At 44.6% G+C, this 57671-nt stretch carries 46 protein-coding genes, 1 tRNA gene, 1 pseudogene and 1 CRISPR repeat array (1 of these 49 running past the window's edge); of the genes and pseudogenes, 18 read left to right on the top strand and 30 right to left on the bottom strand.

The features are described from left to right. A protein-coding gene (locus NDI44_RS22950; RefSeq protein ID WP_190415952.1) for a sulfate ABC transporter substrate-binding protein crosses the window boundary here: on the top strand, positions 1-618 show its 3' portion. 546 nt of this gene lie to the left of the window's left edge; only the last 618 of its 1164 coding nucleotides appear in the window; its start codon lies off the left edge, out of view; the stop codon is at positions 616-618. On the opposite strand, the gene NDI44_RS22945 is transcribed toward NDI44_RS22950, so the two are convergent. Beyond that, a complete protein-coding gene (locus NDI44_RS22945) occupies positions 597-911 on the bottom strand; it encodes a hypothetical protein (RefSeq protein WP_190415951.1) in 315 nt (104 codons plus the stop codon). The genes NDI44_RS22950 and NDI44_RS22945 overlap by 22 nt on opposite strands. A 328-nt stretch (positions 912-1239) precedes the next feature. Between NDI44_RS22945 and NDI44_RS22940 the strand changes: the two genes are divergently transcribed. After that, complete coding sequence (locus NDI44_RS22940) at positions 1240-2256, top strand: sulfate/molybdate ABC transporter ATP-binding protein (protein ID WP_190415950.1); 1017 nt, start codon at positions 1240-1242, stop codon at positions 2254-2256. 23 nt (positions 2257-2279) lie between these two features. Here the strand turns inward: NDI44_RS22940 and NDI44_RS22935 are convergent, their stop codons facing one another. After that, complete coding sequence (locus NDI44_RS22935; RefSeq protein ID WP_199305026.1) at positions 2280-2477, bottom strand: hypothetical protein; 198 nt, start codon at positions 2475-2477, stop codon at positions 2280-2282. A 189-nt stretch (positions 2478-2666) separates the two neighbouring features. After that, entirely contained in the window at positions 2667-3257 is a 591-nt protein-coding gene (locus tag NDI44_RS22930) for a Crp/Fnr family transcriptional regulator (RefSeq protein ID WP_190415949.1), read from the bottom strand. On the opposite strand from NDI44_RS22930, the gene NDI44_RS22925 reads away from it, so the two are divergent. The 3 genes from NDI44_RS22925 to NDI44_RS22915 are packed head-to-tail and all read left to right on the top strand — an operon-like array spanning position 3256 to position 4174. After that, positions 3256-3393 carry a hypothetical protein gene (locus tag NDI44_RS22925; RefSeq protein ID WP_190415948.1) on the top strand — a complete coding sequence of 46 codons (138 nt, stop codon included), beginning with the start codon at positions 3256-3258 and terminating at the stop codon, positions 3391-3393. The genes NDI44_RS22930 and NDI44_RS22925 overlap by 2 nt on opposite strands. A 10-nt stretch (positions 3394-3403) precedes the next feature. Further along, positions 3404-3610, top strand: coding sequence for a hypothetical protein (locus tag NDI44_RS22920; protein ID WP_190415947.1), 207 nt, complete (start codon positions 3404-3406; stop codon positions 3608-3610). Between the two features lie 33 nt (positions 3611-3643). Further along, positions 3644-4174, top strand: a complete 531-nt coding sequence (locus tag NDI44_RS22915; RefSeq protein WP_190415946.1) for an isochorismatase family cysteine hydrolase — start codon at positions 3644-3646, stop codon at positions 4172-4174. 122 nt (positions 4175-4296) lie between these two features. Here the strand turns inward: NDI44_RS22915 and NDI44_RS22910 are convergent, their stop codons facing one another. The 3 genes from NDI44_RS22910 to NDI44_RS22900 form a co-directional block, all read right to left on the bottom strand. Further along, positions 4297-5373 (bottom strand): hypothetical protein, encoded by a 1077-nt coding sequence (locus tag NDI44_RS22910; protein ID WP_190415945.1) that lies wholly within the window; start codon positions 5371-5373, stop codon positions 4297-4299. A 56-nt stretch (positions 5374-5429) separates the two neighbouring features. Further along, the gene (locus tag NDI44_RS22905; RefSeq protein ID WP_190415944.1) at positions 5430-6437 is read right to left on the bottom strand and encodes a hypothetical protein; all 1008 of its coding nucleotides are present in this window, start codon (positions 6435-6437) and stop codon (positions 5430-5432) included. Between the two features lie 288 nt (positions 6438-6725). Further along, the gene (locus NDI44_RS22900) at positions 6726-10115 is read right to left on the bottom strand and encodes an ATP-binding protein (RefSeq protein ID WP_190415943.1); all 3390 of its coding nucleotides are present in this window, start codon (positions 10113-10115) and stop codon (positions 6726-6728) included. A gap of 371 nt (positions 10116-10486) precedes the next feature. Between NDI44_RS22900 and NDI44_RS22895 the strand changes: the two genes are divergently transcribed. The 7 genes from NDI44_RS22895 (at position 10487) to NDI44_RS22865 (ending at position 18113) form a co-directional block, all read left to right on the top strand. Continuing rightward, positions 10487-11434 carry a circadian clock protein KaiA gene (locus tag NDI44_RS22895; RefSeq protein ID WP_190415942.1) on the top strand — a complete coding sequence of 316 codons (948 nt, stop codon included), beginning with the start codon at positions 10487-10489 and terminating at the stop codon, positions 11432-11434. 104 nt (positions 11435-11538) lie between these two features. After that, complete coding sequence (kaiB, locus tag NDI44_RS22890; protein WP_190415941.1) at positions 11539-11853, top strand: circadian clock protein KaiB; 315 nt, start codon at positions 11539-11541, stop codon at positions 11851-11853. 94 nt (positions 11854-11947) lie between these two features. Beyond that, a complete protein-coding gene (gene kaiC, locus NDI44_RS22885; RefSeq protein ID WP_190415940.1) occupies positions 11948-13513 on the top strand; it encodes a circadian clock protein KaiC in 1566 nt (521 codons plus the stop codon). 426 nt (positions 13514-13939) lie between these two features. After that, positions 13940-14785, top strand: coding sequence for a class I SAM-dependent methyltransferase (locus NDI44_RS22880; RefSeq protein ID WP_190415939.1), 846 nt, complete (start codon positions 13940-13942; stop codon positions 14783-14785). 318 nt (positions 14786-15103) lie between these two features. Beyond that, positions 15104-16765 (top strand): Mu transposase C-terminal domain-containing protein, encoded by a 1662-nt coding sequence (locus NDI44_RS22875; protein ID WP_190415938.1) that lies wholly within the window; start codon positions 15104-15106, stop codon positions 16763-16765. 2 nt (positions 16766-16767) lie between these two features. Next, complete coding sequence (locus NDI44_RS22870; protein WP_190415963.1) at positions 16768-17604, top strand: TniB family NTP-binding protein; 837 nt, start codon at positions 16768-16770, stop codon at positions 17602-17604. Beyond that, on the top strand, positions 17604-18113 hold the full coding sequence (locus tag NDI44_RS22865; protein ID WP_190415937.1) for a TniQ family protein: 510 nt from the start codon (positions 17604-17606) through the stop codon (positions 18111-18113). The genes NDI44_RS22870 and NDI44_RS22865 overlap by 1 nt, the downstream gene beginning before the upstream one ends. 44 nt (positions 18114-18157) lie before the next feature. Here NDI44_RS22865 and NDI44_RS22860 read toward each other — a convergent pair whose 3' ends face one another. From NDI44_RS22860 to NDI44_RS22850, 3 genes are all read right to left on the bottom strand, one after another. Continuing rightward, positions 18158-19471 (bottom strand): hypothetical protein, encoded by a 1314-nt coding sequence (locus NDI44_RS22860; protein ID WP_190415936.1) that lies wholly within the window; start codon positions 19469-19471, stop codon positions 18158-18160. Between the two features lie 104 nt (positions 19472-19575). Further along, a complete protein-coding gene (locus tag NDI44_RS22855; protein ID WP_190415935.1) occupies positions 19576-19869 on the bottom strand; it encodes a helix-turn-helix domain-containing protein in 294 nt (97 codons plus the stop codon). After that, positions 19862-20170, bottom strand: a complete 309-nt coding sequence (locus NDI44_RS22850; RefSeq protein WP_190415934.1) for a hypothetical protein — start codon at positions 20168-20170, stop codon at positions 19862-19864. Before NDI44_RS22850 ends, NDI44_RS22855 begins: the two co-directional genes overlap by 8 nt. Before the next feature lie 110 nt (positions 20171-20280). Between NDI44_RS22850 and NDI44_RS22845 the strand changes: the two genes are divergently transcribed. Then, on the top strand, positions 20281-20523 hold the full coding sequence (locus NDI44_RS22845; protein WP_190415933.1) for a helix-turn-helix domain-containing protein: 243 nt from the start codon (positions 20281-20283) through the stop codon (positions 20521-20523). Positions 20524-20644: 121 nt separating this feature from the next. Here the strand turns inward: NDI44_RS22845 and NDI44_RS22840 are convergent, their stop codons facing one another. From NDI44_RS22840 to NDI44_RS22825, 4 genes are all read right to left on the bottom strand, one after another. Beyond that, positions 20645-21181, bottom strand: a complete 537-nt coding sequence (locus NDI44_RS22840) for a hypothetical protein (RefSeq protein ID WP_190415932.1) — start codon at positions 21179-21181, stop codon at positions 20645-20647. 32 nt (positions 21182-21213) lie between these two features. Continuing rightward, positions 21214-22011, bottom strand: coding sequence for a hypothetical protein (locus tag NDI44_RS22835; protein ID WP_190415931.1), 798 nt, complete (start codon positions 22009-22011; stop codon positions 21214-21216). Between the two features lie 227 nt (positions 22012-22238). Continuing rightward, the gene (locus NDI44_RS22830; protein ID WP_190415930.1) at positions 22239-22958 is read right to left on the bottom strand and encodes a SprT family zinc-dependent metalloprotease; all 720 of its coding nucleotides are present in this window, start codon (positions 22956-22958) and stop codon (positions 22239-22241) included. Next, positions 22955-26122 carry an HsdR family type I site-specific deoxyribonuclease gene (locus NDI44_RS22825; protein WP_190415929.1) on the bottom strand — a complete coding sequence of 1056 codons (3168 nt, stop codon included), beginning with the start codon at positions 26120-26122 and terminating at the stop codon, positions 22955-22957. Before NDI44_RS22825 ends, NDI44_RS22830 begins: the two co-directional genes overlap by 4 nt. Before the next feature lie 479 nt (positions 26123-26601). Here NDI44_RS22825 and NDI44_RS22820 point away from each other — a divergent pair, with 479 nt between their 5' ends. From NDI44_RS22820 to NDI44_RS22810, 3 genes are all read left to right on the top strand, one after another. Further along, complete coding sequence (locus NDI44_RS22820; RefSeq protein ID WP_348235320.1) at positions 26602-27453, top strand: ATP-binding cassette domain-containing protein; 852 nt, start codon at positions 26602-26604, stop codon at positions 27451-27453. 2 nt (positions 27454-27455) lie between these two features. Then, entirely contained in the window at positions 27456-28247 is a 792-nt protein-coding gene (locus NDI44_RS22815) for a hypothetical protein (protein WP_190415927.1), read from the top strand. Positions 28248-28676: 429 nt separating this feature from the next. After that, on the top strand, positions 28677-29018 hold the full coding sequence (locus tag NDI44_RS22810; RefSeq protein ID WP_190415925.1) for a hypothetical protein: 342 nt from the start codon (positions 28677-28679) through the stop codon (positions 29016-29018). Positions 29019-29134: 116 nt separating this feature from the next. On the opposite strand, the pseudogene NDI44_RS22805 reads toward NDI44_RS22810, so the two are convergent. The 7 genes and pseudogenes from NDI44_RS22805 to NDI44_RS22775 all read right to left on the bottom strand — a co-directional run. Further along, positions 29135-29624, bottom strand: a pseudogene (locus NDI44_RS22805) (macro domain-containing protein); the annotation flags it as partial. Further along, on the bottom strand, positions 29617-30942 hold the full coding sequence (locus tag NDI44_RS22800) for a restriction endonuclease subunit S (protein ID WP_190415924.1): 1326 nt from the start codon (positions 30940-30942) through the stop codon (positions 29617-29619). The pseudogene NDI44_RS22805 and the gene NDI44_RS22800, both read right to left, overlap by 8 nt. Continuing rightward, positions 30935-32008, bottom strand: a complete 1074-nt coding sequence (locus NDI44_RS22795) for a hypothetical protein (protein ID WP_190415923.1) — start codon at positions 32006-32008, stop codon at positions 30935-30937. The genes NDI44_RS22800 and NDI44_RS22795 overlap by 8 nt, the downstream gene beginning before the upstream one ends. After that, positions 32009-32587 carry a Uma2 family endonuclease gene (locus NDI44_RS22790; protein ID WP_190415922.1) on the bottom strand — a complete coding sequence of 193 codons (579 nt, stop codon included), beginning with the start codon at positions 32585-32587 and terminating at the stop codon, positions 32009-32011. An 11-nt stretch (positions 32588-32598) separates the two neighbouring features. Then, positions 32599-33177, bottom strand: a complete 579-nt coding sequence (locus NDI44_RS22785) for a Uma2 family endonuclease (protein WP_190415921.1) — start codon at positions 33175-33177, stop codon at positions 32599-32601. Between the two features lies 1 nt (position 33178). Further along, positions 33179-34741: a class I SAM-dependent DNA methyltransferase gene (locus tag NDI44_RS22780; protein ID WP_190415920.1), complete on the bottom strand. Its 1563-nt coding sequence runs from the start codon at positions 34739-34741 to the stop codon at positions 33179-33181. Positions 34742-34809: 68 nt separating this feature from the next. Further along, positions 34810-35238, bottom strand: coding sequence for a MerR family transcriptional regulator (locus tag NDI44_RS22775; RefSeq protein ID WP_190415919.1), 429 nt, complete (start codon positions 35236-35238; stop codon positions 34810-34812). Positions 35239-35306: 68 nt separating this feature from the next. On the opposite strand from NDI44_RS22775, the gene cas12k reads away from it, so the two are divergent. After that, positions 35307-37157, top strand: a complete 1851-nt coding sequence (cas12k, locus tag NDI44_RS22770; RefSeq protein WP_190415918.1) for a type V CRISPR-associated protein Cas12k — start codon at positions 35307-35309, stop codon at positions 37155-37157. Between the two features lie 537 nt (positions 37158-37694). Next, positions 37695-37952: a CRISPR direct-repeat array (repeat unit 37 nt; unit sequence GTTTCAACGACCATCCCAACTAGGGGTGGGTTGAAAG). A 226-nt stretch (positions 37953-38178) separates the two neighbouring features. Here cas12k and NDI44_RS22765 read toward each other — a convergent pair. The 3 genes from NDI44_RS22765 to NDI44_RS22755 form a co-directional block, all read right to left on the bottom strand. Next, positions 38179-38251 (bottom strand) — tRNA-Arg (locus tag NDI44_RS22765). A gap of 166 nt (positions 38252-38417) precedes the next feature. Then, complete coding sequence (locus NDI44_RS22760; protein ID WP_190415917.1) at positions 38418-45479, bottom strand: ATP-binding protein; 7062 nt, start codon at positions 45477-45479, stop codon at positions 38418-38420. Between the two features lie 400 nt (positions 45480-45879). Beyond that, positions 45880-47160 carry a class I SAM-dependent methyltransferase gene (locus tag NDI44_RS22755; protein ID WP_190415916.1) on the bottom strand — a complete coding sequence of 427 codons (1281 nt, stop codon included), beginning with the start codon at positions 47158-47160 and terminating at the stop codon, positions 45880-45882. Positions 47161-47348: 188 nt separating this feature from the next. Between NDI44_RS22755 and NDI44_RS22750 the strand changes: the two genes are divergently transcribed. Next, positions 47349-47570 (top strand): hypothetical protein, encoded by a 222-nt coding sequence (locus NDI44_RS22750; protein ID WP_190415915.1) that lies wholly within the window; start codon positions 47349-47351, stop codon positions 47568-47570. Positions 47571-47773: 203 nt separating this feature from the next. Here NDI44_RS22750 and NDI44_RS22745 read toward each other — a convergent pair whose 3' ends face one another. The 7 genes from NDI44_RS22745 to NDI44_RS22715 all read right to left on the bottom strand — a co-directional run bounded on the left by NDI44_RS22745 (position 47774) and on the right by NDI44_RS22715 (position 57545). Continuing rightward, positions 47774-48700: an acyl-CoA desaturase gene (locus NDI44_RS22745; RefSeq protein ID WP_190415914.1), complete on the bottom strand. Its 927-nt coding sequence runs from the start codon at positions 48698-48700 to the stop codon at positions 47774-47776. 115 nt (positions 48701-48815) lie between these two features. Beyond that, positions 48816-50069 (bottom strand): M23 family metallopeptidase, encoded by a 1254-nt coding sequence (locus NDI44_RS22740; RefSeq protein ID WP_190415913.1) that lies wholly within the window; start codon positions 50067-50069, stop codon positions 48816-48818. A gap of 240 nt (positions 50070-50309) precedes the next feature. Beyond that, the gene (locus tag NDI44_RS22735; protein WP_190415912.1) at positions 50310-52238 is read right to left on the bottom strand and encodes a glycosyltransferase family 39 protein; all 1929 of its coding nucleotides are present in this window, start codon (positions 52236-52238) and stop codon (positions 50310-50312) included. A 280-nt stretch (positions 52239-52518) separates the two neighbouring features. Then, a complete protein-coding gene (locus NDI44_RS22730; protein ID WP_190415911.1) occupies positions 52519-53061 on the bottom strand; it encodes a hypothetical protein in 543 nt (180 codons plus the stop codon). Positions 53062-53231: 170 nt separating this feature from the next. Continuing rightward, positions 53232-54518, bottom strand: coding sequence for an ATP-binding protein (locus NDI44_RS22725; RefSeq protein WP_242037206.1), 1287 nt, complete (start codon positions 54516-54518; stop codon positions 53232-53234). A gap of 39 nt (positions 54519-54557) precedes the next feature. After that, positions 54558-55397 carry a hypothetical protein gene (locus NDI44_RS22720; RefSeq protein WP_190415909.1) on the bottom strand — a complete coding sequence of 280 codons (840 nt, stop codon included), beginning with the start codon at positions 55395-55397 and terminating at the stop codon, positions 54558-54560. A gap of 120 nt (positions 55398-55517) precedes the next feature. After that, positions 55518-57545: an AAA family ATPase gene (locus NDI44_RS22715; protein WP_277877694.1), complete on the bottom strand. Its 2028-nt coding sequence runs from the start codon at positions 57543-57545 to the stop codon at positions 55518-55520. Positions 57546-57671: the final 126 nt, after the last annotated feature.

Genomic DNA, 57671 nt, shown 5'->3' with positions numbered 1-57671 from the left:
CCGAGAGGCATCAACACTTGGGAAGACTTGACAAAAGATGGTCTGAGTATCATTACCGCTAACCCCAAAACATCTGGTATTGCTATTTGGAATTTCCTGGCTTTGTGGGGTTCTGTGACTCAAAAAGGGGGCGATGAAGCTCAAGCCCGGGAGTTTGCAACCAAAGTCTATAAAAACGTCCCCGTGCTAACCAACAATGCGCGTCAGGCGAGCGATATATTTTTTAAGCAAGGTAAGGGAGATGTCTTACTCAACTACGAAGACGAGGTAATTTTGGCTCAGCAGAATGGTGAGAAACTACCTTCTGTGGTACCCGACGTTAACATTTCGATCGACAACCCTGTCGCTCTTGTAGACAGAAACGTAGATAAACACGGCACCAGACAAATTGCACAAGCATTTGTCGATTTTCTTTACACAACTGAAGCCCAACAAGAATTTGCAAAGTTAGGATATCGTCCCGTTAATCCTAGCGTGGTAGCAGAAGTAGCTCAGAATTATCCCCAACTCAAAACCCTCTTCACCGTTCAAGATTTGGGGGGTTGGGATGATGTCCAGAAGAAATTCTTTGCTGAGGGGGCAATTTTTGACCAAATTCAGGTTGCTGGCAAGATATGAGCCTGCTGATTACACAAGGGCGAGTCCAGCGCGTGCATCCCACTTTTGTAAAACGCCTGACGAGTAAACTCTAGGCGATACAAACGAAGGCTGCCTAGGCAGCCTTCTCCCGATTGCAGGTTCGCGTGGTTAGGCGCACATCCGGGCGCTCCTACAGATGATAAATTTTCAAAAATGGGATGTACGGATGTCAGGACGCGATCGCTACTTTTTCCCCTCGTCATCCCACTTAGCTGAGTTTGTCTACCCAGCCTGGAAAAGATGGCTTGAGAAAGATTCTGACCATCAACCATTTAATCTCGACACATCAACTGTAGATTAATTGCCTAAATTTTACAGCTCTTGGGAATTGGACAAGAGCGCCTGTACATGGCAATCTTTCCTCTGCTCCTTAGTGCCTTGTAATCAATGCGTAGCTAGGCTCTCGTGAGTTATTTTCCGAGTGGAGTTTCCCATCGAACCAGCCAGCCTCATCCCTCAGGTAGAAGTGTTCTTAGTTTTATGGTATTAAATGTACAGTAACTTGAGCGATTAACCGTAGATTCAAGGTATTCATCTAAACCTAATTCGGTTTGTTTATCAAGGGAACCAGTACTTAAGGAAAATGGGGAAAGAGTCGCTATGAGTATTTTGATTCAAGACGTATCTAAACGATTTGGCTCCTTCCAGGCGGTTTCAGAGGTGAATTTAGATATTAAAAGTGGCTCTTTAGTGGCGCTTTTGGGACCTTCTGGATCGGGGAAATCCACTTTATTGCGGCTGATTGCTGGCTTAGAGGCTCCAGACAGCGGCAGAATCAGAATTGCCGATCGGGATGTGACTCAGCAAAGCGTGCGATCGCGCGGCATCGGCTTTGTGTTTCAGCACTATGCGCTGTTTAAGCACATGACCGTCCGCCAGAATATTGCCTTTAGTCTAGAGTTACGCAAAGCGCCCAAAGTCAGGATTCGACACCGGGTAGAGGAACTTTTAGACTTGGTGCAGCTTAATGGGTTTGGCGATCGCTACCCATCTCAGCTTTCTGGGGGACAGCGGCAACGGGTGGCTTTGGCGAGAACCTTGGCTGTCGATCCCGAAGTCTTGCTGTTGGATGAGCCATTTGGAGCTTTGGATGCCAAAGTACGTAAAGAACTGCGAGCTTCGTTGCGACACTTACACGAACGGGTGAATGTCACCACCGTTTTTGTCACCCACGACCAAGAAGAAGCAATGGAACTTGCCGATCAAATTGTGGTGTTTAACAAAGGTCGGGTAGAACAGGTCGGGACTGCCGCAGAGATTTATGACCATCCAGCAACCCCGTTTGTGATGAGTTTCGTTGGCCCGGTGAATGTTCTACCAAGTTCTGCTGGTATTTTTCGCTTATCAAAGTTGGACTCGCCAACTTCTCATGTGTTTTTGCGTCCCCACGATGTCGCGATCGAGACTACGCCTGAGGAAAATGCTGCCCCAGCTAAGGTCAACCGCATTGTGCATCTAGGTTGGGAAGTTCAAGTTGAGTTGAGGTTTAAGGATGGTCAGGAAGTGACAGCCTATCTGACGCGCGATCGCCTGAACCAGTTGCAGCTGCAACCCCAGCAGCTAGTTTATGTCAAACCTAAACACGCCAAAACGTTCCCTGCATACTCATTAAATTGAGGCATAGGACAGCAACAACGTTACTACTTGGTGGTGCCCTTACTCAGAACACAACTCATGGGGTTGAGAGGAGCTGTGAAGACGAAATCAATCACTCCAGCTCCCAGCAGTGTAACGGCAAGGCTGAAAGCTATCACCCAACGGTCTGTCGGTTCGGAGGTATCCTCATCGATGGCATCGCGGATGGCAAAGTAATCCCCAAGAGCAATTAACACCGTCACCAGACCAACCAGGAGAACCGTAAACCTAATTTCCAGCCATTATTGGGACGGTGTGCCTCCCTTGGTGTGGAAGTTGCGAAGGCGCACGATGACGCCGAAATCCATCAGAGCGATCGCAGTCTGCTTCCACACCTAAGAAGTATTCTTAGAATCCCCCGCTTTATCGGCGTGGGGAGAATGTCAATCGGATTAAATTTCGTAGTGCCAGAATGGCTGTTGCTCTTGCAGAACAATGAAGCGATGAGGCAGGCGCTGAATAATTCCCCGCTTCTCAAATTCATTGAGCAGTCGCGTCACCGTGACTCTGGTAGAACCGATGAGTTCGGCAATTTCCTGGTGTGTCAAGCGCAAATCGATCTGTTTTCCTTGCTCGATTTCACGCCCAAACCTTTTCGCCAGCCAAGTTAACAGTCGCAGGAGGGAAGCGTCCACCGATTTGCAATGCAGAATCTCTATGAATTCTTGAAATTGCTGAATATGCAGAATCATAGACTCGGTGGCTTCGTGACACTTGCTAACCGGCAGAACTTTTACCTCTACCAGCGTTAGGCATTCAATTTGATAAGGGTTAGCCTTGGATAGCACTCTGCCAACAATATCTCCTGGTCCCCATAAACCGAGCGTGATGGTTGTGCCGTCTTCGAGCCAGGTTACGGTGCGAACTACCCCAGTCTCAATTTGCCAGAGATAATTCTGCTCTAAGGGTAATAGAGAGCGCCGAGAAAATGTACGTCGCTTCAGGTGAGCAGAGCTAGGTAATAAAAACGGGGAAGCAGTCATGGATAGTCATCCAATTTTAAAACAGCTACGAAAATCCAGAGCGATCGCAATTACAGTTGCCGAACGCTGGTTGCGGGGATGCGTTGAAGAGGTTTCACCAAATATACTATATTCCGCTAGGAAAACTGTGGATTAAAAAAACAAAATTGTCGCATTCCCGAAATTGTGCGGCAATTGATAGCACGGTATGCGAACAAGAATTGCTTGACTCGCTGGAATTGCCCGATTATTTGGGTGCAATTGTATTGATTGACTCTGTGCAGTCAAAAGCTGTGCAGTCAAAAGATGATGACGCGATCGCTCTAATGTACGATGCGGCTACAGGGGGCGGTTACGAGATAATCGGCTCATAGTAGAAAGCAAGGCTGTTGAAGGGAAGCGTTTAGATGTCCGAGCCATTACTCATCGTCGATGTGCAATCTGGTTTTATCAACGACTTCACGCATCATATCCCGGAGCGTGTTGTCCGCCTTCTCCAGCGTCACGAGTACGCGCCAATTCTGTTTACACGCTTTATCAATGTGTCCGACGGACCGTACTATCGCTTTCTGAACTGGCACGGCTGCGATAGCGACGCAGAAACAAGCCTTGTCTCGGAACTCGAATCCTTTGCCAAACCAGAACTTGTGTTCTCAAAGTCGGGACTGTGCGGAATGCCAGAAGAACTGGTGAACTACCTGCGCGAAAATTCGATTGAGCGGATTTCTGTCGTCGGTATCGATACCGATATGTGCGTGTTGAAGATTGCAATGGATCTGTTCGATATCGGCATTGAACCACTTGTACTGACTGATTGCTGCGCCAGTACAGCCGGTTTGCAAGCGCATTTGGCGGGACTAGCGGTACTCAGCCGCAATATTGGTGCCCAACGGTTGCACGATGCGGGTCTTGGAGGAGGCATGCTAGCTGCGCCGTAGAAGCAGCAGATAAATAGTTCGGTTAGTAAAAAGACGTGAGAATTTTCCCTCTATAGAGACGCGAGAGACGCGAAGCAGCACCGCTTCGCGTCTCTACAATCTATGCAACCGAACGAATCATCTTATTTGTTTTTCTGGAGGGTTTTCGCTTGCTCCAGCGTGATTTCTTTCAATGACTGATAGGAACTAGCATTTGATGCCCCTTCAATCGCTTTAACAGCCAGATCCTGAACCTGCTTGAGGGCTGAATCGAGTTGTTTCGAGAGACTGAGAATTCGCGCATCCTGATTGCGAATCGTCTCCTCTAACGACTGAATTCTCTGTTCGTGCAAACGCTTTTGCATTTCCACATCTTTAGCATACAAATCAGACTTAATTTTGGTTTGGTAATGGGCGATGCCTTTGCCTTCTTCCTTGGATTTTTTGATAGCCGCTTCCAGTTCCTTAGGAAATACTTCTACCTTAGCTTTCGCCTCGTCATATTGTTTTTCTCCTTCAGCGATCGCTTTCTCCCGCTCATCCCACTGTTTTTCCTTTTCTTGTTGGAATTCTTCCAGATGCTTATACAAACCTTTCTTGGTTTGATCGTACTCGTCCTGGTTGATGTTGCGTTGGAGTTCTAGATCGTACTTATACTCTTTAGCATCCCGCTGGCGCGTTTTAGCTTGCGTTTCATTGCGCTCCTTAATCGAGCGTTTACGTTCTTCTTGCTCTTTGAACCAAGCGTTTTTTTGCTCTAGTGTTTCTTGTTCTAAATTTTCACGTCTTTGGCTAAGTTCCTCTTCAAAAGTTTTGGAACTTTCTTCATACTGTTGGATGAGCGTATCCAACATTCCTTCTGCGATTTCTAAATTATGTAGTTCTTCTAATTGTTTAACTTCTGTGGCGACTGAACCCCTGAGTTCTTGTAGCTTAGAAGCTTCTAATGTCAGTTTCTCTGACAACTCGCTGACAGCACTCCCGAATCCTAATTGCAGCTTTGCCAGACTTTCAATTACCCGCTCCATTTTTTGTTGATCCGCAGCAGCCTGATTCATTGTTATCCTCGATTCCAATGGTTGTTTCTCTTTAATCGCTGGTGGTTTACTTTGATTCAGTTGCTTCAGTTGCGAGTCTAACGCTGCTTTCTCTTTACTTAATTCCTCATACGCCGCTAAGATTTCAGCCTTGGTGTTTTTGTCGTTGGGTTTTCTTGCCATTGATAATCTCCTATTTTTGAGAACCGCTATTTATGGAGCCAGATAAAAGCGAATTTCTAATTTCTCTTTTCCGTGCCTGTTAATTTAGCGGAGGAGTTGTCAAAGGCTCTCATGGCAATATCTTGTGCTTGCTTCAAGGCAGCTTGAAGTTGAGCAGTCATTTCTGTTATTTGTTCAGATTGTTTTTTAATTGTCTGCTCTAGGGATTGAATTTTAAATTCATTCGCTTGTTTAGTCGCTTCCCACTCTTTTTCATACAAATCAGCTTGCACTTTAGCGTCTTGGTGAACGTCTTTAATTGCCTCTTCTCTGGCTTTTTTAACAGCGTCCTCCAATTCTTTAGGAAATCCTTCTATTTTCTTTTGATGCTTCGTAAATTCTGCTTGACGCTTTGTCAGACTGTTTTCTCGCTCTGACCACTGTTTTTCTTTCTCTTTTTCAGATTGTTGCAATTCCCGTTCCAGGTTTCGCTTAATTTCTTCGTACTCATCTGTCTCTATTTTCCGAGTACGTTCTAAATCGTATTGATATTCTTCAACTTCCCGCTGGCGTTCGGCAGTTAATAGAGCATTTTGTTCTTGGAGTGTCGTTTCAAATTCTTCCTGTTCTTTTTGCCAAGATTTGCGGATGGTAGACTGTTGTTTTTCCAGTGCTTCCCGTTCGCTGGCTATTTTTTGTTCAAGGGATTTTAGGTTTTCTTGGTGTCCTTGCGTTAAGATGTGCAGCGCATCTGCTACTACTCTGATTTGCTGAAGTTCTTGCAAATGCTGCGTTTCAATGTCTAGCGCCCGTTTTAGTTCGTCTAACTTTGAAGTTTCACCCGTTAATTTTGCGGAGAGTCCAAAAACAATTCCGCCAAACTCTAATTGCAGATCGGCTAGACCTTTGACAATACTATCGATGGTATAATTAGAAGCTGCTTGAAGAACTTCTTTGTTCTTTTCTTTTTCTGCTTCTTGTTCCTTAGTCGCGATTTTTGACTCGATTCTTTTCTTGTCTGCAATTAGTTGTTTGAAGGCTTCCAGAATCTGTTCTTTGCTGTCTTTGGACGCCAATTTATTCATGCTTTTTCTCCATAAAAAAGTTGCTCCGTCGTAGGTAAATTTCCTACAGCAGAGTGTCGCAATCTAACCAGGAACACAGCCTTTAAATAGAACAAATGTTCTACTACTAGTGCAATATACTCAAGGAATTATGGCATTGTCAAGGGAAAATACGCCGGGAAACAGGTGTATAAAAAGTTACTGCTTATAGATGGCCTGAGCAGGTAGTCGCCCATGCCAACATTTCAGCAGGCACGGCAATGCCGTACCCCTGCACCGGGGAACGAGAAGGTGAGGTGGGGATGAGAGTTAGTAGGTTGATTGGGTAAGGGTTTGGTGAATTTGGTCTAACACTTCTGCCATCGATAGGGTGGGCACGCGCAGAATTTTGGTAGCGATCGCGCTGAGGATTTCCGGCAACTCTAAGGTAGGTTCATCGACCCCATCATTTTGATGCTCAAGCACCAAAATCGGCGGCAGAAAAGGCATCTGTCTCAAGGAAGCCAGCGCCTCCATCAAGGCTGGATTTAGCTCCATGTCTGCCAGATCGATCAGCAATAAATCAACGTTTTGCTGTTGAAGTTGCCGCAATACTTCAGTCCAAGAGCGTGAAAGTATACTTCTAAACCCGGCTTTTTGTAGGTAGTGAATCAGAGGCGATGCCTTCGAGCTGCCCCGCTGGGGTTTCGCGAACAATCGAGGGTCGAAGGCTTCGGTGGTCGGGTAGCGATTGACGCTTGCCGACAAATCCATCAGCGATCGCGCATCGACGACTAAAATGCTTGGCTTACAGCTCATCCCGACGGCAATCTGAATCACCTGCAATAAGGCGGCGGTGTGATCGTTCCCATCTCCTGCCAAACAGGGAAAGACACAAAGACTGCTCACTTGATTTGCCGCCTCAGTCGTCGGGCGATCTAGCGTTACTAAAGGTAGAGAAGCTAGGGTCGTCTGTGAGGCAAGTTGTTGGAGATAGACAAGCGGATCTTCTAGACCCCCACCATCGAGGATAACGACATCCGGCTGCCAAACGCGAGCCAGAAGTTCTGCCTGTTCTAGATCGTCGGCTTCTAGAACCCGGTGATTTGGCGAGAGTCCCAATGCGGTGGGCGAAAATTCTATCGCGGCTTGCTCAAGAGAAGTGAGATGTAAAATCGTCAGGCTGACGTTGGTGCATTGCTTTGGCTTGGTTAAACAAGTCAGGCTGTGGCGTAAAGTTTCCGCCTGGACGGGCAGCGTTAAAAAGCCGTCTGCTCGGTTGGAGGCGGCTTGCTCTTTTTCAGCGTTAGCGGCTGTCACGATGACTGGAATGTGGCAGGTTTGGTCGTCTGATTTGAGCAGAGTCAGCACGTCCCAGCCGGAAAGCAGGGGCAAGCACGGGTTGAGCAGTATGGCTTGTGGCTGAAATCGCCGTGCTTTTTCGAGGGCTTCTGTCCCGGAACGAGCGATCGCAGCTCGATAGCCTAAACTGGTGAGTTGCTGAGTGAGATGGTCGATGTACTGAGGTGCGGCTTCGACGATCAAAATCAACCGATTGCGGTTCAAGGATGAACGATGGGGAGTGAAGGATGCATCCCGATTTTTTTGAGCCTTCATCCGGCTTCCTTCCTCCTTGCGCGTCGGGGGAATCGGAGGAAGTAGCAGGGTAAACTGGCTTCCCTCACCGGGTTTGGAGATAAAGGAAACATCCCCACCGTGCAGACGAGCCAAACCTTGGGTTAAAACCAGCCCCAACCCCGTCCCGTCAAAGCGGCGGGTCATCGGGTCTTCTAGCTGTTGAAATTTTTGAAAAATTAAATGTTGTTTTGCCTCTGGGATACCAATGCCAGTGTCCCAAACAGTAAAAGCAATCCAGCCTTCCCACCGACTAACTTTCAGTCCAATTTCGCCGCCCGCTTCGGTAAATTTGAGGGCGTTGGAAAGCAGGTGAGTGAGCATCTGGCGCAGACGCAAATCGTCCGCCACAATCGTTTCTAATCCAGGTTCGATACTGAGCGTAAAACCCAGTTCCTCTTTGGCGTTGCTGACTGGTTCATGCCCCGTTGCCGGTTGGTCTTTTAAGGTCTGGAGTTGTCTCGCTTGAGATAAGGCGCGATCGCACACTGTCAGAAGATTCACGGGTTCTGGCGACAGTTCCAACTGCCCCGTCTCCATGCGGGTCAAATCTAAAATATCGTTGACCACCGTCATCAACTGACGCCCACTCTGATGAATCAGCTTTGCATAGCGTTCCTGACGCTCGTTCAGCTGTCCCAGTACCCGATCCTTGAGCAAGCTGGATAAACCCAGCACGGAAGTTAGGGGAGTCTTCAGTTCGTGGCTGATACAGGCTAAAAACTCATCTTTCATCCGGTTGAGTTGCACCAAATCCGCATTTTTAGCCGTTAGTTCCTTGGCAACCTGCTGCTGTTCCGTGATATCAGTTGCCATCACCAGCCATAAGTCAGTGCCGAGTGCTGAAGATTGCGGGTCAGGATTCAGTGAAGAGGAAGAAGCGGGAAGATAAGAATTTCCTCGGAACTCCTGTACTGGGGTTTTGCCTAAGGTTTCGAGAAGTTCTAACTCAGCCCCGTTCTGCCACAGGGGAATTTTGACAAACTGCCAAATGCGCTCGTTGCTCTTTTTCCAGGTTCTAGAAGGTTGGGTTGCTGAGGAATTATCGAGAGGGTTATTTAGAGTCAGGGTGGCTTCTGTCGCTGACATCACGCTGGCAGAATCACCGCTAACAGAGGCTTCATCTGCACCCAAATCGGATCGGTTGCTTTGCTTTGAAGGCTCCCATCGCCGAGCAGGCTGAATTTCCTGGGCGCTAGAACTTCCGGCGAATATCTCGCTCCACACCGAGGGCAAGGAATCTAATCTGGCAGGTGCCTCTTGCTGTACTACGGGTGGGTTAAAGCTTTCCCCAATCTGCTGACGCCAAGTTAGGTTCTGGGCGATCGCTTGTCCAGAACTTGTTTGCAACCTTAAAGGCAATGGCAGTTGTTCCAACAGTTGCACTAAGGTTTTGTGCCCGCCGTGCGATTGCCCCACTTGTCCCCCTGTCGGCTTCTCCGCAGCAGGGCGTTGAACTGTGTTTGTTGCGACTGACCAAGGGAAGGGCGGTTTGCGTAGATGTCCGGATGCCTGGAGGGCGGCTTCTCGGAGCGGGGTTGCTTCCCGCAAGGCGATCGCGTCTTCTTGGAGTTCTTCTGGGGTATAGGCTTGGGAAGCTCTCTTCTGACTACTGCCGATGCCCCATTCCTCGCTGCCTTCGGCGGTTGCCATGAATTTCAAGATCCGCTGGCTATCTAACAAACCCAAGAATTGATGAGTGGGATCGACCACAGCCCAATGTTGCGGTGTTTGGGAATTGCATGAGCGCAAATACAGGCGAAATTCCTTCAGAGACAGCTGACTCGGTAACGTTGTCAACCGTTCAATCAGCGGAAAATTTAGATGACACAGAGGTTGCTGTAAATCCAGCGTCAAAGGAGCAACTAAATAATTTTTTTGGCTGAACGAATTTGTTACTAGAAGATGAGGCATCATTGCCCGCAGATTGATGACTCCCAGTGGATGTTGTTGTTCGCTGACCACCACCAGGCGATCGCAACTACCAGAGCTAAAAATCTCCAGCACCCTCACCAATGCCACTGTTTGTTCGCAAACGGGAACTGGCTCGATAAATTCCTTTAAACTGGGAGTGGATATGGACATGACCAACCTGGCTAGGGGAAAGTGCAACAAGAACGCACGCAGTACGTCGCCGCTCGAATTCATCGCTGAGGCTCAGTAGGTGCGGAGAGCGCTTGGGTTTTTCCCTGCCTACAGCCTATAGGTATTTAAAAAGGAGTTGACAAAGGTTGAATTTCGTAGAGCTAGTTTTAAAAAAGCAAAAACAAGGTACTGCTCAATTATGCCTCGGTCGAGGGGGCTTCTTGAGCCTACTAATTACAATTAATAACAATTGGATTAATGATTAAATTAATATTAAGTAGTTAATGAAGAATGCCGGTGAGAGATCCTCCTCCTGAGCGATGTCTCCAGACAAACAGTAATTTAATTTCTACTCTAGAATAGTTAAAGTTTTGCATCATCCGCTGTCTATTTGTACTTTTGTGCGCTCGGAGTCGCTGGCACAGTCCTTACGCGATTCATTGTGCAGCCAATCCCCCAAAGAAGCGATCGCCATAGAACATCGCTATCTTCTAAACCAGATATCGTCCTTACCGGAGTTGTTTGACTGGGTTGAGCAGTACAAGCAACAAATTGATTGTTTGGTTTTACAAGAAGACTCATCGTTGCGCCCCCTCGTCAATCGTTTATACGAACAAGGCATACTGCTGCCAGTTGTGATTTTATCCGGGGTAGCGGACGAAGCCAGTCAGGGATCGACCACCCTAGAGGGGCAAAATCCCCCCCGTACCGCCCCGAACTCTACCCAAGCCTTGGAGACTTACATCTACCACCCTGGGGAAGTTTATGTAGCTGCAACCGAAGCGGACAAGATCGCGCGGTTGATTGAACAGGCGATCGCTCAGTTTCTTACTCTTGCTCCCACCTGTCTCCTGCCAGATCGCTCCATCACCGTCGATCCCATCACCGAGTTGCATACTCAAAATTTTCTCATGCTACAGCAGCGACGGCTGTCTGAAAAACTTAAGGAGCGATTAGGATACTTGGGTGTGTACTATAAGCGAAATCCACAGTCTTTTTTCCGCTATCTATCCCGAACGGAGAAGCAAGAACTTTTACAGCAACTACGAGCAGAATACCGCAAAATTGTTCTCAGTTACTTTTCCACAGAGAGTACACTCAATCAAATAATCGACCAATTTGTGACAACGGCTTTTTTTGCCGATCTCTCTGTTTCTCAAATTGTTGAAATTCACATGGAATTAATGGATGATTTTTCCAAAAAACTGAAATTAGAGGGGCGGAGTGAAGAAGTCTTACTGGACTATCGATTGACTTTAATTGATGTCATTGCTCACTTGTGCGAAATGTATCGCCGTTCCATTCCTAGAGAGTCATGAGCCTACGCTTTAAGCGATTCATTTAAAGCAGACTCCGAAAAAAACCTTAGACTTTAGACAATCCCGATTTCCCACTCCAAAACTCTTACCCTAATCCCTAAGCTATGAGTGCGCTAAAGAAAACTTATGTTCTCAAGCTCTACGTTGCTGGAAATACTAGCAATTCTGTACGAGCTTTGACAACACTCAAAAATATCCTCGAACACGAGTTTCAAGGTGTCTACGCTCTTAAAGTGATCGATGTTCTCAAAAATCCGCAACTGGCAGAGGAAGATAAAATATTAGCCACACCCACCTTAGCAAAAGTATTACCGCCTCCAGTCCGCAAAATCATTGGGGATCTTTCAGATCGGGAAAAAGTCTTGGTAGGGCTAGATATTCTCTATGAAGAACTTGCTGAAGCCGAAGCGGATTTATAAACTTTAATTCGGACTGGAGACTTTAGACTTTAAACTGTTGTAGGTTTCCTAGCCCGTTTTTGCAAGTAGAGCCAATTTTTGCGACTGAAGAGCGATGAGTAAAACTAATCCGATTGAGCCACAAGCCGAATTGGCTCCGGTGGGAGTACAAAAAATCCGGACGATGATTGAAGGCTTCGATGATATTAGTCATGGAGGCTTACCTTTAGGGAGAACTACCTTATTCAGTGGTACTTCTGGAACTGGCAAGACATTATTTGCCGTTCAATTTCTTTATCATGGAATTGCCTATTTTGATGAGCCTGGGGTATTTGTTACCTTTGAAGAATCTCCTACCGATATTATCAAAAATGCCTCCAGTTTTGGTTGGGATCTGCAACGCTTAATTGATGAAGGAAAGTTATTTATTCTGGATGCTTCACCCGATCCGGAAGGGCAGGAAGTCGTCGGGAACTTTGACCTTTCCGCCCTAATTGAGCGGATTCAGTACGCCATTCGTAAATACAAAGCTAAGCGGGTTTCTATCGATTCTGTCACCGCTGTTTTTCAGCAATATGATGCTGCTTCTGTGGTACGAAGAGAAATTTTTCGCTTAGTAGCTCGCCTCAAACAAATTGGCGTCACTACGGTGATGACGACGGAACGGCTCGAAGAATATGGCCCGGTGGCGCGGTTCGGAGTAGAAGAGTTTGTTTCCGATAACGTGGCAATTGTCCGCAACGTTTTGGAAGGAGAACGCCGTCGTCGCACGATTGAAATTCTTAAACTTCGTGGCACCACTCACATGAAAGGGGAATACCCTTTCACCATGACCAATAATGGCATCAATATTTTCCCGCTAGGAGCGATGCGGCTCACCCAGCGTTCTTCTAATGTCCGGGTGTCTTCGGGTGTTAAAACCCTTGACGAAATGTGTGGAGGTGGATTTTTTAAAGATTCTATCATTCTGACAACGGGTGCCACGGGTACTGGCAAAACGCTTTTAGTCAGCAAATTTTTGCAAGTTGCCTGTACGAACAACGAACGTGCCATTTTGTTTGCCTACGAAGAATCTCGTGCCCAACTGTCTCGCAATGCCTACTCTTGGGGCATTGATTTTGAGGAGATGGAACAAAAAGGATTGCTGAGAATCCTTTGCACCTATCCAGAGTCGGCTGGGTTAGAAGACCACTTGCAGATGATTAAGTCGGAAATTGCTGAATTCAAGCCGTCTCGCATTGCCATTGATTCGCTTTCGGCATTAGCTCGAGGCGTCAGCAACAACGCCTTCCGGCAGTTTGTGATTGGTGTTACAGGTTATGCCAAGCAAGAGGAAATCACTGGCTTTTTTACCAATACCACAGACCACTTTATGGGTTCCCACTCGATTACGGATTCCCATATTTCCACCATTACAGACACGATTTTGATGCTGCAATATGTGGAAATTCGCGGTGAAATGTCCCGCGCTATCAATGTCTTTAAAATGCGGGGTTCGTGGCATGAAAAAGGCATCCGCGAGTACACGATTAGTGATGCAGGAGCTGAAATTAAGGATTCGTTCCGGAATTACGAACGAATTATCAGTGGTTCTCCTACTCGGATTGCGGTTGATGAAAAGAGCGAACTCTCCCGAATTGTCAGAGGGATGAGGGAAAACACTGACGATACAGAAATCTAATACTGCTTTCAGCATCTGGAATCGGTAACGACTCTATCTTTAGGCTTATATCCGAAGATATACGGATATAAGCATTTTCTCACCCACAACCCGGAGTGCGGTCATTTTTCCTAATTTGGAAACAGATTGAAAACGGTTAAATCGCCTAGAAGCCTTGATTTTACGAGAAAATCCAGAATTTATTGTCTTGAGAATTTCAGTCTTCTTTACAGAAACTTTATACTTCTGCGGTCAGCTCTCTTTTTATTTAAAGCTTAAGTAAAGATAAGCTCTCAGCCATAGCAATATTTTTGAAGGAAAGATTAAATATAAAGAACATCAGTCCGGATATTTACGGAGTTACCCGAATCTTTAAGGCTGGGGTACTGAAGAATACAAAATAGTCGCTTTCATCCAACCACAGCCTAGGGGAGGAGATTGAGTCAAATGCCGACCTTAAAAAAATCTCAACTTCAGTTAAACAATTTTCAACTGCTCAATGAGATATTTTTCCCGAAAAACTATGAAGCTGATTCCAGATTGAATCTGAAGCAAATCTGGGAGAAAGCTTCACTGCAATGGGAACAAACTACCCTTTCTCAAAAAACTCCTAAAGAAATTTGGGAGAATATTCCAACAGGCAAACATTTTGATTCGATTTTGGATCTGGGTTGTGGATATGGCAGACATGCTGCCTATCTTTCAAAACAAAAAAAAATTACCTGCAATCAGTATTACGGAATAGATATTTCCGAAAATATGCTGCGTCGGATGTTGACCTTTCATAAGGCATACAATTTATTCTCTTCATCGGATTTTTCTTTGATTTGTATGCCAATGGGTCAGTTGCCCTTTGAGGACAATTCAATAGAATTTGTAATCTCAAGTAGTGTTTTTCTTCACCTAGAAAAACAACAACTCAGCAAGAACCTGGCAGAAATTGCTCGTGTCATCAAGCCAGGGGGAGTCTTTATTTTTGAGGATTTATTTTACAACCGATACTGTCCGGCAAATATTCTGGATAACGTTTTGAGGAAAGTCAGGAAATCCGGACTCAATTTAGCCGATTTAAAGCAATACTCGTTGCGGGAAATCAACTGGCTGCTGAAAAATTCCCAACTCTCGCAAAAATGCCCCCAATACACGATAAAACCCCATAAATCTGCCCTGCTACCAGAACAACTGAGGGGAGTTGATATTTCTGCTTCGCCAGATATCGAGCGGGAAGTGAATCCTTCCAAATTTTTAAAAGGGATTTTGGCGAGTGGTTATTGCGTTTACTCGAAAGGTTAAAGTTTAAAGGCTAAAGAAGAGACGCGATCGCGTCTCTTCTTTTTAGAGCTTTTGTCGATTGACTAATTAAATGTCATCTTGACAAATTATTTGTCGCATTTAAATCAAAGCCTGTAACCATCACTATACAAGGGTTACAGGCTATTTTACTATCTTTACCCTCATTTGGAGTCAATTGACAAATTAAGTGTCTAATCTCTGGAAATTGCCAAATTAGTTGTCCAAGTTCGGAAACGAGGATTTTTATCATCTTTGACAGATTGTTTGTCGCTATCAGTATAATTGTACTATGTTGCAATTAAACAGTATTGTTAAAAGATGACGGCAGATAACCATGATGCCTCTGCAATTGTGACTGAACTCTCGCATGAGGCGAAACTGAAACTAGACATTATTGAGAGTTTGCTGGAACCGTGCGATCGCCAAACTTACGGGCAACGACTCAAAGAAGCTGCCAAGAAACTTGGCAAATCAGTAAGAACGGTGCAGCGATTGGTAGAAAAGTGGCAAGCAGAAGGTTTACTAGCCTTAACTGGCACAGAGAGGGCAGATAAAGGCAAGCATCGCATTTCTCAAGAGTGGCAAGACTTTATTATCAAAACCTACCGTGAGGGGAATAAGGGTGGTAAGCGGATCTCCCGCAAGCAGGTTGCTTTAAGGGTTGAAGTTAGAGCTAAGGAATTAAGAGAAGCGGATTATCCGAATTACCGCACGGTTTATCGAGTATTACAGCCCTTGATTGAAGCGCAAGAGCAAAAGAAAGGGGTTCGTAGTCCAGGGTGGCGAGGTTCACAGTTATCGGTTAAAACCCGCACAGGTGACGATATTTCAGTGGAGTACAGCAACCATGTGTGGCAGTGTGACCATACTTGGGTCGATGCGCTGGTGGTTGATATAGAGGGAGAAATTATAGGTCGCCCCTGGTTAACGACAGTAATTGATACTTACTCACGCTGCATTCTGGGCATTCGCGTGGGGTTTGATGCGCCAAGTGCTCAAGTAGTAGCGTTGGCGTTGCGTCATGCGATGTTACGCAAAAACTATGGGGCTGAGTATGGGTTGCATTGCCAGTGGGGAACGTATGGCAAACCAGAATACTTATTTACAGATGGCGGCAAAGATTTTCGCTCGGAACACTTAAAGCAAATTGGCGTACAGTTAGGTTTTAGTTGTATTCTACGCGATCGCCCTAGTGAAGGTGGTGTGGTTGAGCGTCCGTTTGGGACTCTGAATACAGAGTTATTTTCGGGATTACCTGGATACGTTGGATCAAATGTGCAGCAACGTCCAGAACAAGCGGAAAAGGAAGCTTGTGTAACTCTGCGGGAATTGGAAAAGTTAATTGTCCGCTACATCGTAGATAGCTATAACCAACGGATAGATAAGCGCATGGGAGCTCAGACGCGCTATCAGCGTTGGGAAGCAGGTTTATTAGCAACGCCAGATTTAATTGGTGAGCGAGATTTAGATATTTGTTTGATGAAGCAAACCAATCGCTCAATTTACCGAGAGGGCTATATCCGCTTTGAGAATTTGATGTATCAAGGAGAGCATTTAGCAGGATATGCAGGGGAACGGGTGGTTTTGCGCTATGACCCTAGAGATATTACCAGTGTGCTGGTTTATCAACGGCAAAAAGATAAAGAAGTATTTTTAGCTAAAGCTTATGCAACTGGGTTAGAGACAGAACAAGTATCGCTGGAAGAAGTTAAGGCAAGTAATCAGAAGATTCGGGAAAAAGGGAAAACCATTAGTAATCATTCGATTTTGGAGGAAGTAAGAGACAGAGATATTTTTGTTGCCAATAAAAAGACCAAGAAGGAACGACAGAAGGAAGAACAAAAACAATTACACTCTGCTGTCTTGAAATCCAAGCCTGTTGAAGTTGAACCAGAACAAGAGATTGAAGATACGCCTGCACCTAGAAGGAAACCAAGGGTATTGAATTATGACCAATTAAAAGAGGATTATGGATGGTAATCATGGCGGAAGATAAAGCTCAAACTGTTGCTGAACAATTAGGTCAAATTAAGTCCTTAGAGCCAAAATTACAAGCAGAAATTGAACGATTAAGAGGCAAAAGCATTGTTGAGTTGGAGCAGGTTAGCAAACTCCATGATTGGTTAGAAGGAAAGCGGCGATCGCGTCAATCTTGTAGAGTTGTAGGGGAGTCGCGTACAGGGAAGACTGTAGCCTGTGATTCTTATAGATTAAGGCACAGACCAATTCAAGAAGTAGGCAAACCTCCGATTGTGCCTGTAGTGTATATTCAACCTCCGCAAGAATGCAGTTCAGGAGAGCTATTTCGGGTGATTATTGAACATCTGAAATACAAGATGGTGAAGGGAACCGTGGGGGAAATTCGCAGTCGGACGCTACAGGTTTTGAAACGCTGCGGTGTCGAAATGTTGATTATTGATGAAGCGGATCGGTTAAAGCCCAAAACATTCGCTGATGTGAGAGATATTTTTGATAATTTGGGTATTTCTGTGGTTTTGGTAGGAACAGATCGCCTTGATACCGTGATTAAGCGTGATGAACAGGTTCATAACCGTTTCCGTGCTTCTTATCGTTTTGGCAAGTTGCAGGGGAATGAGTTTCAAGAAACTGTAGAGATTTGGGAACAAGATGTATTGCGTTTACCTGTACCGTCAAATCTGGGTACTAAGCAAATGTTGAAGATTTTAGGCGAAGCAACGGGCGGTTATATCGGGTTGATGGATATGATTTTGCGGGAAGCGGGAATTAGAGCTTTAGAGAAGGGATTGATGAAGATTGATCAGGCAACTTTGCAACAGGTAGCACAGGAATATAAGTGATGGATCAGATTCAACCTTGGTTGTTTGCGATCGCACCACTAGAAGGCGAGAGTTTGAGTCATTTTCTAGGACGTTTTCGACGGGAAAATAATTTATCTACTTCAAGGTTAGGGAAAGAAGCAGGAATCGGTGCTGTTGTAGCACGATGGGAAAAATTCTATCTCAATCCGTTTCCATCGCGCAGGGAGTTGGAAGCGTTGGCGAAGGTGGTTCAGGTGGATGCGGATCGCTTGTGGGAGATGTTACCGCCTGAAGGGGTGGGGATGAAGCACGAACCAATTCGTTTGTGTGGGGCGTGTTATGGTGAGTCCCCTTGTCACAAGATTGAGTGGCAGTTTAAGACAACACAGGGATGCGATCGCCACCAGCTAAGTTTACTTTCAGAATGTCCCAAGTGTGGCGCAAGGTTTAAAATACCTGCTTTGTGGGCAGATGGATGGTGTCAGCGTTGTTTTACAACTTTTGCAGAAATGGGAAAAATGCAAAAGGGTAAAAGAAACAGTCTGTGATGATTTACCATAACTGCATAATTTTTGTAGAAAACTAATTTAGCTCACTTACCTTCATCAGAGACAACACGAATAGCTTCTTGGATTGATTCGAGGGCGCTACGGATTTCAGCTTTGAGTGCTTTGGCTTGCGTCTGAATTGCGTCAGCGTTAGTCCGTAAATTAGTTAGGTAAGTATTAATTTTGGTAATACAGTCTAATGCCGTTTCAATTCGCTGTATCTGCGCCTCTATAGCACCGCAATCCAGTTGAGACGAATAATTTTGTTGACTCGCTAATTGTTGGCGAATAATCAAAAACTGAATGGCGACAGTTAGCATTTCGTGGCTAGTTGCTACCCATTGACCGTTTTCGCATTCGCCTACCGCCCAATTGCCAATCTCTTGAGCCAAACCATCGCGAGAACGGCTCAAGAAAATAGCAGCGTTGGTTTGACGTTGAGCCATTGCTTGAGTTAGTTGTCGAGCGATTCTTTGTCTGCCCCAACGCTGCGATTCCCTGTCTCTGACTTCAATCACAATCGAGATTGGTGTTGGAATCAGTGAGTTGGGAGTCAGTTTGATGACAATATCGCCAGATTCTTTATCATTACCGACATAATAAACTTCGGCATTACTAAATTTTGACCAGTTTTGCAGTTCAGCTACTACAGACTCCTCGTAGGTAGTACCTTTAGCGATTGTCTGTTGAAGAACTGATTCGGCTACTTCTCGTTCGCGAAATTGTTGAGCCAGTTTGTCTACTTCGGCAGTCAGAGGTTTGATTGATTCACTAACGACAGTTTTGATAACTTTAGCTAAAGTGCCATTTTCAGCAGTGACACTTTCGATGGTGGTTGTGAATATGCCTTGAATTGAGTCACTGCGTTTGGGGTCTAAGAAGGTTTTGAGATTTTTGAGAATGCTGCCCAAAACAGAAGATTCTTTACTAGGGTCTATATCTTTAGACAGCAAGGTTTTGACATCATTCAATCGCGATGTGAGGACAGTTGATGCTAGATTAATTTGAGCATTGATTGGCGCTAATACTTGACCTTCAGCCGTACCAATTTTAGTAACTAATTCTTTTTGAACAGCTTTCGGAATAGCAGTGACAGCGCGATTGACTTCAGCCATTAAGGACTCAATCTGCCTTTTGACAAATTCGGTATCTTGGCTGGTTTGGGTTCTTTCTAGGCAAAATATACCCACCTCAAACGCTCGAATACAAGCTTGTTCGTATTCTGCTTCTGGTAATCTTTGCAGGTAGTTTACTGCATCTCTGCTTACTATCTCTAAGTCGCAAATCAATATGGTATTATCGCAAATCTCAATTGGAGGAAGAGATTGATTGTCGTAATATTGGGGAATCCGGTTCATTGAACTGAGAGCATATTTATTAAATTACTTGCACTGTAGTACCAAATTTTTATTGAGGTCAACTCTCTACTAAAAAGTTTTGTCAAATTGCAAAACTTAGTTAGCTAAAGTTTTTTTCTCATTGCTTGCCATTGTTCTATTAATGGGAAAACTAGATCGCTATTCTCCAGTAGCATATCGGTTACAGCCATAATGCGCTGATAGGGTTTACCAGTTTCTCTACGGCTGGCTTGTCCGGCTAACCAGTGATAAGTGGTGGATTTAGAGATTTGACAGATTTGCGCTAGTTCTTGATAACCCAAACCCCATCGAAAGCTGAACTCACTAGGAGATATAAACATCTGGTTGTGTAGTTCTAGCAATTGTTGCCGTTTTTGAGCTTGAGGATCGTCAGGCATAGTAGCTCCTCATTGCTTCTAGTTCTAGTTGACTTAAAGGTTGGATATCGTCTTTAAAGGCAAAGCCGAAATTAGTGATGTGGTAGGAAAGGCTTTTCTCATCCAGCCAGACTAGATAGTGTCGTCTGGTGGCAAGACAACTGGCTTCGTACGTGTAGAGGACACCGATGATAAGACCAAAATCTCCGTTGAGAACTTGATGCCAGTAAACCCATTCACCCAATTGGCATTGGAGTTGGGGAATGCGTTCTGGGAAAACCTCTGGTAAAGCGAAGGGTGGAGCCTGGGTAGCGTTAGACATAGGAACTTGCTTGTCTGAGGCTGTACTACTTCCCCTTATAACACTTATAATGTGCAAAAACTCACTGATAATAGGTGGATTTAGCTGCGGTACTCGTTCAGTATTGTTTTGTGACACAAAACAACAACACTATTGAGTACCGCTTTGGCAAAGCGATTAGGCGGCGAAGGCGAGAACTAGATTTATCCCAAGAAGAACTGGCTGAAAGGTCAGGGCTTCATCGCAATTACGTTTCAGGCATCGAAACGGGAACTCGCAATCCCTCGCTGAAAAATATTGAGAAGCTGGCAAAAGCCCTGGATACATCTATTGCTCGTTTGTTGACTGATTACGGTGTTGAGGTAGAAGGTTAGCAAGAAAATCTTTCTTGACCTGGCAAGCTTTAGGACTACAACACTCATCCAGTCTGAACTTTAGCTTACTTATTAGCGATGTGTTAGTGCCGATCGCAACTCCCCAGTCTGTCTATCGCTGTCAGAAATCCAGCGGAGTTTGTCGCCGTACAGTAGTCGCAATCTCTGTGTCTAAAATCGGTCGAAGGCGATCGCATACAGCAATTACAGCAGCAGATTGAGGCGTGGCAAGCGTTGCTGGATAAGTTGGCAGGGAATGAATGAGCGATCGCATACTTACCTCATGCCAAACGCGATCGCATCCAGCAATTGCAGCAGCAGATTGAGGCGTGGCAAGCGTTGCTGGAGAAGTTGGGAGCGAATGAATGAGCGATCGCTTTTCCTCATCGTTCGAGGTGCGATCGCATCCAGCAATTACAGCAGCAGATTGAGGCGTGGCAAGCATTGCTGAAAAAGTTGGCAGGGAATGAATGAGCGATCGCTTTTCCTCATTCTCCAAGGTGTGATCGCTTCCAGCAGCTACAGCAGCAGATTGAGGCGTGGCAGGCGTTGCTGGAGAAGTTGGGAGGGAGTGAATGAGCGATCGCTTTACGACTTTGTACAGAATTTTTATGGCAGGAATCTGCCATAGCCGAGTTTTACAGCATTTGCCACCCAAGGTTGGTGTTAGGATAATTTATTTTTTGGAAGTCACTTATCGCCTATTCCAACGCACCAAGCGGTGATAGTAGAAGGATCGGAGGCAACATGATCTTTACTTCGCGCAACCCATGTATGGCGATCTTGCGGAAAGCTTGCGGTGAGTAAACTACCTTCTCCCGTCCAATTTGCTTTGGCTCCTCCAGACAATAATCTGAATCCATGCTCAAGAACACAGCTTACGCTTGGATGTGCAGTTGCGGTTCCAGAAGTTTGACTCTTTCGATTGACTGTTAGTCCCACTCGCTCAAGAAAAGACTGCTTAACACCAATTGCATAAGCTGAAACTGTAGCAATATCAGGCGAAATATGGTCTTTTGCAGAAGCCATCCAACTATTACCTCCACCAGGATATGAAGCAAATAGCAAACTCCCATAGCTTGTCCAGTTGGCTCTTGCACCACCACCAACAAGAATCCATCCACTAGGAAGAACTACTTCAGTAGATGGATGGTTAGCAGGCACGCTATCCTGTCTCACAATCAAATAATCATCACCGGGTATAGGTGTCCCATCTTTCATTCGTCCAGCAATACAATATCCTGTTATGGAAGCAGGGCTTGCCTCCTTGTGATCTTTAGAAGTGGCAACCCAAACACGATCGCCATCTGGATAAATACTAGTCAGCAAATTGCCTTGACCATCCCAATTGACAGTTGCCCCTCCACCTAGAACTCTATAGCCCATAGGAACTTCAATACGTACACCAGGATGCTGTGCGACATCAGAAGTATATGAATGCATTTCTATATGCAGTTCCCCAATGTCGTAAGAGTCAATGAGAGCCATTTTTTCTCCTTCTATTTGCTGAGAGGATGTCTGAGAAGTAGCTTTGAGTACCTCTAACTAACAAATGAGAAGATGCTACGAGAGCTGCAAACCTTATTCTTCGTTGAGGCTAAATGCCCAGAAGGTAGCATCAGAGACTTTTCAGACATCCTCTGAGATTGGTTTTTCTACTGGGATAATTCAACACCCAATAACGCTGATCCGGAGACTTTCAAGATTGTTTTGTTCTAATTAGATACACTCACAAAAGTCTTGTTATAACTTGCCCCATTTTCAGCTAACCACTGCTTACGATCGCACCAATCACTCATAACTCGCTCCACCCTATCCCAGAACGCAGTAGTATGGTGCGGTTCAATCAGATGCACCAACTCGTGAACCACCACATACTCAATCATGGTTCGCGGCAGCATCGCCACTCGCCAATGAAAATACAAATCTCCCTTGTGTCCGCATGAACCCCAACGGTATCCTAACTCGCGTACCTGCACCGAACGGGGGGAAGCTCCAACACGATTGACAAGCCTAGCAATTTGTGCGTCTAAAATGGCGCGAAGGCGATCACAATACCATCGAATAAACTCTTCTCTCCCCCGTGCCTGTACTTCGCGCTGCAATTCAAACCGGCCTTGGTACAATCTCAGCGGTGGCTTTCCCTTCACATCATCCACTAGCTTGAGGCGATAGCTGCGTCCTAGGTAATAAAACCCTTCTCCTGAAACATATTGTTTGACAGCAGTGGGGGGATTGAGGGATTCTTTCTTGAGGAGTTTGCTGTAAATCCAGAGGCGTTTGTCGTGAACCACCTTCTCCAGCGTTTCCATCGGCACTTCTGGAGGAGATGCCAGGATTAATTGACCGTCCCGTTCGACGGTGATGCCGATGGTGCGACGTTTGGCACTGTGGCGCAGTTCAAAACTGAGTTCGCCAAAGGTAATCGTGGTCATGCCATCAAAGTATCACGATTCTTGCGGGCAAGTTGCACCAGTTTATCGGCGACTTCTTCGAGTTGGTCGTAGTCTACTAAATCGTTAGTATCCATGTAGTCGGCTATCCACCGACTCAAGTCTTCTTGAACAATGGGACTTGCCCAATTCACCCGCCGCACTTCTTGGCGGATGTGGTTGACAATTTCTACGGTAGCTTGGGCGAGTTTAGGCAGTTCTATCTGTGAATGTTCGCCCAAAATGTTGAGGAAGGGAAGCTGAGTTTTCGGGTCGAGTCCCGTTTCATTGGTGGGGCGACCTGCCTGAATTTGTTCGATATACTGGCGTAACGCCTCAACTTTTTCGTCCCAGTTGTCGGCAAGAGAGTCGAGGATTTCTATCAGTCTTTCACTCAGGTTTTTGTAATAAACGGGGTCTTCATCATAGTGGATGCTGATGTGGTGACGGGCAGCAAATTCCATTTCTGCGGCTTGTGCTTTAATTGAGCGATGGCGCTGGACGTGGGTTTTGAAGTCCAACGACAGGATATCAATCGGCGGTACTTTCGGGTCAATTCCTTGAGATTCAATGTATTGGTCAATTAATGCCCGGACTTTCTCTTTGGCGCTGACAAGGTTGAGTTTTTCATCTCGGTAAAGGTCAGCAACGGATTTTTTAATTAAGCCGAGTTTCTTGGCATCTTTGACATAGGGCAAGGCTTCCGGGCGGGGGAGAATGGTGTCGAGGGTGTCGAGGAAGTCTTTGAGGGTGTCGTTGAATTCGACTCGCAGGTGTTCGTCTCGGAGTAAGTCTACACAGCTTTCTACGTCATCAATCGTGCAGCCGTTTTCGGTGAATAAGGCAATCACTCGCTGGTGTTTGTCGCGCAGTTTGGGCAATTCTTGGCGAATATCAAACCAAGCATTTTCGACATCGACATTATTGTAAACCGAGAGGGCAGCCGCGATATCAACGCCGTAGTAATCGACGACTAGCCCATATTTTTTGGTATCGTCATAGACGCGGTTAACACGAGCGATCGCTTGCAGCAATTCATATTCTTTCATCCCTCGGTCTAAGTATAAAACTTGCTCCATTGGGGCATCAAATCCCGTCAGGAGCATACTTTTAATAATTAAAATTGCCAAACCATCTTGGTCTAATGGCTGTTTAAATTTTTCGATATTTTTCTCTTGTTGACTCTTTTCCGTCCACTTTTTCCAGCTTGGGTCGTCGTTTTTGTCAGAGGAGATGACGGTGGCAAATTCTAAGCGGCGGATGGTTTCTAGGTGCGGGAAGGCTAAGGCGAGAAAACGAGTTTCTGCATCTAGAGATTCTAAAGTTCCGGGGTTTAGACTTGCTAAGATGGCGGCGCGAGATTGGAGTTGTTGCACCAGCGCGTGTTGCGCTTCGACAAATGCCTCCTGGTAACGCACGGCGGCGAGACGGGTAGAGGCGGCGACTTGAGCTTTGAAGCCTCCAGGTAGGATACGCTCGATATAGTGGCGCAGCATATTCCGGGCTTTGGCTTTAATCAGTTCCCGTGCTTCCGAGACTTGGGTTTTGGTGGCGTATTTGGCTTTTATTTGCGCCCGTTCTTCTGGGGTTTTATCCTGAAAGATGATTTCAAACAGTTGGTCGAGGTCATCGCCAGAGGTGACAGTACCTCTAGCTTCTAAACCTTCGTAGAGGATGGGCAGGGTAACGCCGTCTGCTTGGGATTGGCGGATGTTGTACTGGTCGATGAAGGAACCAAAGATGCGCCGGGTGTTTGTTTTGGCGCTGGTTTCGATGGGAGTGCCAGTGAAGCCAATGCGGACGCAGTTAGGTATGGCTTTTAGGAGGTTGGTGTGGAGGGTGTTGGCGTGGGAACGGTGGGCTTCGTCAATCAGGACTAAGATATCTTCGGAGGGGTTGGGCTTTTTCTTCATCGCCTCAATCTGTTCTTTTTCCTCGGAATCCTCGCCGCCTTTGAATTTCTGAATCATGCCGAAGACTAAGCCAGCACCGGGTTGTTTGAGGTAGTCTTCTAGCTTTTTGACTTTTTTCGCTCTTTGTAAGGGTTCGCCTATCAGGACGGCTGTATCGGAGAGTTGCTTTTCTAAGTCGGTGCGATCGGTAACGATGACCATCTTGAAGCGGCGCAAGGCGGGGATGGTGCGGATTTTCCGTATCAAGTACACCATTGTCAGGCTTTTACCAGAGCCTTGGGTATGCCAGATGATACCACCGCGTTGGTCATCGGTGCCGTGTTGAGTGCGGGTTGGGTTGTGCAGGAGTCGCCCGATGGCTTCGTGGACTGCCCGATATTGTTGGTAACGGGGGACGAGTTTGATGGTGCGTCCGCCGCTGGTTTTGAATAGGGTGAAGTTTCGCAGGATGTCGAGGAGGTTGGCAGGGTGCAGCATCCCGGCAATGAGCATTTGGCGGGAGTTGAGTTCGGTAACGCCGAGTTCTGCGGCAATTTCGGCTTTGGGGCGGGGAGTGGTGTCTTTCCACTCGACATAATGCTCGTAGTTCGCGCCGATGGTTCCTGCTGCTGCCCGTCCCGCAGAGGCGGCTATCATTAACTGGTTGTAGTGAAATAGCTTTTCTGCGCCTTCGGGTTGGCTGCTTCCCCGTTGATTGGAATATTGCAACAAATCGCGTATAGCTTCGGTGATGGGGTTATCCAGTTTAGGGCTTTTGCACTCGATGACGACGAGGGGGATGCCGTTGACGAGTAGCACGATGTCCGGGACGATAAACCCCCGGTTGCCTGTTGCCCAAGGGGGGTCTACTCGGTATTGATTGATGGCTAGGAAGTCGTTATTTTCGGGATGCTCGAAGTCGATGAAGTGGACGGTGTGCTGTTTGCCGTCTTGCCCTAGAACAGTGGTGCCTTTGAGGAGTAATTCTGTAGCAGCTTGATTGGCTTCCATCAGTCTTTGTGATGTCAGACGTTCTAGCTGACTCACGGCGGCATTCACTTGGGTATCATCAAGCCAAGGGTTGCCGTTGTCATCGAGGTTGATGTGTTTGATGGCGGCTTTTAGGCGTTCTGTGAGCAGGACTTGCTTGAAATTCTCCCGTTCGGTAACTTGGGGGTCGTCCCAACTGCCTTCGATGTACTGCCAATCCATGCTCTTGAGCTGGTCGATGGTTGGCTTTTCGACATAGATATACTCTGGCGTTTGTTGGGGCATTGCTTGAGTTCTTGAGGAGAGGCTTAGGGGCTGATGGCAATGTAACCGGAAAGCAATTCATTTGGGATTTCACTTCACGCACTTTTGGCAGCTTGCCCCAACTGCTTTTATAGCAAAGTCAACCGATGACCTCTGAATCTCGAACAGCTCCAGCCAGCAGATTGAGATGAACCATTTTTCCGGGTAATTACGGGGTTTTTGATTCCGCTTGAGAATAATTCCGTAATTTCTTGGTGGTAATTCTATTTATCTTCTTTGACACTGAGGACTATGTACTACTGATTTCGACCATTTCTGTGAAGGAATCTTATACAGACGAAGTCTGACAATTAATAGTCAGGTTGCTCCAGTTATTGGTGAGAGTAGCACTTGGCAGTTATCTACCATTATTCAAGGTTGAAGTATCTCAAGTTATTAATTAGATCGGTTTTTTAAAAATTATCGATTTTCATCCAGTCACAGTTTTGGCAATAACAGATATGCATATAGGGCAACCTTTATTAGAACTGAAAGATATTGTATTTAGCTATACAAAAAGTGCCAAAAATCCTGAAGAAAAACCACTTTTGAGTATTGAAGAATTAGTTTTACATTCTGGGAACAAGATTGGAATTATTGGAGATAACGGTTCAGGGAAATCTACTCTAGTTAAAATGATTCTCGGATTATATATTCCCAGAGGAACAGTCAATTTATTTGGCAGAAAAGTTTTGTGGGGTAATCATTATTCACAGCTAGGGTACATAGGTGATCCCTCTCTTAGCCCAGGATACACAGGCTTGCCAACAGATGTTTCAGTTAGAGAATTACTCAATAGCTTCAAGGCAATATGCAGAATAGAGAGAGAGAGCTATTCTGATATTCAAGAGGGTTTGGGCTTTGATAGATTTCTTAAGAAAGATGTTAAGCATTTGTCGAATGGAGAGCGTAAGAAATTAATGATATTTCTTGCACTGGCAAAGCGACCGAAATTGCTTATTGCAGATGAGGCAACTGATGGTTTAGATGAAAAATCCAAACAGTTTATTATCGAAAAAATTGAAGACATTTCTACAAAATCAGAACTTGGTATACTATGGATTTCTCATCAACACCATGAGGTGGCTAGATTAACTGACACAGTTTATGAGCTAATTGAAGGAAAACTGAAAGCTCCTAGCCAGAAAAGCTTTAACTGTAATATTGAAACCCAACCACAGATAAGCGTTTGTGGAAGTTATCATAATCTCACATCTAAAGGCTGGTTAGAAATTGCCGCAAATATTTACACTAACCCAATGATTTCCAAGTTTGAAGTCAAGGGTAGACGCATGGGGGAGGGAAACGATTAATCATGAACTTTCAAATTATAAAAATATTAGGAAAGCACTACCTTAGGAAGACATCTCAATACATTGCTCTTTTGACAATATTTTTAGTAGGAACTCTAGTGAGTACATTTCCAGTTAAATGGGATTACGCTAGAAGTTGTGTGACATTTTTTGGTTTTCCATTAGAACTATATGGTCACTCTAGGCAAGAATCTTTACTTACTCTTCTGAATGAATTCTTCTCATGGGCTTGGATTATTATAGCTATTTTATATTTGCCAAGGTTATTGAGACAACTCAGTGAAAGTTTCTCAGTAAAAGAGATGCTTTGGCTTCGTCTTGTTCCATGCTCACCCTATGAGGTTGCTATAGCTAGAGTCTGCTGGGTAGGAAGTTGGGCATTTTTCCTAGGCGCTCTTGGAACAGTATGGGCATTAATATGCTCTTTATTTCATCAAATACCATCTAGTGAATTGTTTGTAAATATTGAAGGTTTAGTAGGTCATGTTCTTCTCTCTGGAGGTATTGTTGTTGGTCTGAACTCGGTTATTGCAGTCGGAGAATCAGAGCAGAATTCAATTTCGATTGTAGCTCTGCTCACTCCGGTGATACTAACGCCAATATATTTAGGAATAAATAGAATATCAGGCACAAATTATATGAAATTTTTTCCTTATGCGATTCCTTTCAATAGAGGTTTGCAAAATACTTTTCTACATTTTGGAATAGCGGCTTTAATAGGACTATTTTTTCTCTGTCTACACACTGTTTATAAGTTTAAATTTTCCCATGTAAAAGTTACTACTGAGGGCTAAAATAATGCAGGTAATAAATCAAAGAAGAAGTTCACAGCGTTGGTGGGTAATTCTTTTGTTCATACCTATGTTGGTTTCATGTGCTGTCCCGGTGACTATCTGGGAGGTAGCTTTGCAGATTGGAGCTAATCTAGTCTATACAGCAACAGGACAGTTTATTGAGCAGGTCGTTGACAATTTGGTAGAGAAATTATTTCATGGTGATTCTCCTGGTTATGTAATTCCTGATCCGGGGAATCCACTTCAAGGAACTTACTCTACAAAGATGAGGTTTACAACTATAGATCCTGCTGGTCAGCGTAGAGGATTCGAGATTAACAAACCGAGAATGGTTAGAGATTCGGAATCTTCAATATGGCAGCTTGCGCCCGATTTGAGAGGATTAGTGAACCAAATACTTGAAGGCAGAGCTTGAGGAAGGTAACTGGTATGAAGAAGGTAATTCAGGTTGTCAGTATAATTGTTGCTATTCTTAGCCTTGTCTTCTTACTGTATGGCAGTATTAAGCTGGCTCGTGTTGAAGCAGCAACAGTTCCTCAGAATGTAGAAAGCGGAATTCGTGGAGTTGAAATTGTGCAGCCGTCCAACATTATAAGTAGGGAAGATGCTCAGATAATTATGAGTGTTTCTATGGCAACTTTCGTGATAGGAGTTGCAGGCTTCTTTCTCTCTTCACGCATGGAGTTTGGAGAGCCTTCTCCCAGTATTGAGAAATCTCAGACCAAACCGCAGGCTAATAGTTCATTGGAGCGGGAAGACGAGAGCCTCTAGTGTAGATGTAAAGGTTATTTGCTGCTGCTCAACTCTACCGTTACAACACTGTACAGAGCTTCCTCTATATACAGTTCCAGCAAGTGAATCAGTAGGGAACGGGTTATGTTTGATTAAGTGATGGCAACCTAAATCTTATCTACTTCAGGCGCACCTATCGGCTTCAAATACGATCGCCTTTACCTCTGGCAGTTCGGCAAACGCTAATTCAATCAGTGGCTTGACTTCTAACCAATCTAACCCACCGTTCCCGCATCCTAAAGCAGGGATAGCAATAGAACTAATACCTAACTGCTGAACTTCTGCCACAAGCGTTTTTAATCCAGTCTGAATATCTTCGATTTTTGACTTTTCTCTCCAGTGGGGTTTGGTGGGAAAATTGATAATGTATTTGGGATTGAATAATTTCCCAGTGGGAACGGTAAACATTCGCCCAGGCTGCACTTCCTTTGCATCGCAAGCCTTTTTATACTGCTGAAAGTTTTCAGGAAATGCCTGTTTAAACAGCAAGGCGATACCCTTACCCATCACGCCGACGCAATTGACGGCATTTATTAGGGCTTCAGCATCTTCTTCCAATAGGTTGCCTTGCTTAAATTCAAGCATTTTTGAGACGCACTTTTCCGGTTAACAAGTCGTGCATCAGTCCTTGTTTCTGGAGTTTGAGCTTATCGCGGTAGGCTTCTTCTGCACGGATACGGTTGTCATAGGTATCACATATATCAATAATCTTGAGCTGTTCAGATGTAGGTGGAACTACTAAAGGAATAAGGCGAACATCTCGAAGGTTGATACCTCTAACAGCTTGACCAATTGTATGGAGTTCGATAAAAGCTTGCGGCTTAGGCATTTCCAGATATTGCCGAACAAAACGTGGATTGGCATTTGTAATTGCTAAACGCGCTGTATCTTGTGTTATGTTTGCTCCTCGAAGATGCTCTGGAACAAATGCCATTCTTCCAACAGTGCCTCGAATTGTAAAAAGCAAATCTCCAGGTTCAAGCCGAGAACGACGGTAATTATTGTCAATTTCAGGACTTGTCAAAAGTAGATCAGAAGTTTGAATTTTACCGTTAATGATGTCTTTCACCTTCACAACAGGAATGCCACCTGGGTAGCCGTATCCTGGCATCAGAATTCCGTATACGATGGGGCGATTTGGGTCAACAACATCACCAAGTACGCCAGTCTCCCAATCTTTCGGGATTCGTCCCAGTGGTGAGTCTTTGAACTGTTCGGGGTACGCGATCGCATCCCTCAATTCCCCATTCTCATCTAACCCCCGTGTCAGCAAGTCGTGCAGCAGTCCAGCCTTCATCTGCTTGAGCTTGGCGATGAGGGAGGAAGTGTGTGCGATCGCCTCATCCATCGTGTCGATGATATTTGCAATCGTTTGTTGTTCCTGTGGTGGAGGTACTGCAACTAAAAGTTCCCGTAGATCAGTTAAGTTCAATAGGGATTGGGTACTTCCGAAGGTAGTTGCTGCGATCGCCTCTTGAACTGTCTGTGATTGTAGATAGTGAAAAACAAACCGTGATGAATTTCCGCGAGAAATTGGAATCCGCGCTAGATTACGATGCAAGTTAGCACCCGCCATTGAGCCAGGAATTTGGGCGATTTTACCGATAGTACCCACCAAAGACATGACGATTTCACCACCATAAAGGCGTGTTCTGGCATATTGGGCATCAAGTTTCTTACTGATTCGGTGTAGTTTGGAAGGTTCAATGTTCCCATGAATTACATCCTGGATTTGGAGAAGCGGAATACCATCAGGAATGTACTCCCCTGGTTTCAAAACACCATAAGTAATTGAATCTGGTGAGTCTGTTAAATCTCTCAAAGGACGAACGTCCCAATCCTTCGGAATTCTCCCTACTGCCGAATCCTTAAACTCCTCAGTCTTAACCAGAGTCTCACGCATACCCCAACCCACTCAAAAACTCACTCAACTGCTGACGCGCCGCATCCCGTTGAGCTTCAATATCCTGCAACGTCACCCGATATTTATCCCACCAATTCTCTACTGCCACAATTACCTGCTGACGGTGAGCCGAGACATATCGCTCCAATTCAGCCGTTAACCCATCCTTGAAAATCGCCAACACCAACCCCTGACACTCCTCATCCGTCAACGCCGCACGTTTAGCCTCCAAACGCTTCACCAATTCATTCTTGAGCGTCCTCAGCATCCCCTTCGCTTGAGCCAGTTGCTTTTTAATTTCCTTATAGGGTTCCAGTTGTTTCTCAATCTGGGCAATTTCCGCTTCCATCGGCTCAACCATCGCCTCAAGTTCTGCGATTTTAGCCGCATTCAACAACGGCGAATTCTTCCTTAAATCCTTAATTTCCTTCTTCGGCTCTTTAATCGAACCTTTCAGAGTCTTGAGCCTTGTCTCCAACTCCTTAGCAAAATTAACCGCCTCCGACTCCTCCTCAGTTGCTTCTCCTTCTTCAGCCTCCGCCTCTTCCCCCCGTTCAAACGCAACCTTAAGCTGCTCTAACTCAGCAATTCTCGCCTCAGCATCAGCAATCTCCTCCAGATAGTCCGGCATCAACCGCACCACCAGCTTATGATTGAGCGGGTCGAATTTCGTCTGATTCTTCTGCGTCTCATCATCCTGCTCTAGAGCATCCCGAATCGTATCCACCCAACTATCCACCAACCCGCCAAAATCCGATTCCGATAGCGTTCTGAGTTCATACTTCACCTCATCCCACCAACTCGCCACCACACCCGCAACCTTAAAGCGGTCAAGTAAACCCACAGGTTGGAGGCTATCGACAAACGAACTCAAAAACTCCGCCCTCAGTTCCATCACCTTCTTCGTCTTCGGCAACTCCCCCAACCCTGGCGCGTGCAACTGCCACCAAGCCGAAAAGACGCCGTAGAGCTTCGCTTCAGTCGCTTGAACTCCGGTGTCAGATTCGACAAAGGTTTTTATCTGCCCTCTCTCGCTAATTGCAGAGATAAAATCCAAATAATCCATCTATTCAAAAATAGGCTGTAAATCTAATACAAATCCAGGTAAAACCTCTTCACCTGATAAAGTCGAAGGAGATTGTAAAACCTCAACTTCTCGATTAGGGCGATAAATTTCTACTTGCCGAGTTCTGGGATTAATCAACCAACCCAACCGTAGCCCATTATCGACATACTCCTGCATTTTTAACCGGGTTTCTTCCACATCATCCGTTTCCGAAACCAGTTCTACAGCAAAATCGGGACACAAAGGTAGGAATTTCTTGCGTTGCTCCTCACTAAGAGCATTCCATCGTTCCATCCTCACCCAAGACGCATCAGGAGAACGAGTACCACCCTTAGGCAACCGAAACCCTGTAGAAGAATCAAAGGCTTTTCCCAGACGGGTTTGACGATTCCAAATACCCAAGTCAATGTAAACCTCAAAATTCCGGTTTCCCGTTTCTCCCCCCGTGGGCGGCATAATAATTAATTCTCCCTTAGTCGTGAGTTCTAGCTGCAAGTCTTGGTTAGCCGCAGCTAATTGTTCAAACTGCTCATCAGTCAGTTTGAGGACTGGGGGTAATTGTAGAGTTAAAGCACTCATATGAATTCCGCCTATCCAAAAATAGGTTGCAAATCTAATACAAATCCAGGTAAAACATCCTCACCTGATAACGTCGTAGGAGACTGTAAAACTTCAACCGCTTGATTCGGGCGATAAATTTCTACCTGCCGAGTTCTGGGATTAATCAGCCACCCCAACCGCAGCCCATTATTAACGTACTCCTGCATTTTTGACCGCGTTTCTTCCACATCATCGGTTTCCGAAACCAGTTCTACGGCAAAATCGGGACACAAAGGCAGGAATTTCTTGCGTTGGGCAGGCGTTAACGCTTCCCATCGATCCATTGATACCCACGCTACATCTGGAGAACGAGTCCCCCCCTTGGGCAATCGAAAGCCCGTAGAAGAATCAAAGGCTTTCCCCAAACGAGTTTGACGGTTCCAATACCAAAGCTGTCCGTCTAACTCAAAATTGCGATCGCCTGTTTCTCCTCCTGTAGGCGGCATAATAATTAACTCCCCTTTAGCCGTCAATTCCAAGCGCAAATCGCGATTCGCAGCAGCCAATTGTTCAAACTGCTCATCGGTAAGTTTGAGAACAGAAGGTATGTTGAGGGTTAAACTGTTCATCTTAATTGCGCTCCACTAAAATCCTAGTCGGGTCAAACCCATGCGCCTCTAACAAAGGACTTTTTGCCTCCACCTCAGCTTTAGGAATCCCTCCCAACAAATGCGCCCTCACATCCTGGGGTTCCGGTGGCGGCGCATTATCGGCATAGCGGCGGATATTGCAGTTGTAATCATTCTCTGCCAATTTCTCCTTACTCACCACTGCCGAATAACCAGCGAAAGACTCAAACCGTTCAAACACAAAAGCTATCTTTTCAATATGCTCCGGTCGCAGATAATTCTGAGCGCGACCCGCATAATACTCAGCATCGGCATTAATAAACAACACCTTACCCTGACGTTCCACAGGTTTCGCCCCGTGCGATAGCGAAGCGCCGCTGCTTGCAGCAGATCGCATCACCAAAATACAGGCAGGAATCCCCGTCCCATAAAACAAATTCGGCGGCAACCCAATCACCGCTTCCAGATGGTCATTTTCAATAAAACTCTCCCGAATCTTCTTTTCCTCACCGCCACGAAACAGCACCCCATGCGGCATTACCGTCGCCATCATCCCATCTCTCTTGAGAACAGACAGCATATGCTGGGCAAACATCAAATCTGCCTTCTTCCCCGTTTCTGGACACCACCCATGCGTAAACCGCCCAGTAAACTGCATACCTTCAAGGGTATAGTTTTGGGAAAAAGGCGGATTACTAATTACCCGGTCAAAGCGCATCAATTCCCCGCCTTCAGTATGCAAGGGATTGAACAGCGTATCGTCATTGTGAATATCCGCATCCCGAATCCCATGCAAGAGCATATTAATCTTGCAAATTGCCCACACCCCGCCATTATTATCCTGACCGTACAGCGCCAGATTTCTGGCATTCCTGCCGCACTCTTCCACATACTGCTTCGACTGAATCAGCATTCCCCCAGAACCACAGCAAGGGTCATAAACCGACATCCCCTCCTGGGGTTTCAACAGCCGCACCATCAACTGCACCACCTCACGCGGCGTATAAAACTCGCCTCCCTTCTTCCCCGCAGAATCGGCAAATTCCGCAATCAAGTACTCATAAGCTGCCCCCAACAAGTCAGGAAAGACAAAATCCTCATTTTGCAGCCGATACCTGCTGAAGTGCTTAATCAGTTCCCGCAGCTTCACATCAGGAATGCGACTTCTCCCCGCCTGACGATTGAAATCAATGTGAGTCAATACACCCGCCAGAGCTTGGTTACTATCTCCAAGTGCGCCCAAAGCCTTATTCAGCCCATCCGCGACATTTTGATGCAGCTCATCGCGAATATACCCCCACCGCGCCTTCTCTGGTACAAAAAACGCCTCTCGGTAACTGATGGGGTTTTCTGCCCTCTGCTTCGCCTCTTCCGGTGTGCGTCCCCGTTTCAGATTATCCTGCACAATCTGCTCGTAGCGCTGCTCGAACACATCCGAAGCGCGTTTGAGGAACAGCATCCCAAAGATGTACTCCTTGAAATCCGAAGCATCCATCTTCCCCCGCAGGATATCCGCAGCGGCAAAAAGGTGACGCTCAAGTTGTGGCAATGTCAGTTTGCCCATAGATAATATTTGCTTTTCCTCAAAATGTTATGTGACGCGATGCTTTATCGCAATAAACGCGATCGCGCTCAACTGTTCAACCTAACCGCCAATTGCTGATGAATCTCGTCCAACCATACCGGAATTACAGGTTGACCATTATCTATAGATGAAATCGCCTCTTCCCTTTCAAACTCCTCCAACCGAAAATCCTTCTCCTTTCTATTCCAGACCAACATAAACCGCTTCGGCACCCCTGGAGCGGAAAAATCCGGTGCTTTATGTTTCAAAGCCTGCAATGCCCTAGCTGCCACCTCAAAACTTAATCCTACCGATAACCAGTATTCCATCACTGCCAACTCAGCCAACTCAGAACGAGAGTAGTAAATACTCCGTCCTGTTCCAGTGGCACTAATCGGAGGTACAACAACTCCCCTTTCCCTCCAATACTGCAACTGGCGCAAACTACAGCCTGTAATCTCAGCCGCTTCCTTACTGCTAAAAAATCTTTCTGACATACCTCTGATTTTACCGAGGTCAGTTATAATACATTTGTGTGTCTATTGAACACTAATGTTCAAAGAGTATGAGCCATATAACCGTTCAGTGCCGTTTGGTTGCAAGCGAATCAACTCGCCATCATCTCTGGAAATTGATGGCAGACCTGAACACGCCCTTAATTAACGAATTACTGGCGCAAATGGCTCAACATCCTAAGTTTGAAACTTGGCGAAAAAAGGGCAGTCTTCCGGCTGGAATAGTCAAACAATTGTGCCAACCCCTCAAAGCTGACCCTCGATTCACTAATCAACCTGCACGGTTCTATACAAGTGCAATTGCCGTCGTTGAATACATCTATAAATCCTGGTTTAAACTTCAGCAACGCCTAGCACAAAAACTGAGTAGGAAAATTAGTTGGTTAGGAATGCTCAAAAGCGATGAAGAATTAACCGCAGAAAGTAACACTTCTGTTGAGGTAATTCGCACCAATGCTGCCGAACTCCTCAACTCCCTATCCTCTGAAGAGGGTAGTATTTATACCAAACTTTGGAAAGTATACAACGACGCAGACGACCTCCTTACTCGCTGCGTCGTCTGCTACTTATTCAAAAATAGTAATGAAGTTCCTGAAAAATCTGAAGAAAACTTAGAAGAATTTGCTAAACGCCGTCGCAAAACTGAAATTCAGATTGAACGAATAAAACGGCAATTAGAAAGTCGCCTACCCAAAGGTCGAGATTTAACAGGGGAAAGCTGGCTAGAGACATTAGCGATCGCATCTACCACTGCTCCCACAGATGAGTCAGAAGCTAAATCCTGGCAAAATAAACTGCTAACTGAACCAAAGCTAATACCCTTTCCAGTCGGTTATGAAACTAGCGAAGATTTGACTTGGAGAAAAAACGATAAAGGTCGCCTTAGTGTTAAATTTAATGGCTTAGGCAAACATACGTTTCAAATCTACTGTGACCAACGCCAGCTTAAATGGTTTGAACGCTTTTACGAAGATCAAAAAATCAGAAAAGGCAGTAAGAATGAATACTCTAGTAGTCTTTTTACTCTGCGCTCAGGAAGGATTGCTTGGCAAGGAGGCACAAATACAAATAAAGACGATCCTTGGAAAATTCATCAACTCATCCTCTACTGCACCGTAGACACCCGTTTCTGGACGGCTGAAGGCACAGAGCAAGTTTGCAAAGAAAAAGCGGAAGGTATTGCCAAAACCCTTAACAACATGGAGCAAAAAAGCGATCTCAATGACAAACAGCAAGCCTTTATCCGCCGCAAACAATCAACCCTAGCTCGACTTAATAACCCCTTTCCCCGTCCCAGCCAACCCCCCTATCAAGGTCAGTCTCATATTCTTATAGGTGTGGCATTAGAACGACATAAACCTGCCACAGTAGCAGTTGTTGATGGGACAAAAGACAAAGTAATTACTTATCGTAGTTTCAAACAATTACTCGGAGATAATTACGAGCTTTTAAACAAACGACACAAGCGTAAACAAAAGGAATCTCATCAATGCCACAAAGCTCAAAGAGATGGAAGCTCCAATCAATTCGGAGATTCTCAATTAGGCGAATATATAGATCGTTTAATAGCCAAAGCTATTGTCAAATTTGCTCAAACCTATCATGCAGGTAGTATTGTGTTACCAAAGTTGGGCGATATACGTGAGTCTTTTGAGAGTAAGATTCAAGCGCAAGCAGAGCAGAAATTTCCGGATATTATTGAAAACAGACAAGAATACCTCAAGCGCTATCGAATTCAAGTTCATCAGTGGAGCTATGGAAGATTAATAAACGATATCAAAGCCCAAGCCAGCAAATTAGGTATTGTTGTTGAGGAAGGACAACAACCCATCCGAGCAAGTTCCCAAGAAAAAGCTAAAAAAGTAGCAATTTCTGCTTATCGCAATCGTCGTAAATCTTGAAACCTAATTTAGACTCAGTACCTTGACAATAGAATATAATTATAAATGCGCCACAGGTCATGTTCGTTTGAACCTCTGAGCTGGAGACAATTATGGGTTTGTTTGACTGTCGGAAGACAGTTGTACTTTCTATTCCCTAGTAGCTGTCCGTCCAGGATGCTGATATCTATGGTTCCGGCTGTAGAAATGATTAACTTGTAAGTTGAAGTTCACTGGGACTTTAATCTTATGGGGTAGGAGCGCTCCCATGCAAACTGGATGTGGGTTTACCACAGTGATGGCTACTGAATTACTCTTGACCAAGGGGATTACTCTTGACCAAGGGGGCCCACCCTAATTTTTTATTTTTCGTGAACCCAAGCGGGGGCAAAATTCCTGGGAGGTTTACGAAAACTGTGAATTCCTTATGGAATATTGATTCCAGTATTTCTGTGGGATGGTTGCTCCTGTAAATACAGGACAGATAAAGCGAAAATTTTAGAGGGTTACGAAAATCGCCTCTAAAAGCTCCTCCAGGTAACTGTTGTAGCGATCGCTGTTTCAACGACCATCCCAACTAGGGGTGGGTTGAAAGCATAAGGCATTCCACATTCAACGCAGTCCGACATCAGTTTCAACGACCATCCCAACTAGGGGTGGGTTGAAAGCCCATTATTTAACAGCCTCCTTTCTCTGATTTTTTTGTTTCAACGACCATCCCAACTAGGGGTGGGTTGAAAGGAAGAACGTGAGCTAACGCGCAGAGAAAAGGCGATCGCGTTTCAACGACCATCCCAACTAGGGGTGGGTTGAAAGTTGGTTAACTATTTTTTAGGGGGTTGAAAGGATAGAGCATCAGATTCTGCTTCAAAAAGAAGTTTTTAAACTTAAAAAATAGCAGAGAATGCCTAAAGCATAGATATGCTAGGTAAATCATTAGCAAGTAGTCAAATCAAGCTAACTTCAATGAGGTCAAATAACTTGACAAAACGACATTAATTTGACAACGATGACATTTAATTAGTCAATCGACAGCTTTCAACGAGCATGGAGGGATTCGAACCCCCGACCCTCAGAACCGGAATCTGATGCTCTATCCACTGAGCTACATGCCCTAATAACTTGAATAGTATAACATTTTTTGGGATTTAGCAATTCGGGCATTCCAGATGCTGTTACTTTACGGTAAATTGGTCAGCGGTTGGGCGATGCCTCTCAGAGAAAATGATTCGCTTTGCACCTGACGCCAGAAGCCTTCATTTTGATTGCTCCTGGTCTATATCAGCCTTTTTTTTGCTGCTGAATCGGAATCTCTATAATAAACTCTACGCCCTGTAAGGGTGACGAAATACAGCGAATCTGTCCCCCGTGACGTTCCACCACAATCGAGTAGCTGATAGACAATCCCAAGCCAGTGCCAGCTCCCACCGGCTTCGTCGTAAAGAAGGGGTCAAATATCTTCTTTTGCACTTCCTCTGTCATGCTAGGCCCATTATTCCCAATCCGGATTGCAACCCGATCCTCCTCTACAACAGAGGTGCGAATCCAAATCGTAGGTGATTGTTCATGATTCATGGTTGATTGTTCATGGTCATGACCCGCGAACGATAAACCACAAAACTCTTCTAAGGCATCGATTGCATTACTGAGAATATTCATAAATACCTGATTCAACTGACCCGCATAACAGGCCACTTTAGGCAGGCGAGCAAATTCTTTAACCACCTCAATCCCCAATCGGTTTTTCTGGGGTTTGAGCCGATGCTGCAAAATTAACAAGGTAGATTCAATGCCTGAATGAATATCTACTGGCTTCATTTCTGCTTCATCCAAGCGCGAGAAGTTTCTCAATGACAGCACAATAGATTGGATACGTTCGGCTCCTACCTGCATAGAAGATAAGATTTTCGGGAAGTCTTCTTTCAAATATTCCAATTCAATTGTCTCCATCTCTCGCTGAATTTCTGGAACTGGATTGGGGTAAAACTGCTCATACATCTGTATAAGATTGAGCAAGTCTCGCGCATAGTCATTTGTAGGGGCAAGATTGCCGTAAATAAAATTGACTGGGTTGTTAATTTCATGGGCTACTCCCGCCACCAGTTGCCCAATACTAGACATTTTTTCTGCCTGAATCAGCTGGGCTTGGGTGCGTTGCAATGCGCTTAAAGTGAGTTCTAGCTGTTGTGCTTTCTCTCGTTCTCGCGCTTCTGCTTGCCGCAGCGCCTCCAGATTAGATAACTGAAGATGAAGGTTGATGCGTGCTAGAAGTTCATTTTTCGAGATTGGTTTAATGAGATAATCGTTGGCACCAGACTTAAATCCTTCTACTAGGTCTGATACTTGATTTTTGGCAGTTAACATCAAAATGGGAAGTTCGTTCAGCGAATACTGTTCGCGAATTTTCTTGCAAACTTCATAGCCAGTCATGCGCGGCATCATTACATCCAATAAAATGATGTCAGGTCTTAACCCCTGCGCGATCGCTGCCAATGCTTCTATGCCATTAAAGGCTTGAGTTAAGGAATAGTTTTGCTCCGATAGATAGTTGACCAGCACCTGCACGTTAACTGGCTCATCATCCACTATCAAAATCTTGATGTCGCCACTTTGGGTTGCAAATTGCTGTTTAGCAGGTTGCAGGTTTCCAAGTCGAGGTTTCAATTCTTTAAACTTAAACCTTTCTTCAACCTTCAATTCTTCAACCTTCACCTCTTTCGAGAGGGGTAGGGTAAACGTAAATTGGGAACCAACGCCCATTTGAGATTCTACGCAAATTTCCCCATTGTGCAATTCCACTAGCTTTTTAGTAATCGCCAGACCAAGACCAGTCCCTCCATAAATTCTTGCTGTTGAGCCATCAGCTTGTTCAAAAGATTCAAAGATTTTGCCAAATTTCTCTGGGGGAATACCAATTCCCGTATCGGCAACGGTAATCGCTAGATAAGGTAAATATTCAGCGTTAGAAGAATCTTCCTTCTGCTCCTCCTCGACCACAGATGCCGACACTTCTACTACACCAGAATCAGTAAATTTAATAGCATTTCCGACCAGGTTGTAGAGAATTTGTTGCACCCGATCTTCATCAGCATTAACAGACGGTGTATTGGGAGAAATTTTATTGAGCAGTTGCAAAGATTTCTTACCAATTAGAGGCTGGCTGAGAGTCAGCACTACGTTGGTAATTTCTCTCATTCCCACCGGCTTGATTTTAAGTGGTAGATTTCCATGTTTCAGTTTAGAAAAATCAAGGATATCGTTGATCAAATTGGATAGCCGGTGAGCGCTCGATACTACCATCGATAGATTATAAATTGTCTTCTCAGGCAAATGCCCCGTTACACCATCTATCAAAGATTCGGTAATGCCAATGATGCCATTAAGCGGGGTGCGGAGTTCGTGGGAGGTATTTGCCAGAAACTCGTCTTTTAACTCCTCCATCCGTTTGCGTTCGGTAATGTCTTGGAATCCACTCAGCATTGCTTGCTCGCCGTTGAATGCGATTGGCTGAATGGATAAATTAATCCAAAATGGCGTTCCATCTACCTTTTTCGCCTGAAATTCGTAGTTGCGGACGTACCCATTTTTAGCCAGTATCTTCAGCAACTCTTTTCGAGCCTCAGGATCGTAATGAAATTCTTGTGCCTGACGATCTATCAATTCTTGCGTGGATAGACCCAAAGTTGAGCTACACGCCATATTCGCATACAGAATTTGGCTGTCAGATACACGACTTATCAGTAGAGGAACCGGAGTAGTTTCGGCAATCAATCGAAATCGCTCTTCGCTTTCGCGTAAGCGATTTTCTGCCTGCTTGCGCTCGTCAATTTCTTGCTTGAGGTCAGCATTTAATGCTGTCATCTCATCATAGAGTTTGGCATTCTCTAGAGAGATAGCAATTTGAGAAGACAGCATTTCCAAAACTTTCAATCGGTCAGGTGTAAAAGCATTAGTCGTCAGATTGTTTTCAAGATAAAGCAGACCAATTAGATGCGTTTGCTTAATAATGGGAAGACATAATATAGATTTAGGCTGATATTGTAAAACGTAAGAATCTGATTTAAATAAGCCTTGGTTAGTGGCATCGTTTAAAACTAAATTATTCTTCGTTCTTTTTACATAATTGACAATAGCAGGAGAAACCTTCTGACTGGATTCTACGGGAATAAATTGGAGAACAGTTACCTCAGCCCGATCAACTTCTCCCTCAGCAGCGATCGCTAAGTTGCCTGATTCTTCCAGAATGAGAAAGCCTTTCTGCGCTCCAGCATTCTCAATCACAATTTTCATCAACTTTTCTAACAACTTGTCTAAAACGATCTCACTCGCTAAGGTTTGGCTGGCTTTCACGACTGTCGTTACATCCAACAATCCCGAATCGCTGCCAGTACTAGAAGAAATTATGTTGCTCACACCCCCAGCTTTGCCGGTTACAGATACTCCGGAAAAGAACTGCGGATATTTTTCTTCCACATGATTCACTTTAGCGATCGCGCCCCATTTAAGATAGCCATAGTGAGCTTCCAGAATATGGGCTTTTGCCAGCACAGTGTATCTTTTACCGAGAAAGAACTTTGCCGCTAGTTCATTGGCTATCGCTTCGTTCTGGATATAATCATTTTCTCGAGCTGAGTTAATTGACTTTTCATATAAATCCAAAGCCTCCCCCTCTTTGCCGGTAATTCGCGCTATTTCAGCGGACATTAGTAAATATTTGTGCAAAAAGTTGTCTGGGCAAGCTTCAGACCACTTCCTCATCTTTTCTAGATTTATCAATAGATTTTCCATTGCCTGCTCTTTCTCTGCTTCCAGCAAAGTAGGATAAAGAGCTGTTTGAATTAAAGTAGAATAAAAATAATGTTCCGGTATCATGATGGTCGCAAAGGGAATCGAGATCAGTGTTTCCCCTTCTGCGATCGCTTTCATCGCATCATCATATTCCTCGTATAAATAAAGTATTTGAGCCTTTAAAATACAATAAGTAACATAAAGAGCTGGAACTTTTTTCAATTCATCCCAATGCTCTTCCTCTTTAAAATTATTATCGTTAAAACTTGTTTTTTGTTCTGTTTCTCCTTTTAAACTTAAAACAAACTTTTGGATAACTAAAAACATATCAATAAAAGAGCGTATTTTCTTTTTTGAGGTAAACTCTAAATATTTTTGGGATTCTTGATAAACTTCATCCAAATTATCTCCTTTAAATGTTAATTTAACAGCTCGATAGTAAGCTGAATAAGTAGCCCATTGAAAATCGCCAATTTCAATTCCGTCCTGAAAACCATTTTTTAGATATCCCTCACACTCTGTCCTCAAATGATTTTTCCAATGACTAATATACGAACCAAAAATCATGTTGAGTTTACATTTGAAAGTTATATTATTAAATTTTTCATTCACTTTTAAGGCTAATTCACCATATTGATAAGCTGATTCAAACTCATCTCTTCCTGCCAGAGTCCATCCATAGGACATATAGGCAAAAGAAGTAACATTTGAATTGCCATATTTTAAAGATATATTCACCATTTTTAACATTATTGAATCAAATATATGCTTCCCAATAAATCGGGCAGGCGGAGTCATATTTATAAGAATCTTGGTAGCAGCTACTTTCTCCAAATCGGTCATATCTGGCGCATCAATCAAATCTTTAACCTCTCTCCCTGCCAGATTAGCTTTAACCTTTTGGGTCTCACATTCTATTAGCTTCCTTAGTTCCTTTTCACCATCGGGGAGAGAGATACCAAATAACCTCAATCCTACTTTACCGATTTCAATCGCTTCTTTAGTTTTCATCAAGTTAGTTGTATATATGATGATTTTCATAATATATACACTTGCTTTTTCTAAATTAGACGCGGCTTTACTTAAAATAATTTCAAAAAACTTTTCACATTCATCAATATTTCCGTTCAAGTATTCGCATTCTGCGCGTTCTTTATAAAGAGATAGTATTAACGGATACTGGAATTCCCAGTCTTTCTCGGAAAGCAGTTCGATTCCAGCAGTTATATATTTTAATGCCGGTTCAAAAGCTGTAGATAGCTTTGCTTTTTTACCAGCAGTTAAATTTAAATTTGCTAGTTCATATCTTTCCTCTTGATTAGTTATGATATCTTTGCCGCAATTAAGCTGATTAACTATATCAAAAATTTTATCTTCTAGTTCTTCTCGATCTGTATTTTTAAGTAATAGCTGACCTACTTTGAGATGAACCTGTTGTTTATCAGTTTCTGGGATTAAGGAATAAACTGCCTGCTGTACGCGGTCATGCAGAAATTTGTAGGCAACAGCTAAATCATTATTGAGAGAAGCATTTAAAGTATCTTCTGTATAATCTTGAACGTATTTATATGCATTCCCAATGGGTATAATCAGTCCTTCCTTAAGGGCTTCCCTAAGTTCAACAGAAGTTTCTACCTGAGACTTTTCATTAACAATCGATAAAACTTTTAAATTGAATTCGTTGCCAATACAAGCTGCAAGTTTTAGGGATTTCTGAGTAGACTCAGACAGCTTTTTAACTTTTATCACCATTAACTCAACTACATTATCCGTGATTTGCATTCCTCGAATTTTTTTAAGATCCCACTGCCAACATCCCTGTTTTAAGTTAAAGTTAAACAAATTTTCTTCATAAAGAGATTTTAAAAACTGAGTTAAAAAGAAGGGATTACCATTAGTTTTATTAAAAACCAACTTTGCCAAAGAATTTGTTTTTGTTGATTCAGATTTAAATGTGTCGGCAATCAGTGAATTAACATTATTAATAACTAAAGAGTTAAGAGAGATATTATTTACTGCAATATCGCTCTTTTTCAGTTCGTCCAATGTCAGCATTAAAGGATGAGTTGCACTCACTTCATTATTTCGGTAAGCCCCAATCATGAGTAAGTATTTACTATCCGGATCGGTCATTAGCAGATAAATTAATTTTAATGAGGCTGAATCGGCCCATTGTAAGTCATCTAGAAATAAGACTAGGGGATGGTCTTTTGTCGTAAAAACACTGAGAAACTTTTGAAAAACTAAATTTAATCGATTTTGGGCTTCTGTCGGAGCAAGTTCCGGAACTGGTGGCTGTTTGCCGATAATGAGTTCCACTTCTGGAATTACATCAATAATGACTTGACCGTTGCAACCTAGAGATTCTAATAGTTGTGTTTTCCAAAAGTCTATTTTTTCTTGGGTTTCTGTTAAAAGTTGTCGAACTAATTCTTGAAAAGCTTGAATTAAGGAAGCATAGGGAATATTCCGTTTAAATTGGTCAAACTTGCCGGAAATAAAATAGCCTCTTTGCCGTACAATTGGTTTATGAATTTCATTAACTAAAGCTGATTTACCAATTCCAGAGAATCCTGAAACTAGCATCATTTCAGTCGAGCCAAGGCTGACTCTTTCAAAAGCTGCCATTAGAGAAGCAATTTCAGAGTCTCGACCATAAAGTTTTTGGGGGATTTGAAATTTATCAGAGATATCGTGTCTACCGAGTGGGAAATCGCTAATTTTCCCTGTACTTTCTAGATGGGTTAGACAAGTCTCTAGATCGGCCTTGAGTCCAAAGGCACTTTGATAGCGATCTTCAGCATTTTTAGATAATAATTTCATTACGATGTCAGACACCGCTGGTGGAATGTTTGGATTCAGATGATTGGGTGGAATTGGAAGGCTGGCAATATGGCAGTGAACTAACTCCATCGGATCGTTAGATTGAAAAGGCACCCTTCCAGTTAGCATTTCGTAAAAGGTGACACCTAAGGAATAAAAGTCGGTACGATAATCAATTGAGCGATTCATTCTCCCCGTTTGCTCTGGTGATATGTATGCAAGGGTGCCTTCTAGCAAATTGGGGTTGCCAATCATCTGGTTTTCTCTGGACAGACGCGAGGCAATGCTAAAATCGGTAATTTTTACCAATCCCGTTTCCGGATTAATAAGGATATTTTGAGGCTTAATATCCTTATGAATAATGTTATTTTGATGGAGTTGACTAATTGTTTCTGAAACATTAATAACTATTTGAATATTTCTTTTTAAATTAATTTTGTTTTTTAAGAGAAAATTTTGTAGTGAATCTCCTCCAAAATCTTCCAAGATTAAAAACCAATATTGATTATATTTTTCTAGTTCTAAAGGTTTAACAATTCCTGGGATAGGTAAGTTATAAGCAATTTCATATTGATGTTTAAGCTTGGCAATTTCCGTGAGAGCTGGATACTCTTGCCAAAGACTCTTAACAATAACAGGTTGCTCATCATGATGGCGATATCCTCGATAAACAACGGTTTTTGTTCCCTCGTAAATTTTTGATGTGATTGTATAACCTGGAATTTTTAGCATAATTTGGTTTGTGTCTCAATTGGTAACTAGAGTCAAATACAGTGTTCGACTGGTCAGGAATATGCCAGGGTATTTATACAGTAATCGTTCGCCAAAGTGCAAAGTTAATAATCTGGCTACAAATGTTGCTGTCAGCCTATCTTTGGTATAAGGTTAGCCACAAAAGTAATGACGCAGACTAAATTTAAACGGGGAATCAGTGTAAGAACTTCTGTATTTAAATGTTCAATCTGCTGGCAACACAGCGTCAGAATCGCTGATTCTGCTCTTGATGCCTGAAAAACAATCCAGCTTTGCTGTTTTCTGGGCATAGTGGTCTACCAAGGCCGTGAGTATTCTGATTGTACAGAGTGACGGCTGTGGCATCACTCTGTAGTAGAAACAAGCAATATTAAAACTCTTAATATAACCAATCTTTACGGGTAAACGGCAATTTCCACGCTTTATCTGCTCGTCGCCGCAATAGGACTTGATAAAGCCCCATGTGGTTCTGTTCAAAGGCAAGAGCGAAACCGATGAGATAGAGCCGCCATAATCGGACTTTACGTTCGCTGCTGAGGGCGATCGCTTTCTCCATCACTGCATCCAAATTAGCTGCCCAACAGCGCATTGTTTTGGCGTAATGCATCCGCCAAGCATCAACATCGACAATCTCCCATCCCGTCTCTTCAGCGACAGCTAAAGAATCGGACAACCTGGACAGCTCTCCGTCTGGGAAGATATAACGTTGAACAAAGCGCTCGTTGAGGCTGGAACCGTCCCATTTTTCTGAGGCGGTGATGCCGTGATTGAGAAACAAACCCCCAGGCTTCAAGGTAGATAAGGCACTCTGAAAATAAATGGGGTAGTTTTTAATTCCTACGTGTTCAACCATCCCAACTGAAACAATTTTGTCAAAGGTTGGCGTTTGGGGTAAGTTGCGATAGTCGAGAAGCTCGACTTTTAGCTGGGTGTCCAAATCTTCTTTGGCGATCGCTTGTTGGTTAAAAGCCAGCTGCTCTTTACTCAGAGTAATACCATATCCCTTCACTCCGTAATGAGTTACAGCCCAGCGTAGCAAAGCTCCCCAGCCACAGCCAATATCTAATAAATATTCACCGGGTTTTAATTGGAGTTTACGGCAGATCAAATCAAGCTTTGCCTGCTGAGCTTCTTGCAGGCTCATCTGAGGATGTTCAAAATAGGCACAAGAATAGACGAGTAAAGGATCGAGCCAAAGACGGTAAAAATCATTGCCGACATCATAGTGATATTGAACAACTGCCAAGTCGCGATCGCGACTATGAGCGATCAATTTCTGCCAAGGTGATTTCTCTGGCTGCGATAAAGGCAATTGGGGTAGACTCAGTGCTTCCATCCAAGCTTTGATTGCTTTGCTGCGATCGCATTGGGAAAAGGAAAGCGCTTCTAAGAGCATCAGATCGTCGATGTTACCTGTAAAGTCTAAAAAGCCCCGAAGGTAAGCTTCCGCTAGAACCAAAGGATCTTGACTCAGAATTAGCGTCCGGATGACTCCGGGATGATGAATCTGCAAAGTGAGTTGAGGAAGCGAGTCATCAAAAGTTTCATTGGTCATTATCTTGTCTGTCCCCCAGCAATCGATGCAGAATTTCAGAGGCAGTAGAGAAAACCGTTCGCTCAAGATATCTCGGATGCCGGTAGGAACAGAAGAATATGACATAGTTGATTTAGCGTGTTAATGGTTATGTGTCAGTAGCAATTGGGGATTTTGGATTTGCTCTCACCCAACGGTGAGGCAACCTTAGCCTGACGATGTAGAGCAACAACGCCGAAATGGTACTAATGATGAGTTTTCAACTCAGCACCATTCATATCTACAGAGGAATAACCATTAATCACTAACAGCGCGTGAAATTTTTCTACACTTGTCTAATCGCAGGCGAGACGACTGCGCGATCGCAGATTCGCCAAAGTTGCATAAACATGGCGGTAGAAAATCTAGCAATTCTCTATTGGATACAGTATGGTTTAACCCCACCCCAACTCCTGCCCGCTTTTCCGGGAGGGATTCAATATTCCCTCTCCGTGAACGGAGAGGGGTTGCGGGTGAGGTTCTTTATATTGCACTAAGAGTGAAAACTCCTATAAACCTAATTTGTAGAGGCAGGTAATCTCCACTAAAAGTAGGGGCACGGCAATGCCGTGCCCCTAGGAAATTTTCGGATATCAGGGTTTAACGCTTTCTAACAACGCCTAACAACATTTTTGAGTTAGTCCAGGCGTTTTATATCAAAATGAGATGCTTTCAGCGACTAATGGGTCAAATTCACCTACTATCCAACTGAAGAAGTGATGCTTTTCAGTTCGATTTCGCTTGAGGATGGAACTTTGACATTCCAGACAAGCCCTAAGCGATTGAGGGCGAGGATACCCAACCAACCGAAATCAAGTTGCCACCATCTGAGTCCAAACCTTGCCGAGTGCTGGAAAGCATGGTGGTTATTGTGCCATCCTTCACCGAGGGTCATGATGGCGACGAAAAGATTGTTCTTACTTTGATCTTCTGTGGGAAATTGGCGTTTTCCCCAAAGGTGGCAGACTGAGTTGACGCTAAAAGTAAACTGGTGCAAGAGGAAAATCCGGATACCTCCACCCCAGATTAAGCCTCTCAATGCTCCCGACCACGACCCGGTTAAGACTCCACCCAGAAGCGTCGGAATTAACAGAGAAAGTAGCACCCAAAGGATGTAGAGCTGGTCGATTTTTTGGACAACTTTGTCACGATTGAGATCCGAGACATAGGGGTATGGGGGCGTCCAATCGACGTTTAGCAGCCAGCCAGTATGGGCGTGCCAAAAGCCTTGAACAACTCCCCAAAACCCTTCTCCGTGAATATTTGGTGAGTGGAAGTCTTGTTGAGTATCTGAGTAGAGGTGATGACAGCGATGGTGGCTCACCCAGCTGGCGACTGGGCCTTGACCTGCCATGCAGCCAGCGATCGCTAAAAAAGCCCGTACAAATGCCCCTGCCTGAAAGGCACGATGGGTGAAAAACCTGTGATACCCCACAGTGATGCCAAAGAAAGTCAAGGCATACATTCCTACGAGTAGGCTCAGATCCAGCGGCTGGACCCCACGTTCCCAGAAGATGATAGCCAGGGTCGCCGCGATAAATCCCACCACAGGCATGGCGACGACGATGACATTCAGTGTTTTCTGAAAATTGCTGATTTTAGAAGGATTCGAGAAAGAGATTGACACTTGTTTGGTTGAAATAGACTACTCGCGCAATAAAACTAAGAATATCTGATTGTTTGCCGTTAAATTCCCGGATAATTGTCCAGTTTAGGGCTGATACGAGTCAGTTTTCATGAGCCTAAAGGAAGGTAATCGGGTCTACAGGTGTGCCATTTTTACGCACCTCAAAATGGAGATGGGGTCCCGTAGAAAAGCCAGTAGAACCAACCGCCGCGATTGCATCGGCTCGGTTTACAGATTGTCCTTCCGAAACATAGATTTCGCTGGCGTGACCATATAAGGTAGTGATGCCATTGCCGTGGTCGATGATTACCGCCTTCCCGTAACCTCCATACCATCCGGCAAAAATTACCTCTCCGCTGTTGGCGGCGCGGATCGTGCTGCCATAACTTCCCCCAAAGTCAAGACCAGAATGGAAACGGCGGTAGCCCAGAATCGGGTGGACTCGCCAACCAAAATTGCTTGTAATTCCCGCATCGCTGGGGTAGCTGAAAATACCCGATCCGCGAATAATGTCGCGACCGCGAAGAATGGCTTTGCTCGCTGCTGCTTCTCTTTCTCTTTTTGCCTTCGCTTCTGCAACTCGTTTTTGAATGAGAGTGCTAATCCCTGCGGAATCCTCGGCTAAAACGTTCTCGGCTGCTTCTAAGGCTTGCCGGTTAGTATTCAAGCGTTGAATGAGCTGCTGCTGAGCCTGTGTCTGAGCTTCAAATTCGGCTTTTTGTGCCAGCAATTGCTGGGTAATCAGAGCAATTTGGTTTTTCTGCTGTTCGATCTCGGTTTTTTGGCGATCGATTTGGTCAGCTTCCGCCTTCAAGTTTTTCAAGATTTGTTGGTCGGCTTGAAACACCAATTTGATCTGGCGACGCCGGTCGGAAAATTGACTGAGATTTTGGCTAGAAAGCAGGATTCCCCATCCTTGGTGAGAGAGTTGCTGGCGTTGCAGGAAACGCAAACGGGCAACTGTGGCGGCTTGCTTTTGTTGATAAGAGCGTTCCGCGATCGCCAGATCCTCTTGCAACGTCTTTAATTCCTGAGTGGCTCGTTGTAATTGGTACTGATAGTCATTAAGCTGGGTACCCGTTAATTCCAGGTTTTGCTGCAAGCCACTGAGTTGTCCCTTCGCGGCTTTTTGGAGTTTTGATAAGCGATCGCGTTCTTTAGAATAATTAGACCGCTGCCGATCTAGTTGTTGCTGCATCTGTCGCAGCGTTTCTATTGTGACGGGTGACGGCGATGGTAAATCTTCAGCGAGCACCGGCATCGCTAGCAAAAGCCAAAGGAAAATTAGGCTACAAATTAGGCTACCAACAACCGGCAATCGGCACTGATGCCAAAAATTTTTCCTTTTTCCTGAAGATGGTGCTTTCATCCTTTCAAACTCAGTCGTGCCAAAACGCCGAATTTCATCATGATGCCACCAGAAATTTTATTCACCTAATATTCCAGTCGGCTTGCCGAACAAGCATTGCCGAACCACTGCATTTCCTGCCCTCTCCACCCCCAACCCCTAAGCGAAAAGACAGAGGGATTGCGCGTGAGGTGTTCTAATCACGGGCAATTATCCAGGCTTGATATGACTGCAAGCTGCGGCAGTTTAACAATTTAGCATTTAGCTAGAGTGTCGATGCTGGACACTGGCGACGATTTGTTTTGACAACCGAATGAGTTGATAAGCACCGGCTTTGCCTAAATTTTGGTACTCCTTGGGCTGTATTTTTGTGTTCTCTAAATATTTAGGCTCAGTCAAAATCAATACCGAAGGTGGCTTGGGTTGAGTCGCCGCGATCGCTTCAATGTATTCCATTGCCGAGCTAACTTTGGCAAAGTAATTCACCGGGCGCTGCGTGTAAAATACGACACTCGGTTTTTTGAAACCAATCATTAATATGGCTTCTCCTGGCTGCTGGACTTGGGCGATCCGTGCCGATAATTCCCGCAGCGGCATCTGACGTGCTCGATCCATCATGAAGTAGGCAGGCGTTACCACAAAGATGATAAAAGCCATAAATCCGATTAGATTTGAAGTCCACAGCCAACGCCACCGCCGTCGTTTCAGCAGCAACCACCCTGTCCAAATAGCGGTTGCTCCCCAGATGATGCCTCCCCACACCGTCAAACCAGATCGTTGAACCATTTGGCGCAGATCGGGCACGGCAGGGTCATATCCTAAGAAGTTTGGGCTGTATAGAAGCGCACCTGCCAGAACTGATAAAAACACCACATTGACAACGCCACTCCAAAACAAAGGACGGAGGAATGAGGGCTGAGGACTGAGGACTGAGGACTGAGTGGGGAATTCTCCTTCCGGCTGGTTAACTGCTAATTCTGAACTACCGACTTCTTCCTCAGTTCTCAGTCCTTTCACCCCAGTCCTCAATTGGTCGCTGAACAAAAGTGCCACCAAAATTCCTGCTGCTGGCATTAAAGGCAGCACATAGCTGGGGAGTTTTGTCACCGCAACGGTGAAGAAGCCAAAGATCCCGGCAAACCAAAATAGAGCAAATAAACCTAAATGAGTGGAACGGGGGGAGTTCCGCCATTTGCTGCGCTGCCAAAAGCGGAGACGGGCGATCGCTACCGGCAAATAAATCGACCAAGGCGCAAAACCCAGCAGCACCACTAGGAAGTAAAAATACCAGGGTGCCCAGTGGTGATTAACAACGCCTGTGAAGCGTTCCAAGTTGTGATAACCAAAAAACTTATTAACGTAGTTTTCGCCGTTCCGCAAAATCACCAAAACATACCAAGGCACTGCCAAAACCAACACCAGTGCCAAGCCCCGAATCGGAAACATCTCCCGCAACACTTCCTGAGCCTTGCCCAGGTAAAGTAGAAAAGCCCCAATAATCAGAACGGGTAAGACAATGCCGACCGGCCCTTTCGTCAAGATTGCCAAGGCAACTAGCACGTAGAAAGCGAGATACCAACGAGTTTGGATCGCGGGTTGGTTGGTGTTGACATAGCCAAGAAAAAAAGAAAGTAGCGCACAACCCACGCAGCCGGTTAGCAGCATATCAGAGACGCCTGTGCGTCCCCAGACAATCATTTCTGGATTTAGAGCGATCGCCGCTGCACCCAGCAAAGCCGATAGCCACAACTGACGCTGCGTTATCATCCCATCCCTAGCTTGCCCCGTCACCGCACTCGGAGAAGGAAGCCCATAGTAGCGCAACGTATAGAAGCCTAATCCCGTCACAGCGATCGCAGACAGCGCCGAAGGCAATCGCACCGCCCATTCATTGACGCCAATCAGTTTATAAGCGATCGCCATCAGCCAGTAAACTAACGGCGGCTTATCAAAGCGCGTCTCCCCGTTAAAATACGGTGTAATCCAATCTCCCGTCACCGTCATCTGGCGGGCAGCTTCAGCAAACAGCGGCTCAGTTTCATCAACCAGACCGATATTCCCTAAATTCCACACAAAAGCCAGCCAGCAAACCACTAGCACCCACAGAATCGATAGACTCACCAGCACGCTGGGATGCTTCTCCCAAGATTTCCACCAACTTCTAACCGTTCGCTCAACCCTAAATTTCATGAACCCCCGAACCGTCCGTCAGTAATGGGCAACCTCAAAAGGCATTTTCCCAGACCTTAATCTAGCTGGAAATGCGACGCCAGCGCACCCATTGCAAGATGTCATGACTCCCACCTACCCAGCAGCACTTCCTGACTCTGGCAAAACCTATGAGTTCCCTAAATTGTCATTGGTGAATGGGTAATTGATAAGAAGTCATGGGTAATTCGTCCGTAGAGAAGAAAAAACAACTGACTTCTAACTGCTGACTATAAACGAATGACCCCCGACTATCTACGACCTAAGATTGCAAAACCAGTTGCCATTCCGACACCTGAGCATTCCAGACAGGCAGAGGCGTCTCACCCACAACATACGGTCCCCAATACCGGCGGGAACCATCTTGGGCAAATGCCACCAAAATATCCCCCTTTTTTAGCTGCAAATCCCCTCCAGGCAAAGATAAGGTCACGCCCTGGCTCCCCCCTTCTCCTGGGGCAAAATCCCAGTGTGCTGGCTCTCCATAAGATGTCGTTGGTGGCTGATAAGTCAGCAACGCCAGCCGCAGGGGATACTCCGTTTGATTCGTCACCCGTAAAGGCCCTTGACGAGTCGTAATGAGCGGGATTTGTCGATCGTCTGTGGGTGAGGCAACTGGTGTAGAGTTCGGCAACTTTCCCGCGCCGGGAGGATTTTCCCGCAGTGAAGCATTCGTTTTTGAGAGCAACGAAGCATCTAACTTTGCCCAATTGAGTTCCACCCGCTCCTGAAGCAGTCCCAGTCCTAACCCGATGAGTCCTAAAAGCACAGCAATCAGAAACCCAGGGTAAACCTTTAAAATCATAAGCTTTTGGATAGTCTTTCAGGAGTTTACCGTCCTTAATGGCAAAAAGCTCCGCCAAAGATGGACTCCTCGCGTGAGTGATCGCTCCCATCGCCATTTTTCATCTACGCTACAAAACAAGAATCTTGGGTGACGCTTCTAGGCACTTAAGCTTTGGGCGTTTTCCGCCCCTATAACACTTTTGAGAGGGCTGTCCTGAGCGGAATCTCAATCATAAACTTCGTCCCTTCTCCTGGCGCTGAGACACAGCTCAATTGCCCACCATGTTTATCTACGACAATCTGATAGCTAATGGATAAACCTAGCCCCGTCCCCTTGCCTACCGGCTTCGTTGTAAAGAAGGGTTCAAACAGACGTTGCCGAACTTTTTCCGGCATTCCCGGTCCATTGTCAGCAATCTGAATCGCTACTTTCTCACCATTAATTACTTCCGTGTGAATCCGAATCTTTGGCAAGGGGTAATTCGCACTTTCGGGTCGATTATCGATTCCCCGTATCTTCTTACTCATTACCTCATCGATTGCATCAATTACATTCGCCATAATATTCATAAACACCTGGTTAAGTTGTCCGGCGTAACATTCCACTAACGGCAACTCACCATACTCTTTCACCAGCTCAATTGCCGGACGCTCCGCGCTCGCTTTTAGACGATGCTGTAGAATTATCAACGTGCTTTCTAACCCAGCCTGAATGTCCGCAGGCTTTCCGATTGCTTCGTCAACCCGCGAGAAGTTGCGTAAAGACTGCATGATCTCTCGAATTCGGTCAGTCCCCACTTGCATCGAAGTGAGAAATTTGGGCAAATCTTCCATCAGATAATCCAGCTCGATTGTCTCAGCTTCCTCTTCAATCTCGGCAGGTGGATCGGGAAAATGTTGCTGATAAAGATTAACTAAGTTAATTAAATCGTGTACATACCCAGAAGCATGATGCAGATTACCGGAAATGAACCCAACAGGATTATTTACTTCATGGGCTACCCCCGCCACCAGTTGTCCCAGGCTAGATATTTTTTCGGTTTGAACTAATTGAGTCTGAGTTTGTTGTAACTGGTGAAGGGCTTGTTCTAGTTCCTGGCTTTTTTGTGATAAATCGCTATTCTTAATTTCCAGTGCGTGAGAGTAACCTTGCAGGTTTTTGTAAAGTTGGGCATTCTCTATTGAAATAGCGACTTGGGATATCAATACTTTTAAAACTTCTAAGCGTTCTGAGGTAAAAGCTCCTTTAGTTAAGTCATTTTCTAAGTAAAAAATTCCCGTCAACTGTCTTTTGTGAAAGATAGGCAACCCTAAGATGGGCTTGGGTTGGTTTTTCAGAATGTATGGGTCATTGATAAAGAGTCCTTCTGTAGTTGCGGAGTCTAAAGCCACCGTTTCTTTAGTTCTTTCGATGTATTGAATTAAAGAAATCGGTAAATCATCGCAACTTTTAAGGGAAATTAAAGGTAAAGCCAAACAACTTTGTTTGCCCAAAAATTTTTTAGCAAATAGCAACTATTGATTTGCTTCTTTTAGCAGAACAATCCCTTTTCTCGCCCCGGCAGTCTCAACCAAAATATTGATCAACTTTTCTAGGAATTGTTCGAGAACAATTTCTGATGAAATCGCAATTGACGCTTTTACAATTGCTGCCAAATCTAGTGCAGCAGAACCTGTTACTGTTGTATAGGTCGTCGTCAAAGTTCTCTCAATGCTAATCGTTTCTCTAAGTAGCAGCCGGGATAAAAACTCAGAATATCTTGATTCCAAATCTTGAGATTTTCCCGTTGCCCCCCAGCGAATAAAAGTATAGTAGGCTTCAGTTAAATAAAACTGAGCTAGCTTCTCTCTACCGCGCGAGAAATAAAACTCTGCCGCTAGTTCATTAGCCAGTGCTCCTTCTTGGATATATCCTTGCTGTCTGGCTCTTTGAATGCTGATTTCATACAACTCCATCGCGCTAGAAGTTTGTTTTAATATCCGCGCCTTCTCTGCCTCTACTAAATCGTACTTATGTTGATAATTCACTGGCGCATAATACGCCCAATGTTTCATATTTTCTTGATTGGTATTTACTGTATTTAGGTATTGTTGTTTCTCAGTATCGTTAACTTGGGGATAATGAGCCAAAAGAGCCAAGGAATGGTAGAAATTCAGTACGGCAACCTGCATAAAACCAAATGCAGAACCAGCTTGCTCTGCGGCTAAAGCTGCGTTAGCGATCGCGCCCTCGTAATCTTTAAATTGATATAGAAGAATTGTCTTGGCAACATAGGCGACAAACAAGCCAGTGCCACCTTTCGATTCAATTAACTGGGGCAAGGTTTCGGCTTCATTAAAACTTTCTCCAATCAATAGGAATTTATCCGCAGCTTTGCCTTGAAAATTTAATCCCAGTCGTCTCTAAATATTCGCAAAATGGATACCCGTAGGCAGGTCTATCTTTACAAGTACCTCAATGTAAGGGGCTTGTTGCTACACGATAGAATCTAAGCGATCGCCCGTAAAATATAAATATCCGCAAAAGTTAGCGCCACAATAACTCGCCCATTCAATATCTCCCGTTTCCAAGCCGCTTTGAAGCCCTTGTTGGAAGTGAACAACACTATTTTTAGCGTGTTCTTTCCACGGTCTAATATTGGCGTTAAACAAGTTATAGACTTTCGCCTTGCGTTCTTTAGCATCAAATTGTTCTAGAAGCTTCAATGCCAATTTACCCGCATGATATCCAGCATCTATCTTTCCAAGCCCTGACAACAACAAGCCATAAAGACCATAAGCGAAAGCAGATATTGCCGAATTACCATGTTCAATGCAGATATTAATCATGGTTAATATTATTTGCGGAAAAATCTCTGGCTTTGCCATGAAGACAGGCGCACAAATCGTTTTTAAAATTCGCAACCCGGCTAGTTTATCCGAAGCTGTCGTTGGGGGAATCTTGTCTAAGTCCGCGAGTCCGGGCAACTCAACTACCAAACTCTCGTCACTTGTTAACGTTACGAGAGTAATTCCCAGCCGTTCCAAAATTTGTAGCCCTGTATCGACGGCTTTAACCATCTGAAATTGACAGATATAAATCTGGATTTGTAGCTCGTTTACCTTTACTTCGTCGATTAAACTTGTAGCTTGTTCTAGGGCAACTCCAGCTAAAGTAGCTGCCTGCTCAAAGTTGATATTTAAGTATTCTGCTTCCGCGGATTCAAGATGAAGTGTGAGCGTCAAATCATAGTGGCTTTGCCAGCTATTTTCAGTAAGCAGTCTTAGCCCTGCGGTTAAGTATCTGGCAGATGCTTCATAAGCCGATGCTGCATTGGCTTTTTTCCCAGCCATCAGATTGAGTTGGGCAAGTTCATCTTTGTCTGCTTGGTTAGAAAGCAACTCTACCCCGATATTTAGCTGGTTAACAATATCAAAAATATTCTCTTCCAGCGCATATTTAGCTGTTTTATGTAACAACTGCTGACCAATTTTTAGGTGAGTTAATTTTTTCCGCTCTTCCAGAATTAAAGAATAAGCCGCTTGCTGCACCCGATCATGTAAAAATTTATAACTAATCCTGATATCCTCAATCAGTAAATCTCCTTTTTCTGATTGGTCAAAAAATAGAGGGATTTTATAAGTATTGCTCAAAGGTAAAACTAAACCAGCCTGAAGCGCCTCCCACAAATCGTCAGCAGTATTGATTAAAGATTGCTCATTGACAATGGATAGGGCCTCTAAGGTAAATTGGTTTCCAATGCAAGCAGCTAATTTTAGGACTTCCTGGGTTTTTTCGGACAATTTTTGGATATTTCTGGCAACCAGTTCGACGACGTTATAATCTGTAATCCCAATCCTTTGGCTCTGCTCAAGATTCCAGAGCCAGCGACTTTCAACAAAGTCAAAATGTAAAAAACGTTCGGAGTGAAGAGTCTGAAGCAGTTGTGTTAGAAAGAAGGGATTTCCTTGAGTTTTATGAAAGACAATGTCAGCGATTTCCTTCGCTCTTTGGGTTTCTTGAAGGGTATCAGCTACTAATTGATAGACATTTTCAATGTTTAAAGGACGAAGAAGAATGTTATTGACAACTGCTTCTGTTTTTTGAAGTTCGTCCAAAACCAGCATCAACGGATGACTTTGACTAACTTCATTATCTCGATAGGCTCCAATCATTAACAGATATTGACTGTCGGGTTCAGTCATCAGCAGTTGGATTAATTTTAAAGAAGCTGAATCTACCCACTGTAAGTCATCTAAGAAAATAACCAGCGGATGTTCTGGCTTTGTAAAAACATGAATAAACTGTTGAAACACGCGGTTGAAGCGATTTTGAGATTCACTGGGTTCTAGTTGCGGAACTTCTGGCTGAACTCCAATAATTAGCTCGACTTCGGGTATAACATCAATAACAATCTTACCTTGCGCTCCCAAAGCCTTTTCTAGCTTTTCCTTCCAAAAAACTATTTGTTCCTGACTTTCCGTTAATAGTTGTCGGATTAATTCTTGCAAAGCTTGAATCAAAGCAGCATAACGGGACTTAAACAGATTTCAAGCCCAAATAAAACCCAAAGCAGCTTTATAGGCTGAGAATACATCTCGATTAGCGTTCACCCACTCCATAAAACGGAAAGACATCGCTGTCCGAAA

The organism is Trichocoleus sp. DQ-A3, assembly GCF_039961975.1.
GTDB lineage: Bacteria > Cyanobacteriota > Cyanobacteriia > Cyanobacteriales > FACHB-T130 > FACHB-T130.
This window is presented reverse-complemented; position numbering and strand designations above follow the sequence as displayed.

What these genes read in the sequence shown, in the direction of transcription:
- NDI44_RS22815 (WP_190415927.1), top strand. Translation starts at nt 27,456, where the DNA reads ATGAACTTTCAAATTATAAAAATATTAGGAAAGCACTACCTTAGGAAG.
- NDI44_RS22905 (WP_190415944.1), bottom strand. Translation starts at nt 6,437, where the DNA reads ATGAATAAATTGGCGTCCAAAGACAGCAAAGAACAGATTCTGGAAGCC.
- NDI44_RS22785 (WP_190415921.1), bottom strand. Translation starts at nt 33,177, where the DNA reads ATGAACAGTTTAACCCTCAACATACCTTCTGTTCTCAAACTTACCGAT.
- NDI44_RS22870 (WP_190415963.1), top strand. Translation starts at nt 16,768, where the DNA reads ATGGCGGAAGATAAAGCTCAAACTGTTGCTGAACAATTAGGTCAAATT.
- NDI44_RS22865 (WP_190415937.1), top strand. Translation starts at nt 17,604, where the DNA reads ATGGATCAGATTCAACCTTGGTTGTTTGCGATCGCACCACTAGAAGGC.
- NDI44_RS22875 (WP_190415938.1), top strand. Translation starts at nt 15,104, where the DNA reads ATGACGGCAGATAACCATGATGCCTCTGCAATTGTGACTGAACTCTCG.
- kaiB (WP_190415941.1), top strand. Translation starts at nt 11,539, where the DNA reads ATGAGTGCGCTAAAGAAAACTTATGTTCTCAAGCTCTACGTTGCTGGA.
- NDI44_RS22800 (WP_190415924.1), bottom strand. Translation starts at nt 30,942, where the DNA reads ATGCGTGAGACTCTGGTTAAGACTGAGGAGTTTAAGGATTCGGCAGTA.
- NDI44_RS22855 (WP_190415935.1), bottom strand. Translation starts at nt 19,869, where the DNA reads ATGCCTGACGATCCTCAAGCTCAAAAACGGCAACAATTGCTAGAACTA.
- cas12k (WP_190415918.1), top strand. Translation starts at nt 35,307, where the DNA reads ATGAGCCATATAACCGTTCAGTGCCGTTTGGTTGCAAGCGAATCAACT.
- NDI44_RS22735 (WP_190415912.1), bottom strand. Translation starts at nt 52,238, where the DNA reads ATGAAATTTAGGGTTGAGCGAACGGTTAGAAGTTGGTGGAAATCTTGG.
- NDI44_RS22730 (WP_190415911.1), bottom strand. Translation starts at nt 53,061, where the DNA reads ATGATTTTAAAGGTTTACCCTGGGTTTCTGATTGCTGTGCTTTTAGGA.
- NDI44_RS22740 (WP_190415913.1), bottom strand. Translation starts at nt 50,069, where the DNA reads ATGAAAGCACCATCTTCAGGAAAAAGGAAAAATTTTTGGCATCAGTGC.
- NDI44_RS22790 (WP_190415922.1), bottom strand. Translation starts at nt 32,587, where the DNA reads ATGAGTGCTTTAACTCTACAATTACCCCCAGTCCTCAAACTGACTGAT.
- NDI44_RS22780 (WP_190415920.1), bottom strand. Translation starts at nt 34,741, where the DNA reads ATGGGCAAACTGACATTGCCACAACTTGAGCGTCACCTTTTTGCCGCT.
- NDI44_RS22820 (WP_348235320.1), top strand. Translation starts at nt 26,602, where the DNA reads ATGCATATAGGGCAACCTTTATTAGAACTGAAAGATATTGTATTTAGC.
- NDI44_RS22755 (WP_190415916.1), bottom strand. Translation starts at nt 47,160, where the DNA reads ATGTCATATTCTTCTGTTCCTACCGGCATCCGAGATATCTTGAGCGAA.
- NDI44_RS22900 (WP_190415943.1), bottom strand. Translation starts at nt 10,115, where the DNA reads ATGTCCATATCCACTCCCAGTTTAAAGGAATTTATCGAGCCAGTTCCC.
- NDI44_RS22915 (WP_190415946.1), top strand. Translation starts at nt 3,644, where the DNA reads ATGTCCGAGCCATTACTCATCGTCGATGTGCAATCTGGTTTTATCAAC.
- NDI44_RS22850 (WP_190415934.1), bottom strand. Translation starts at nt 20,170, where the DNA reads ATGTCTAACGCTACCCAGGCTCCACCCTTCGCTTTACCAGAGGTTTTC.
- kaiC (WP_190415940.1), top strand. Translation starts at nt 11,948, where the DNA reads ATGAGTAAAACTAATCCGATTGAGCCACAAGCCGAATTGGCTCCGGTG.
- NDI44_RS22930 (WP_190415949.1), bottom strand. Translation starts at nt 3,257, where the DNA reads ATGACTGCTTCCCCGTTTTTATTACCTAGCTCTGCTCACCTGAAGCGA.
- NDI44_RS22945 (WP_190415951.1), bottom strand. Translation starts at nt 911, where the DNA reads ATGGTTGATGGTCAGAATCTTTCTCAAGCCATCTTTTCCAGGCTGGGT.
- NDI44_RS22940 (WP_190415950.1), top strand. Translation starts at nt 1,240, where the DNA reads ATGAGTATTTTGATTCAAGACGTATCTAAACGATTTGGCTCCTTCCAG.
- NDI44_RS22880 (WP_190415939.1), top strand. Translation starts at nt 13,940, where the DNA reads ATGCCGACCTTAAAAAAATCTCAACTTCAGTTAAACAATTTTCAACTG.
- NDI44_RS22910 (WP_190415945.1), bottom strand. Translation starts at nt 5,373, where the DNA reads ATGGCAAGAAAACCCAACGACAAAAACACCAAGGCTGAAATCTTAGCG.
- NDI44_RS22795 (WP_190415923.1), bottom strand. Translation starts at nt 32,008, where the DNA reads ATGGATTATTTGGATTTTATCTCTGCAATTAGCGAGAGAGGGCAGATA.
- NDI44_RS22860 (WP_190415936.1), bottom strand. Translation starts at nt 19,471, where the DNA reads ATGAACCGGATTCCCCAATATTACGACAATCAATCTCTTCCTCCAATT.
- NDI44_RS22825 (WP_190415929.1), bottom strand. Translation starts at nt 26,122, where the DNA reads ATGCCCCAACAAACGCCAGAGTATATCTATGTCGAAAAGCCAACCATC.
- NDI44_RS22925 (WP_190415948.1), top strand. Translation starts at nt 3,256, where the DNA reads ATGGATAGTCATCCAATTTTAAAACAGCTACGAAAATCCAGAGCGATC.
- NDI44_RS22830 (WP_190415930.1), bottom strand. Translation starts at nt 22,958, where the DNA reads ATGACCACGATTACCTTTGGCGAACTCAGTTTTGAACTGCGCCACAGT.
- NDI44_RS22775 (WP_190415919.1), bottom strand. Translation starts at nt 35,238, where the DNA reads ATGTCAGAAAGATTTTTTAGCAGTAAGGAAGCGGCTGAGATTACAGGC.
- NDI44_RS22810 (WP_190415925.1), top strand. Translation starts at nt 28,677, where the DNA reads ATGAAGAAGGTAATTCAGGTTGTCAGTATAATTGTTGCTATTCTTAGC.
- NDI44_RS22835 (WP_190415931.1), bottom strand. Translation starts at nt 22,011, where the DNA reads ATGGCTCTCATTGACTCTTACGACATTGGGGAACTGCATATAGAAATG.
- NDI44_RS22760 (WP_190415917.1), bottom strand. Translation starts at nt 45,479, where the DNA reads ATGCTAAAAATTCCAGGTTATACAATCACATCAAAAATTTACGAGGGA.